At 64.0% G+C, this 49,140-nt stretch carries 48 protein-coding genes and 3 pseudogenes (1 of these 51 cut by a window edge); 23 read left to right on the top strand and 28 right to left on the bottom strand.

Annotated features, from left to right (window positions below; all coding sequences use genetic code 11):
* Positions 1-217: 217 nt before the first annotated feature.
* The 5 genes from X743_RS148090 to X743_RS148110 all read right to left on the bottom strand — a co-directional run bounded on the left by X743_RS148090 (position 218) and on the right by X743_RS148110 (position 3,406).
* Complete coding sequence (locus X743_RS148090; RefSeq protein WP_023767250.1) at positions 218-475, bottom strand: hypothetical protein; 258 nt, start codon at positions 473-475, stop codon at positions 218-220.
* Positions 476-781: 306 nt separating this feature from the next.
* Positions 782-1,306 (bottom strand): DoxX family protein, encoded by a 525-nt coding sequence (locus X743_RS148095; RefSeq protein WP_023767249.1) that lies wholly within the window; start codon positions 1,304-1,306, stop codon positions 782-784.
* Between the two features lie 273 nt (positions 1,307-1,579).
* On the bottom strand, positions 1,580-2,059 hold the full coding sequence (locus X743_RS148100) for a tetratricopeptide repeat protein (protein ID WP_023767248.1): 480 nt from the start codon (positions 2,057-2,059) through the stop codon (positions 1,580-1,582).
* Positions 2,060-2,088: 29 nt separating this feature from the next.
* A complete protein-coding gene (locus X743_RS148105; protein ID WP_031257984.1) occupies positions 2,089-3,060 on the bottom strand; it encodes an MBL fold metallo-hydrolase in 972 nt (323 codons plus the stop codon).
* A gap of 130 nt (positions 3,061-3,190) precedes the next feature.
* Entirely contained in the window at positions 3,191-3,406 is a 216-nt protein-coding gene (locus X743_RS148110) for a DUF680 domain-containing protein (protein ID WP_023767246.1), read from the bottom strand.
* A gap of 461 nt (positions 3,407-3,867) precedes the next feature.
* On the opposite strand from X743_RS148110, the gene X743_RS148115 reads away from it, so the two are divergent.
* The 3 genes from X743_RS148115 to X743_RS148125 are packed head-to-tail and all read left to right on the top strand — an operon-like array spanning position 3,868 to position 9,153.
* Entirely contained in the window at positions 3,868-7,974 is a 4,107-nt protein-coding gene (locus X743_RS148115) for a Pls/PosA family non-ribosomal peptide synthetase (protein ID WP_023767245.1), read from the top strand.
* 4 nt (positions 7,975-7,978) lie between these two features.
* Positions 7,979-8,449: a GNAT family N-acetyltransferase gene (locus X743_RS148120; RefSeq protein WP_023767244.1), complete on the top strand. Its 471-nt coding sequence runs from the start codon at positions 7,979-7,981 to the stop codon at positions 8,447-8,449.
* On the top strand, positions 8,446-9,153 hold the full coding sequence (locus X743_RS148125) for a 4'-phosphopantetheinyl transferase superfamily protein (RefSeq protein WP_023767243.1): 708 nt from the start codon (positions 8,446-8,448) through the stop codon (positions 9,151-9,153). The genes X743_RS148120 and X743_RS148125 overlap by 4 nt, the downstream gene beginning before the upstream one ends.
* On the opposite strand, the gene X743_RS148130 is transcribed toward X743_RS148125, so the two are convergent.
* The 3 genes from X743_RS148130 to X743_RS148140 all read right to left on the bottom strand — a co-directional run bounded on the left by X743_RS148130 (position 9,140) and on the right by X743_RS148140 (position 11,487).
* Positions 9,140-10,240 (bottom strand): KamA family radical SAM protein, encoded by a 1,101-nt coding sequence (locus tag X743_RS148130; RefSeq protein ID WP_023767242.1) that lies wholly within the window; start codon positions 10,238-10,240, stop codon positions 9,140-9,142. The genes X743_RS148125 and X743_RS148130 overlap by 14 nt on opposite strands.
* 162 nt (positions 10,241-10,402) lie before the next feature.
* The gene (locus tag X743_RS148135; RefSeq protein WP_023767241.1) at positions 10,403-11,299 is read right to left on the bottom strand and encodes an NmrA family NAD(P)-binding protein; all 897 of its coding nucleotides are present in this window, start codon (positions 11,297-11,299) and stop codon (positions 10,403-10,405) included.
* Positions 11,296-11,487, bottom strand: a complete 192-nt coding sequence (locus tag X743_RS148140; RefSeq protein WP_023767240.1) for a DUF1127 domain-containing protein — start codon at positions 11,485-11,487, stop codon at positions 11,296-11,298. Before X743_RS148140 ends, X743_RS148135 begins: the two co-directional genes overlap by 4 nt.
* Before the next feature lie 215 nt (positions 11,488-11,702).
* Here X743_RS148140 and X743_RS148145 point away from each other — a divergent pair, with 215 nt between their 5' ends.
* Positions 11,703-12,614 (top strand): transcriptional regulator GcvA, encoded by a 912-nt coding sequence (locus X743_RS148145; protein ID WP_023767239.1) that lies wholly within the window; start codon positions 11,703-11,705, stop codon positions 12,612-12,614.
* A 193-nt stretch (positions 12,615-12,807) separates the two neighbouring features.
* Here the strand turns inward: X743_RS148145 and X743_RS148150 are convergent, their stop codons facing one another.
* Together X743_RS148150 and X743_RS148155 are read right to left on the bottom strand one after the other, a co-directional pair.
* A complete protein-coding gene (locus X743_RS148150; protein ID WP_023767238.1) occupies positions 12,808-13,020 on the bottom strand; it encodes a 4-oxalocrotonate tautomerase family protein in 213 nt (70 codons plus the stop codon).
* A gap of 87 nt (positions 13,021-13,107) precedes the next feature.
* The gene (locus X743_RS148155) at positions 13,108-13,848 is read right to left on the bottom strand and encodes an SDR family oxidoreductase (RefSeq protein ID WP_023767237.1); all 741 of its coding nucleotides are present in this window, start codon (positions 13,846-13,848) and stop codon (positions 13,108-13,110) included.
* Positions 13,849-13,952: 104 nt separating this feature from the next.
* Between X743_RS148155 and X743_RS148160 the strand changes: the two genes are divergently transcribed.
* Entirely contained in the window at positions 13,953-14,846 is an 894-nt protein-coding gene (locus X743_RS148160) for a LysR family transcriptional regulator (protein ID WP_023767236.1), read from the top strand.
* Between the two features lie 186 nt (positions 14,847-15,032).
* Here X743_RS148160 and X743_RS148165 read toward each other — a convergent pair whose 3' ends face one another.
* Positions 15,033-15,815 carry an inositol monophosphatase gene (locus X743_RS148165; RefSeq protein ID WP_031257980.1) on the bottom strand — a complete coding sequence of 261 codons (783 nt, stop codon included), beginning with the start codon at positions 15,813-15,815 and terminating at the stop codon, positions 15,033-15,035.
* Positions 15,816-16,073: 258 nt separating this feature from the next.
* On the opposite strand from X743_RS148165, the gene X743_RS148170 reads away from it, so the two are divergent.
* From X743_RS148170 to htpG, 5 genes are all read left to right on the top strand, one after another.
* Positions 16,074-17,099 carry a substrate-binding domain-containing protein gene (locus X743_RS148170; RefSeq protein ID WP_023767233.1) on the top strand — a complete coding sequence of 342 codons (1,026 nt, stop codon included), beginning with the start codon at positions 16,074-16,076 and terminating at the stop codon, positions 17,097-17,099.
* A 37-nt stretch (positions 17,100-17,136) separates the two neighbouring features.
* A complete protein-coding gene (locus X743_RS148175) occupies positions 17,137-17,322 on the top strand; it encodes a hypothetical protein (protein WP_023767232.1) in 186 nt (61 codons plus the stop codon).
* 127 nt (positions 17,323-17,449) lie between these two features.
* Positions 17,450-19,105, top strand: coding sequence for an acyl-CoA synthetase (locus tag X743_RS148180; RefSeq protein WP_023767231.1), 1,656 nt, complete (start codon positions 17,450-17,452; stop codon positions 19,103-19,105).
* Between the two features lie 69 nt (positions 19,106-19,174).
* The gene (locus X743_RS148185; protein WP_023767230.1) at positions 19,175-20,062 is read left to right on the top strand and encodes a hypothetical protein; all 888 of its coding nucleotides are present in this window, start codon (positions 19,175-19,177) and stop codon (positions 20,060-20,062) included.
* 423 nt (positions 20,063-20,485) lie between these two features.
* The gene (gene htpG, locus X743_RS148190; RefSeq protein ID WP_023767229.1) at positions 20,486-22,372 is read left to right on the top strand and encodes a molecular chaperone HtpG; all 1,887 of its coding nucleotides are present in this window, start codon (positions 20,486-20,488) and stop codon (positions 22,370-22,372) included.
* Positions 22,373-22,414: 42 nt separating this feature from the next.
* Here the strand turns inward: htpG and X743_RS148195 are convergent, their stop codons facing one another.
* Complete coding sequence (locus X743_RS148195) at positions 22,415-23,053, bottom strand: class I SAM-dependent methyltransferase (protein ID WP_031257979.1); 639 nt, start codon at positions 23,051-23,053, stop codon at positions 22,415-22,417.
* A gap of 215 nt (positions 23,054-23,268) precedes the next feature.
* On the opposite strand from X743_RS148195, the gene X743_RS148200 reads away from it, so the two are divergent.
* The 3 genes and pseudogenes from X743_RS148200 to X743_RS148205 all read left to right on the top strand — a co-directional run bounded on the left by X743_RS148200 (position 23,269) and on the right by X743_RS148205 (position 26,083).
* Positions 23,269-24,807, top strand: coding sequence for an alpha/beta hydrolase (locus X743_RS148200; protein WP_023767227.1), 1,539 nt, complete (start codon positions 23,269-23,271; stop codon positions 24,805-24,807).
* 80 nt (positions 24,808-24,887) lie between these two features.
* Positions 24,888-25,043 (top strand): annotated as a pseudogene (locus X743_RS1000000174135) (hypothetical protein); the annotation flags it as partial.
* Positions 25,044-25,435: 392 nt separating this feature from the next.
* Positions 25,436-26,083, top strand: a complete 648-nt coding sequence (locus tag X743_RS148205; RefSeq protein WP_023767226.1) for a glutathione S-transferase family protein — start codon at positions 25,436-25,438, stop codon at positions 26,081-26,083.
* A gap of 83 nt (positions 26,084-26,166) precedes the next feature.
* On the opposite strand, the pseudogene fusA reads toward X743_RS148205, so the two are convergent.
* Positions 26,167-27,033 (bottom strand): annotated as a pseudogene (gene fusA, locus X743_RS148210) (elongation factor G); the annotation flags it as partial.
* Positions 27,034-27,116: 83 nt separating this feature from the next.
* Complete coding sequence (locus X743_RS148215) at positions 27,117-27,479, bottom strand: hypothetical protein (protein ID WP_023780706.1); 363 nt, start codon at positions 27,477-27,479, stop codon at positions 27,117-27,119.
* Positions 27,480-27,755: 276 nt separating this feature from the next.
* On the opposite strand from X743_RS148215, the gene X743_RS148220 reads away from it, so the two are divergent.
* Entirely contained in the window at positions 27,756-28,196 is a 441-nt protein-coding gene (locus X743_RS148220; protein ID WP_023767223.1) for a hypothetical protein, read from the top strand.
* Positions 28,197-28,204: 8 nt separating this feature from the next.
* On the opposite strand, the gene X743_RS148225 is transcribed toward X743_RS148220, so the two are convergent.
* Together X743_RS148225 and X743_RS148235 are read right to left on the bottom strand one after the other, a co-directional pair.
* On the bottom strand, positions 28,205-29,827 hold the full coding sequence (locus X743_RS148225) for an ABC-F family ATP-binding cassette domain-containing protein (RefSeq protein ID WP_023767222.1): 1,623 nt from the start codon (positions 29,825-29,827) through the stop codon (positions 28,205-28,207).
* 850 nt (positions 29,828-30,677) lie between these two features.
* Positions 30,678-31,277 carry a YdeI/OmpD-associated family protein gene (locus X743_RS148235; protein ID WP_023767220.1) on the bottom strand — a complete coding sequence of 200 codons (600 nt, stop codon included), beginning with the start codon at positions 31,275-31,277 and terminating at the stop codon, positions 30,678-30,680.
* Positions 31,278-31,465: 188 nt separating this feature from the next.
* On the opposite strand from X743_RS148235, the gene X743_RS148240 reads away from it, so the two are divergent.
* From X743_RS148240 to X743_RS148250, 4 genes are all read left to right on the top strand, one after another.
* Positions 31,466-31,810: a VOC family protein gene (locus X743_RS148240; RefSeq protein WP_031257976.1), complete on the top strand. Its 345-nt coding sequence runs from the start codon at positions 31,466-31,468 to the stop codon at positions 31,808-31,810.
* An 87-nt stretch (positions 31,811-31,897) separates the two neighbouring features.
* A complete protein-coding gene (locus tag X743_RS148245; RefSeq protein ID WP_023767218.1) occupies positions 31,898-32,509 on the top strand; it encodes a hypothetical protein in 612 nt (203 codons plus the stop codon).
* Positions 32,510-32,718: 209 nt separating this feature from the next.
* On the top strand, positions 32,719-33,231 hold the full coding sequence (locus X743_RS01000000169260) for a hypothetical protein (RefSeq protein ID WP_245264269.1): 513 nt from the start codon (positions 32,719-32,721) through the stop codon (positions 33,229-33,231).
* A gap of 208 nt (positions 33,232-33,439) precedes the next feature.
* A complete protein-coding gene (locus tag X743_RS148250) occupies positions 33,440-34,168 on the top strand; it encodes an SDR family oxidoreductase (RefSeq protein WP_023767216.1) in 729 nt (242 codons plus the stop codon).
* A gap of 119 nt (positions 34,169-34,287) precedes the next feature.
* Here the strand turns inward: X743_RS148250 and X743_RS0136540 are convergent, their stop codons facing one another.
* The 4 genes from X743_RS0136540 to X743_RS148265 form a co-directional block, all read right to left on the bottom strand.
* The gene (locus tag X743_RS0136540) at positions 34,288-34,758 is read right to left on the bottom strand and encodes a cupin domain-containing protein (RefSeq protein ID WP_031257975.1); all 471 of its coding nucleotides are present in this window, start codon (positions 34,756-34,758) and stop codon (positions 34,288-34,290) included.
* A gap of 193 nt (positions 34,759-34,951) precedes the next feature.
* Complete coding sequence (locus X743_RS148255; protein WP_023767214.1) at positions 34,952-36,109, bottom strand: sulfite oxidase; 1,158 nt, start codon at positions 36,107-36,109, stop codon at positions 34,952-34,954.
* Positions 36,110-36,426: 317 nt separating this feature from the next.
* The gene (locus X743_RS148260) at positions 36,427-37,386 is read right to left on the bottom strand and encodes a LysR family transcriptional regulator (RefSeq protein WP_023767213.1); all 960 of its coding nucleotides are present in this window, start codon (positions 37,384-37,386) and stop codon (positions 36,427-36,429) included.
* Between the two features lie 16 nt (positions 37,387-37,402).
* Positions 37,403-38,308 carry a S1C family serine protease gene (locus tag X743_RS148265; protein WP_023767212.1) on the bottom strand — a complete coding sequence of 302 codons (906 nt, stop codon included), beginning with the start codon at positions 38,306-38,308 and terminating at the stop codon, positions 37,403-37,405.
* 224 nt (positions 38,309-38,532) lie between these two features.
* On the opposite strand from X743_RS148265, the gene yghU reads away from it, so the two are divergent.
* Positions 38,533-39,399 (top strand): glutathione-dependent disulfide-bond oxidoreductase, encoded by an 867-nt coding sequence (gene yghU / locus X743_RS148270; RefSeq protein WP_023767211.1) that lies wholly within the window; start codon positions 38,533-38,535, stop codon positions 39,397-39,399.
* 108 nt (positions 39,400-39,507) lie between these two features.
* Here yghU and X743_RS148275 read toward each other — a convergent pair whose 3' ends face one another.
* Together X743_RS148275 and X743_RS148280 are read right to left on the bottom strand one after the other, a co-directional pair.
* Positions 39,508-39,810, bottom strand: coding sequence for a DUF1236 domain-containing protein (locus tag X743_RS148275; RefSeq protein ID WP_023767210.1), 303 nt, complete (start codon positions 39,808-39,810; stop codon positions 39,508-39,510).
* 596 nt (positions 39,811-40,406) lie between these two features.
* Positions 40,407-40,625: an exopolysaccharide production repressor protein gene (locus X743_RS148280; protein ID WP_023767209.1), complete on the bottom strand. Its 219-nt coding sequence runs from the start codon at positions 40,623-40,625 to the stop codon at positions 40,407-40,409.
* Positions 40,626-40,869: 244 nt separating this feature from the next.
* On the opposite strand from X743_RS148280, the gene X743_RS148285 reads away from it, so the two are divergent.
* Entirely contained in the window at positions 40,870-41,604 is a 735-nt protein-coding gene (locus X743_RS148285) for a sulfotransferase family protein (protein ID WP_023767208.1), read from the top strand.
* A gap of 109 nt (positions 41,605-41,713) precedes the next feature.
* Complete coding sequence (locus X743_RS148290; protein WP_031257974.1) at positions 41,714-42,001, top strand: hypothetical protein; 288 nt, start codon at positions 41,714-41,716, stop codon at positions 41,999-42,001.
* A gap of 571 nt (positions 42,002-42,572) precedes the next feature.
* On the opposite strand, the gene X743_RS148300 is transcribed toward X743_RS148290, so the two are convergent.
* Both X743_RS148300 and X743_RS148305 read right to left on the bottom strand, forming a co-directional pair.
* The gene (locus X743_RS148300; protein ID WP_023767205.1) at positions 42,573-42,788 is read right to left on the bottom strand and encodes a hypothetical protein; all 216 of its coding nucleotides are present in this window, start codon (positions 42,786-42,788) and stop codon (positions 42,573-42,575) included.
* 475 nt (positions 42,789-43,263) lie between these two features.
* Positions 43,264-44,817: a WD40 repeat domain-containing protein gene (locus X743_RS148305; RefSeq protein ID WP_031257973.1), complete on the bottom strand. Its 1,554-nt coding sequence runs from the start codon at positions 44,815-44,817 to the stop codon at positions 43,264-43,266.
* Between the two features lie 159 nt (positions 44,818-44,976).
* On the opposite strand from X743_RS148305, the gene X743_RS1000000172895 reads away from it, so the two are divergent.
* Both X743_RS1000000172895 and X743_RS1000000172890 read left to right on the top strand, forming a co-directional pair.
* Entirely contained in the window at positions 44,977-45,075 is a 99-nt protein-coding gene (locus X743_RS1000000172895; RefSeq protein WP_023767201.1) for a hypothetical protein, read from the top strand.
* 50 nt (positions 45,076-45,125) lie between these two features.
* Complete coding sequence (locus X743_RS1000000172890) at positions 45,126-45,233, top strand: hypothetical protein (RefSeq protein ID WP_023767200.1); 108 nt, start codon at positions 45,126-45,128, stop codon at positions 45,231-45,233.
* Between the two features lies 1 nt (position 45,234).
* On the opposite strand, the gene X743_RS148310 is transcribed toward X743_RS1000000172890, so the two are convergent.
* The 4 genes and pseudogenes from X743_RS148310 to X743_RS148325 form a co-directional block, all read right to left on the bottom strand.
* Positions 45,235-46,428, bottom strand: coding sequence for a hypothetical protein (locus tag X743_RS148310; RefSeq protein ID WP_023767199.1), 1,194 nt, complete (start codon positions 46,426-46,428; stop codon positions 45,235-45,237).
* A 140-nt stretch (positions 46,429-46,568) separates the two neighbouring features.
* Positions 46,569-47,410 (bottom strand): annotated as a pseudogene (locus X743_RS148315) (exodeoxyribonuclease III).
* A gap of 152 nt (positions 47,411-47,562) precedes the next feature.
* Entirely contained in the window at positions 47,563-48,216 is a 654-nt protein-coding gene (locus X743_RS148320) for an alpha/beta fold hydrolase (protein ID WP_023767196.1), read from the bottom strand.
* 229 nt (positions 48,217-48,445) lie between these two features.
* Positions 48,446-49,140, bottom strand: partial view of a tetratricopeptide repeat protein gene (locus X743_RS148325; protein ID WP_023767195.1) — the 3' portion only. 430 nt of this gene lie beyond the right edge of the window; 695 of the gene's 1,125 nt are visible here — the last part of the coding sequence; its start codon lies off the right edge, out of view; it ends in the stop codon at positions 48,446-48,448.

Raw genomic sequence — 49,140 nt, 5'->3', positions numbered from 1 at the left:
AACCGCTTCGACGCAAAACTGAAGCGGACAAGTAATGTGCTACCAAAACCGGACATCTTGATTAGCTACCGACAGGCTTGTTCCAGAAAAGCACGCGCGGCAGGCACATCGCTGATCGGCTGCTGGAGAAGGAATGTTGCGAGCCATTCAGGCGGAGAAATGATCCAGGCGGCGAGTTATCCCGCCGCCTGGATGCCGGCCATGGCGGCCGGTTTCGTTAGCGGTTGCCCCAGATGCCCTGGCCATAGCCCGGCGCAGGCATGCCGGAGTTCGCATTTCCTTCAACCGCGCTGCCCGTGATGCTCTTGGTGCCGATCATGTCGGGCGCACCGCCGGACATCATCGAATGGGTCGTCGCGGTCGGATAGCTGCCGGCGGCCGGGACATAGTCCGTGCCAAAAAAATGGTCGCTGCCGGCAAAGGCCGTGCCGGAAGCAAACAGAACCGCGGCAATGGTAAGAACGATCTTTTTCATTTCAATTCTCCATCTCTCCAAAGGTGATGACAGGACCTCAACGCGCCGCCCGCACCGCGTTCCCGAGGCTGTCTCTACATTTTCATCAGGCGAAACCGGCCAGCCGCTATCCCCACGGGATCCGCTGCGGCAGGTTGCTCAGCGCATGATCGTCTTGGGTTCGTCGTGCGCTGTTGCCGCTTCATAGGGCCGGGGTGTGTGCGCAAGCGTTGTAGCCGGCGTGGTAAGAACCGCCGCAACAGTGGAATTTTGCGTGGAATGCAGCAGACAAGTGCTGCACGCCCGGGCCGTGAGGGTTCGCGCGCCTCAAATCGGCAGCTTCACCTCGCCCACCCACATGTGGTTCTCCACCGCCAGCAGCGCCGCCGCCATCTCCTTGTCGCGCTGTCGCTTGTGCAAATAGAGCGCCACCAGCCGGTCCAGCGAGAACCTGCCGGCACCGACGGCGGCCAGCACGAACATGCCGCCGGCGATGGCCAGGTCCTTTTCGAAATGCAGCAGTTCGTTCTGGCTGGCGAAGTTGGTGTGGAACAGCAGGGCCGTCGCCAGACAGAACAGGCCGAGCCCGATGGCGCCCAACCGCGTCAGCAGGCCGGTTGCGATCGAGAGCCCTGCCCCCAGTTGCAGCGCGACGGTGGCGACGAACAACGGCAGGCCGACGCCCAACACTGCCATCGCCTTGGCGGCGGCATCGAAATGGGCGGCCAGTGTTGTGCCTTCATGCAGGAAGATGAGGGACAAAAGCAGGCGGCCGGCCAGCAGGGTCACATCCCCAGCGTGGTATTTCGAGGCGAGGCCGCCGAGTTTCGCGGCGATGTCGTTCGGTATCATAGGTCAGCCTCCATTTTGAAAGGGCCGGAGCCGGCTCGAGGGAGAGGCGCCGGCTCCGGCAACGGGCGTCAGCCACGAGCGCCCAAACTGCGGGTTCCTTCGGGTTGAGGTTAGCGCCAAGGCCCCCTCATCCGGCCGCTTCGCGGCCACCTTCTCCCCAAGGGGAGGAGACGAAAGCGGCGCCGGCTACCTCCTCTCCCCCTTGGGGAGAGGTCGGATTGCCCCGAATTGCTCTTGGCAATTCGGTCTTGGGCAATCCGGGTGAGGGGGAACCTACTGCGTCACCTTGGTGTCGATGGCTTTCTGCAGGTCGGAAAGCTCCTCGCAGCCGGCGGGGCAGAGTTTCTGCAGCGATGCCAGTTGCTCCTCGGCCTTGGCCATGTCGCCGGTCTCGACATAGAGCTCACCCAGATATTCGCGGGCGGCCTTGTGGTCGGGCTTCAACTCCAGCGCCTTGTTGTAGTAGGTCAGCGCGGTGGTGGTGTCGCCGGTCTTGCGCAGCGTGAAGCCGAGCAGATTGTAGACGTCGGCCTGCTGGTTGTCCTGCGCCAGATCACGCAAATCGGCCAGCGCCCCCTTGTAGTCCTTGGCGGCGATCTTGGCCCGCACGGCAGTGAGGTCGGGCGCATCGGTGCCCTCGATATCGTCGACCGCATAGGCCGGTATGATTGTGGCAACAGGAACCACGGTCAGCACGGCAATGGCGCCGAGCAGGCCGTACAGGGCGTTTCTGCCCAAGAATGATTGTTTCATTGTCTTTCTCGCTTGTCGGTTTGCCATGATTAAATCTGCACGGGCGTGAAAGCGTAGGCACTGCCGTCCTTCACGAAGACGCCGGTGCCGGGGAATGGGAAATGCGACCCGGAAATGCGGATGTTGTCCGCGATCACCCGGTCGATGATCTTGTGGCGCGTGGCGATCGCCGTCGGCCCGTCCTGGTCGTAAGCGCCCTGCCACTCCGGATGCGGCGCCAGAAGGGCCGGCACATACATTGTGTCGGCCGAGATCATCAGCTGCTCCCCACCGGAATTGGCGAGATAGACCGAGTGACCGGGCGTGTGGCCGGGCGCGGCGATAATCTGGATGCCGGGCGCGACTTCGGCGCCGTCCTGAACCAGCTTCCAGTTCTTCCATTTCGGAAAATTCTCGGCGATGCGCTTGCCCGCCGGCTTGCGGCCCTCGGGCAGCTTGGCCAGCCGGCTGGGGTCGGTCCACCAATTGTATTCGGTGGCGTGGACGATCAGCTCGGCATTGGGGAACACCGGCGTATTGGTGCCCTTCTCCATCAGGCCCCAGACATGGTCGGGGTGGAAATGCGAGATCATGATGGTGTCGATAGTCTTGTAGTCGATGCCCGCGGCGGCCATGTTGGCCGGCAGATGCGTGGCGTTGGCCTGCCACTGGCCGACGCCCGAGCCGGCATCCATCATGATCAGCTTGCCGCCCATCTTGAGCACGACGACGGTGAGCGGGATGGGCATGAACTCGGTGGGCAGCCCGGCTTTGGCAAGAGCCGCCTTGGTGTCGTCGACCGATACATCCTTGATGAAGGCCGGGTCGTGCGGCTTGCGCCAGATGCCGTCATAGACGGCGGTGACCTCGATATCGCCGACCTTGTATTTGTAGAAGCCGACGGTCGGCTCAACCGGTGTTTGCGCGAAAGCCGGGCGTGTGAATTCCAGCTTTCCGGCAAGGCCGAAAGCAGCGGCGGCGGCGGCTGATTGCAGCACTGTGCGACGTGTCATGCTGAACATGGTGGTCTCTCCTTTGGGTTGCGTGGCGGCAGGCAAAAAATCGGAAGAAATGACGGAGGGCCAAGCCCCTGGCCCTCCGTCCTGATGCGGTTGAGGCGCGCCGTCGGGATCCGGCGCGACGCTCATGAACTCAGCGGGCCCAGATGCCCTGGCCGGGTTCTTCCGCATCGGATTTCATCGTTGCCTGCATGCCGTGCCGAACCATGTCCGCCTTGCGAGTGGAGGCAGTGTAGGTGTTGTCGATGGTGGCGGTGGCCTGGGTGCTCGTGCCGAAATGGTCGCTGCCGGCAAAGGCAGAACTCGAGGCAAGCAACATCGCAGCCACGCTGAGAGCGAGCTTGGTCATTCCGAAAGATCCTTGTTTCGTTTCTTCATGTCGCGGGCCGCTGGATTGGCCCCGCTGAAATGAAGACCCGGAAGGGCGGCGCTTTATTCCCGGGCCTCGCAAGATTCTTTGGGAGGAAGGAATCCGGGGCAAAAAAGAGCACCGAGACACAATCCAGAAACAATATTCAACAGTTCGGAAAAACTGGCGAAAAGATCGGATGGCATAAGCGTGTCCTAGCGGCCGGAAATCGGCCGCACAGCGCATGGGATTGGGCACGGGCAATGCAACGCGGTTCGAACGGATGGATGTCGCTCGCCGCCTGCGGTGCGTCTGCCTCCGCCCCGCGCCCTGCGCGCCGGTCATTCCACCGTCACCAACAACGTCAAATTGCAGCGGCCGCAGCCGACAATGCCTGCTTGAGCGGCGGCACGATCGACATGTGTCTGGCACGGTTCGGCTAGGATGAGAAAGTTTTGGAAATGGACCACGGTGTCGATATCGCCGAACTGGACAGGGAAGCGGCAAGATCGGGCAGAGAGCCCGATCAGGCGGGCCTGGACAGCATCGAAGCCCTTGTAAGGATCGCTCCGCGGACGGTGGCGCGCAGCCAGATCCTGGCGGGCGCCGATTTCGCCCTGGCAGGTCAGCCAGATGAGCGGCTCGATGCGGTCTTCGAGCAGCTCGCCGAAAGCTTTGCCACGCTGCCGGCGGTGATCAGCGAGGGACGTGTATGGACCTATCGCGAGCTCGACAGGCGGGCCAACCAGTTCGCCCGCCTGCTGGTCGAGCGTGGTGTGCGGCCGGGTCACCGGGTCGGTCTCATCCTCGACCGGTCGGCGGAGACCTATGTCGCGGTGCTCGCCGTGATGAAGGCCGGAGCTGCCTTCGTGCCGCTGGCCACCGCCTTCCCGCAGGAGCGCATGACCCTCATCATCGAAGACGCCGGCGTGAGCCTGATCGTCACCATCGCCGCCTGTGCGGAGCGAGCCGGTCTGCTGCCGGTTCCCCATGTGATGATCGACGGCGCCGCCGCCGACATCTCCGCACGCTCCGACGCTCCGCTGCGGCTCGACGCGGCGCCCGCCGACGACATCTGCTACATCCTTTACACGTCGGGCACGACAGGCAGGCCGAAGGGCGTCGCCATCCGGCACCAGAGCTTCGTCAATTTCATCCGCGTCGCCGCCGCATCCTACGGATACCAGCCAGGCGATCGCGTCTACCAGGGCATGACCATCGCCTTCGACTTTTCCTCCGAGGAGATCTGGGTGCCCTTCGTCGCCGGCGCGACGGTCGTGCCTGCGCCCGGCCCGCTGACGCTGGTGGGCGAAGAGCTGGCCGATTTCCTGCGCCTCCATGAGATCACCTGCATGGCCTGCAGCCCGACCCTGCTGTCGTCCATGGCGAGCGACGTGCCGAGCCTGCGCACGCTGCTGGTGGGCGGCGAGGCCTGCCCGCACAATCTGGTGGTGCGCTGGTCCAGGCCCGGCCGAAAGATCCTCAACACCTATGGCCCGACCGAGGCGACCGTCACCGCGACGATGGGTGAACTGACGCCCGACAGGCCCGTGACCATCGGCGCGCCGCTGCCCACCTATTCCATCGTCATACTCGACCCCGAAGTGCCGGCACTGGCCAAGCCGGGAGAGCTGGGCGAAATCGGCATTGCCGGCATCGGGCTTGCCGTGGGCTACCTCAACAGGCCCGATCTCACCGAACAGAAATTCATCGCCGATTTCCTCGATTTGCCCAACAACCCATCGCGGCGCATCTACCGGACGGGCGACCTTGGCCGGATCAACGACGACGGCGAGATCGAGTATGCAGGCCGCATCGACACCCAGGTGAAGATCCGCGGCTATCGGATCGAGCTGGGCGAGATCGAGGCGGTGCTGCTGGACCAGCCGGAGATCGCGCAGGCCGCCGTCACCACCTGGGAGATCGAGCCTGGCCGCGTCGAACTCGTTGCCTATTTCGCGCCAAAGGCCGGCCTGCCGCCGCTGTCGCGCGCCGACATTGCCAGCACGATGAAGCGGCGCCTGCCGGATTACATGGTGCCCTCCTATCTGGAGGAACTGCCGGCGATCCCGATGACGGTTTCCAACAAGGTCGACCTTCGCCAGCTTCCGAAGCCGACCAGCATCAGGCTTTCCACCGACCGCGAGATGGTGGCGCCCGGCAATGACGACGAGCGCTTTCTCGCCGATGCGCTGGCCGCGGTGCTGAAATTCGACGCAGTGTCCGTCGAGGACAATTTCTTCGACGACCTCGGCGCCAACTCCCTGCTGATGGCCCATTTCTGCGCGCGCGTGCGCACCAGGAAGGAATGGGCGACGGCCTCCATGCGCGACATCTATCTCTATCCGACCGTGGCGCGCCTGGCCAAGCACCTGCGCGTGGCGGAAGAGATGACGACCGCCACCAACGAACCTGTCCTCACCCGCCAGGCGTCGAGCCTTGTCTACTGGACCTGCGGTGCCGCCCAGCTCGCCTTCTACGGCCTCTACAGCTATGTCGCGCTGTGGGCGATCAATGACGGCCTCAACTGGGTCTATGACGCGCTCGACGAGCCGCTGCAGCTCTATATCCGATGCGTGGCGCTCTCGGCCGGCGTGTTCTTCGGCATGTCGGGCTTCGCAGTCGCCGCCAAATGGCTGCTTGTAGGCCGCTGGAAGGCCGAAACGTTCCCCATCTGGGGCCTGCGCTACTATCGCTTCTGGGTCGTCAAGACCTTGATCCGCACCGCGCCCGTGGTCCTGTTCCGCGGCAGCCCACTCTACAGCATCTACCTGCAGCTGCTTGGGACCAGGATCGGCAAGAACGCGGTCATCGAATCCAAGTCCGTGCCCGTCTGCACCGATCTCATTTCGATCGGCGCCCAGACGATCCTGCGCAAGGAATCGATGATCCTCGGCTATCGGGCCCAGGCCGGCTATATCCACACCGGCCCGCTGACCATCGGCCGCGACGCTTTCGTCGGTGTTGGCTGCACCATCGACATCGACACCAAGATCGGCGACGGCGGCCAGCTCGGCCACTCGTCCTCGCTGCAGCGCGGGCAAGGCATCCCGGACGGCGAACACTGGCATGGATCGCCGGCGGTGCCGACCACGGCGGACTATTGCAAGGTGCGCGCCGTCGATCCGTCCAATGTCCGGCGCGTCCTCTACGAAGCGGTTCAGTTGATCGGGCTGTTTGCCATCGTCACCCCGCTGCCGCTGCTGTTCCACAGCTATTGGGAAAATGTCGGCGACGACTATCAGGAGACGATCGGCCTGGTCGCGATCGGCACCACGGTCACGCTTCTCGGATACATCGCCGCGGCCTTCCTCGCCGCGACGGTCGTGCCGCGCCTGACAAGCCTGGTGCTGAAGCCCGGCCGTACCTACTCGCTTTACGGTTTCCGCTACTGGCTGCAGACCGTCGCCGAATTCTCGAGCAACTCGCGCGTGCTCGGCCTGCTGTTCGGCGACAGTTCGGCCATCGTCCACTACATGCGTGCCATCGGCTGGAACCTCAACAAGGTGGTGCAGACGGGTTCCAACTTCGGCTCCAACCAGCAGCACGAGAACCCTCTCCTGTGCGAGATCGGCACCGAGACCATGGTCTCGGACGGGCTTTTCATGATCAACATGCACAAGTCCGCCACCGCCTTCAGTCTCGAGCCGACGCGCATCGGCGAACGCAACTATCTCGGCAACAACATCTACTATCCGCCGGATGGACGCACGGGCGACAACGTGCTGCTCGGCACCAAGGTGATGGTCCCTGTCGATGGACCGCTGCGCGAGAATGTCGGGCTTCTGGGCTCTCCAGCTTTCGAGATCCCGCGCATGGTGAACCGCGACAAGGAACTCATCGCCGGCGTCGACGAGGCCGACCGCCGCCAGCGCATCCCGCACAAGAACCGCCACAATCTGGTGACCATCCTGCTATTCATGGCAACGCAATGGGTGATGCTGTTCGCCACGCTGGCGATCTGGGACCGGGCGCTGAACTACTACAGCGAATGGGCGGAGATCGCGCTTTTCGTCGCCGTGCTCCTGACTTCGGCCATCACCATCCCGTTCTACATCCTGGTCGAGCGGGCAAGCCTTGGCTTTGGCAGGCTCAAGCCCCAGATCACGACGATCTACGACGTCGCCTTCTGGCGCCACGAACGCCACTGGAAGCTCGCCGATTCACCGATCGTGCGCCTGTTCAGCGGCACGCCGTTCCGGCCGGTGATCCTGCGCCTTTTGGGCGTCAAGGTCGGCAAGCGCGTCTATGACGGCGGCAGCAACCTGACCGAACGGTCCCTGGTGGAGATCGGCGACGACGTCACTCTCAACGAAGGCTGCGTCATCCAGGCCCATTCGCTCGAAGAAGGTGCCTTCAAGTCCGACTACATCCGCATCGGCAATGGCTGCACGCTCGGGCCTTCGGCCTTTGTCCACTATGGCGTGGTGATGGGCGAAGGCTCGGTGGCCGACACCGATTCCTTCGTGATGAAGGGCGAGGAGCTGGAGCCCAACTCGCTATGGCGCGGCAACCCGGCCAAGCTGCATCGGTTCGTGACCCCGGTCCCCGACGATGGCGCAAAGTGACGGAATGTCCCGCGAGATGGTGGAAATCCGTCTGGTCCCGGTGACCAGGGCCAACCGGACCCTGGTCGCGTCCCTGCAACTGGCGCCGGAGCAGATCGAGTTCGTCGCCGGCAATGCGGACTCCCTGGATGAGGCCCGGTCCGACAGGGACGCACGGCCACGCGCGGTGATGGCCGGGGACCGTGTCGTCGGATTTCTGATGTACGAGGCGCCGCGCGATGACGACGAGGCGCGCATCTATCGCTTCATGATCGACCGCTCCAGCCAGGGCAAAGGCTACGGCAAGGCCGCGCTGCGTGAAGTGCTGGACGAAATCCGGGGGCTCGGCCACGTCAGGCACGTTTCAATCTGCTACGAGCCGGAGAATGAGGCGGCCCGGCAACTCTATCGCACCGCCGGTTTCGTCGAGGAAGGCCTCGACGAGGACGGGGAAATGATCGCCGAGCTCGTGCTGCCCGCACCGAGCGGCCGATGACACTTCCCGCAATTCCGTCCGCCCTGGAGCAGCTTGAGGAAATCTCGCTCGCGCGGGCGCTGGCCGCTATCGCCCCCAACGGCGTCCGCACCGGATGCCGAATGATCCATGGAGGGGACGAGGCACACCTCTTGCCTGCCGAGGCGCAATCCATCCCGGCGCGCCAGCCGGCCATGCGGCGCGCGAGCGGCGCCGCCCGGTGGATCGCGCACGGGCTGCTGGCGGAAATCGGCGTCGGCGACGTCGCCATTCCGCGCACGCCCTCCGGTTCGCCCGCTTGGCCAGATGGGATAGCGGGTTCGCTCGCCCATGACGACGAGATGGCCGTGGCCACGGTCGCGCCGCTTGGCGACCTAGCCTCGCTCGGCATCGACGTCGAGCCGGCGGTGCCCTTGCCCGACGAGCTCCTGGCGCTTATTCAAACCGCAGCGGATGAAACCGGTGCGGCGCCTCCGCATCTTGGCGGCCGTATCCTCTTTTCAGCCAAGGAAGCGGTTTACAAGGCGGTGTATCCGCTCGACCGCGAAATCCTGGGCTATGAGGACATCGCCGTGGATCTGGCCGCAGGCAGCGCAGTGACGAAGACGAGCCGTCGCGTCCGCCTCGTATACTGCATCGTTCCGCGCGTGGTCGTGCTGGCGTTCGTCGTGGCGTGCGGACTAGCTGATCCGGCGCCGACGCGCCTGCTTCTTACGCTTCGGTGATCTCCGTATATCCCCTCACCGCGCCATCCTGCCCGCGTATCCGCCAGCTCTCCCCGTCGCGTCCCTCGATAGGACAAGGCCCGAGCGGCACCTTGCCGCCGCCCTCCGGCAGGTCGAGCACATAGACGGGATTGCAGATGCCCGACAGCCGCGCCCGCAGCGCCTCCACCAGCGCCTGGCCCTGCGCAATCGTGGTGCGCCTGTGCGCCATGCCGCGCGCGAGGTCGCCATGGTGCAGGTAATAGGGCTTTACCCCCAGCCGGTACATCAACTCGCGGCAGAGTTCTTCCAACACCTCGACGTTGTCATTGACGCCCTTGAGCAGAACGCTCTGGTTGAGCAACACGAAGCCCGCCTGGCGCATTGTCCGGCAAGCCGCCTCGGCAGCATCGGTGATCTCGCGTGCATGGTTGAAATGGGTGACGACGGTGACCATCAGCCGGCCTTGCAGCGCTTCGACCAGCCCCGGCGTGATGCGTGACGGCAGCGCCACCGGCACGCGAGTGTGGATACGCAGCAGCCGCACATGGGGGATAGCCTCGATGCGCGTGAAGATTTCGGCCAGTGCCTTGTCCGGCAGCGACAGCGGATCGCCGCCGGTCAGGATCACCTCGCGTATCTCGGAGTGGTCGGCGATATAGGCCAGCGCCGGCACCAGCGCCTCGCGCGTGTAGCCGCGGCCGATCGAGGTCAGTGATTCCTTGCGGAAGCAGAACCGGCAATAGACAGCGCATTGATAGGTCGGGAACAACAGCACCCGGTCGCCATGGCGATGCGTCAGCCTGGGCACCGGGCTGAATTCGTGATCGGCGATCGGATCGCCAAGCTCGCCCTCCGCTTCCACCAGTTCGTCCGGCGACGGGATCACCTGTGCCCGGATCGGGTCGGCCGGGTCGTTCCAGTCGATCAGGTCGAGATAGGTTTTTGGAACGCGCACCTTGTGGTTGGCTGCCGCCGCTAGCGCTGCTGCCCGCTCGGCCGGCGACAGCGGCAGGTGGTCGAGGTCACGCACATGGCGAACACCCTGGCGGACATCGTCCTGCCAGGTAGCGTCGGTGGCATGGGCTGCATCTTTGAGTTCGGTCATTGCGGGTCTCGGGCTGTTCGCGCGGACCTATCGGCCGGATGGGCGGTTGGGTCAACCACCATGGACGCCAACGATGTTCGCCCCGCCCTACGGCGCCCCCCCTCTGTCCGGCAGGACAGAGGGGGGCGTCGTAGGGCACCAACCTCGCAAGGCGTCCAACCTTCACACCGTCCGCCCGCCTCCTGCAGCCATCTCCACAAAGGCGCTCTCGATCGTCTCGAACCTCAACTCCGGATAGAGCGCACCGGCCTCGGGAGTGGCCGTCTCCAGCGCGGTCTCGCCGCGGATCCAGAATGCGCGCAGCAATGCGAGGCCCGGGACCGCCGCGATCAGCGCCTCCAGCTCGTCAGCGTTCATGTGCTTGATGCCAGGCGAGCGGCCGCTCACCTTGCGCCACAGCTCGATCATCTCGTTCTGCGTGATCCTGTTCTGCGCGATGCGGATTTCGCGGCGGACGGCACCCGGATCCTCCAGCGCACGCATGGTGACGGCGGCGATGTCCTTTTCGCTGACGAAGGTCGCCGGCACATTGCCATCGCCGTAGAGCGTGACCTCATCCGGCGGCAGGGACGTCGAGCCGAACCGCGTCAGGTCGCCAAGCGTGGCCACCCAGGTCGAGAAGAAACCATTGGTGTAGATCACCGTATAGGGCAGATCGGCTTGCCTGACCGCATCGAACACGGCTCGCTTGATGTCGAGCGGTTCGATCGAGCCGGGTGCGGCGGCGGCGAAGTCGAGGCCGAAGCCGGCGGAGGGCACATAGCGCGAGACGCCGGCATCCTTGATGGCACGCACCAGCGTCATCTCGCTCGCCGAACTCACATGCACCGAGCTGATGACGCGATCGACCTTGCCGACGGCGCGCACAAGGCTGTCATAATCGTCGAGATCGCCGACATGGACAGTGGCGCCGAGGTCTCGCAGCGGGCGCATCCGCTTCTCATTGCCTGCGGTTGCCGGCCGGACAAGGACATGCAGGCTGTCGCCGTTGCGTGCACTCGCTTTCGCCATTTCGCTGCCCAGAAGTCCCGTCGCGCCGATGATCAAGGTGCTGCTCATATTCCCCTCCCATTGCCCAGAATGCCGTTGCCAAGAATGGAACCGTCCCAGTCGCGCTCCAGGCCGATGTCGCGCAGGCGGCGATCCGACAGGCCTGAAACCTGGCGTAAGGTGCGGCGGTGCTCGAATGCTGCTGCGCTTCGCATGGCAAGGCCACCTATCGCGGCGCCGATATATCCAAAGGTCATTGTTCGTCTCCTGCGTTCGTTTGGGCGCAAGGATGCCGGTGCCGCCCAGCGGGCGAGCATGACAATCGCTCACACTCATGTCTGGTCTTCAGCGCATCGGCGAACCGGAAGCTCGATGTGGATGCGCGGTACGCCCTGGATATTGGCCATCTTTGGGCTGGACGACAAACGACTCTTTGTGCAGGATTTGTGAGCAATGCTCACAGGTCGACATCATGCCGCGCAGACTGCCGCCCCTCACTGCCCTCCCCGCCTTCGACGCAGCCGCCCGGCATTTGAGTTTCACCAAGGCGGCGGAAGAGCTCAACGTCACCCATGGGGCGGTCAGCCGCGCCATCCGCAACATCGAGGACAGGCTGGGCATCCAGCTGTTCGATCGCGGGACAAGGTCAGTGCGGCTGACACCGGTGGGCACGGCCTATGCGGAGGAGGTCGGCAAGGCGCTGGACCAGATCGCCGCCGCCACCATCGCCGCAACGCCCGACCGCTCGACGCGCGTCCTGAACGTCAGCACCTCGGACGGCTTCGCCGGTCGCTGGCTGGTGCCGAGGCTGCATCGCTTCCACCGCGCCAACGCCGATATCGACGTGCGGTTGTCGACCTCGGGCGTGTTTGCCGATTTCGTCAGCGACGGCATCGACATCGCCATCCGCTATGGCCGGGGCGACTACACCGGGGTGACCGTCGAGTTTCTCGCCGATGAGGAGGTCTTCCCGGTCTGCAGCCCGGAACTCCTGGCAGGCGAACATCCGCTACGCCGGCCCGAGGATCTCAGGCATCACAAGCTGATCCACGACGCTTTCCGCATCGACTGGGCGACATGGCTGGACCAAGCGGGCGTCACGGACGTCGACGCGAAGCGCGGCGTGCGCTTCGATTCCGCCACCTTCGCCGTCGAGGCGGCGGTTCATGGCGAAGGCGTGCTGCTCGGCCGCAGCGCGTTGGTCTCGGCCGACCTTGCGGCGGGGCGTCTGGTCCGGCCGTTCGACCTCGCGCTGAAATCGGCGGCTCGCTACTATGTCGTCTATCCCGAAGGCGCGCTGCGCCAGAAAAAGATCAGGGCGTTCCGCGACTGGCTGTTCGTCGAAATCGCGGCCGACTGGGTCGGGATGCCCACGAGTGATTGAGCGGCGCCGCGCAGCCCCCACCCCGCTGCTTCGCGGCGACCCTCCCCACAAGGGGGAGGGTTAGGGAGCGCCTTGTTCACCTATGCGACCGTGCTTTTATGGAAATGCAGAAAAGCTCGGCTCCCACCTCCCCCTTGTGGGGAGGTCGGACCGAAGGTCCGGGTGGGGGTACTGGCGCAAACCTTTTCGTGAGCTACTCCTTGGCGCGATAGGCTTCCGGCACGACGAACACTTCGTCGGCGCGACCATAGCCGCCGTCGGCGACCTCCTCGACCAGCACCATCGTGTAGGGCCGCACGCCCTCGCCGAAAAAGTCGACGAACATGGCGGTGATCCGATGGATGAGGTCTTCCTTCTGGGCCTTGGAGAGGGCCGCCTGCGGCATCTTGATGTTGGCGAATGGCATGATCGTTTCCTTTTGTGTTGAAGTTGGATTTCAGGTTTTGGGATGGAGCAGCCGTCGGGCGGCTGGAGACGCCGTCGACAGCCTCCTTCAGATCACGCCGCCATTGGCGCGGATGATTTGCCCGTTGACCCAGAAGCTGTCCGGCCCGGCCAGGAACGAGACCACGCCGGCGATGTCGTCGGGCTGGCCGAGCCGGCCGAGCGGAATCATCTTGCCGATCGCCTCGATCTGCGCCGCGCTCTTGCCGTCCGTGAACAGCGCCGTCTCGACCGGTCCGGGCGCCACCGCGTTGACGGTGATACGGCGCGCGCCAAGCTCCTTGGCGAGAATGTGGGTCATCGCCTCAGCCGCCGCCTTGGTGGCAGCGTAGACTCCATAACCCGGCTGATAGAGGCCGACGACGCTGCTGGAGAATGAGATGATGCGTCCACCATCACGAAGCCGGCGCGCGCCTTCGCGCATTCCACGGAACACGCCGCCGAGATTGGTGGCGACCTGGTTGTCGAAGGAGGCGTCATCGGTCTCGGCGATCGGCGAAAGCTTCATGATGCCGGCATTGTTGACGAGAATGTCGACGCCGCCGAACGCCTGTTCACCGGCATCGAAAAGCATGGCGATACCAGCCGGATCGGCGATGTTGGCCTGGACAGCGATTGCCTTGCCGCCACCGGCTTCAATGGCGCTGACGACCGCTTCGGCCTCGGTGCGGCTTCGCGAGTAGTTGACGACGACGGCCATGCCGTCGCGGGCTAGCCGCTGCGTGATCGCCGCGCCGATGCCCTTGGAAGCGCCGGTTACGATCGCAGCTCTGGTCGGAATGGGTGTCATGGAAGTCTCTCCGTGTTGTCGGTGACACGGGATATAGACCATGCCATCTTCCGGATAATCAGCTTCCTATTGACATCACTATTCGGAATCTGCGAACAAAGACCATGGATCGCCTGGACACGATGCGGCTCTTCGTTCGCGTTCTGGAGCGGCGCAGCTTCACCGCTGCTGCCGCCGATCTCGGCCTGCCCCGTTCAACCGCGACGGAAGCGATCCGGCGGCTGGAAGAACATCTCGGCGCGCGGCTCCTGGAGCGGACGACGCGGCAGGTGAATGCCACGCAGGATGGCGAGGCCTATTACCGGCGCTGCCTGTCGATCCTGGCCGAAATCGAGGATGCGGAAGCGGCCTTCCGCAATGCCGAACCCTTCGGCCTGCTGCGCATCGACGTCAGCACGCTGCTTACCCGGACATTTCTTCTGCCGCGCCTGCCGGAATTCCTCACCCGCCATCCCCGCATCGACCTGCAGATCGGCCAGAGCGACCGGCTGGTCGATCTGGTGCGCGAGGGCGTCGATTGCGTCATCCGCGTCGGCGAGCCGCCCGACAGCGGCATGATCATGCGGCGGCTGGCCATGATCCGCGAAATGACCTGCGCCAGTCCCGCCTATCTCGAACGCCACGGCACACCCGCCTCACCCGACGCGCTCGACGGCCACCAGGCGGTCGGCTTCGTCTCGTCGCGCACCGGCGAGGTGCTGCCCTTCGAATTCACCGTCGGCGGCAAGACCCGCGAAGTCAGGCTGCCGGGCCGCGTCGCCGCCAACAATTCCGACACCGCCGCCGACCTGGCCAGGCTTGGCCTGGGCCTCATCCAGGCCCCACGCTATCGCTTCGAAAAAGATCTTGCCGACGGCACGCTCGTCGAGGTGCTGGCAGACTACCCGCCGTCATCGACGCCACTGTCGGCGCTCTACCCGCAGAACCGGCAGCTTTCGCCCCGGCTGCGCGTCTTCCTCGACTGGGCCGCGCGCATCTTCGCCGAGGCGAACCTGTAGAGGTGAGATCCAGCCCTAGTCGCCGGCGATCAGCACGATCTTTGCCGGGTCGAAATCGATGCCGACGACGGTTCCTTCCGCCACGGCGGGCGAATGGCGAATGTCGCGAGACCAAGCCACGCCCTGCCCCGCCTGCGATCAAAAGGACCTTTCATCGATATTCCTCCCTTAACCTGCTCTTGAAATTCAACCGTCGTCGAGCGGCACTCCGATCACCTGGGACAGCGTCGCCGCCACGCCCGGCGCTGCGGCAAGCACGGGATTGCCCTTCGTCATGCCCTCACCGTCGAGGAACCGGTTCACCCGGCCCCCGGCCTCCTCCACCAGAAGCAATCCGGCCAGGCAGTCCCATGAATTGATGTGAAGCTCGGCGTAGGCGTCCGAGCGGCCGTCGGCGACATAGGCCAGCCCAAGCGCCCCCGAACCGGAGCGCCGCACATTGGCGCCGAGCGACCAGACCAGCGCGACCTTGTCCAGATAGACGCGGTTCGGGATCCTGGGCGACCAGCCGAACTCGACAAAGGCGCGGTCGAAAGCTTGCGTCGGTGAAACATGGATCGCCGCGCCGTTGCGCGTGGCGCCGCTCCCACGACGGGCAAAATACGTCTCGCCGACGGCCGGATTGGCGATGCCGCCAATTTCGCTACGGCCGTCCTGGACAAAGGCTATGGAGATGCAGAAATGCGGAATGCCGCGCATGAAATTAGCGGTGCCGTCGATCGGGTCGACGACCCACATGCGGGCCGAGCCGGTGCCGCCGGTCTCCTCGCCCAGGAACCCGTCCTGCGGAAAGGCCTCGGCCAGCGTCGCGCGGATGTGCTCCTCGACCTTGCCGTCGGTTTCGGTGAGAAAATCCTGCGGCCCTTTCATCGCCACCGGCTGGGTGGCGTCGAGCCTGGAGTATCCCTCCATCGCCAACTCTCCCGCCGAGGTGAGCAGTTTGCGGCAGACATCGGCACGCCTGTCCATCTCGGCATCGGACAGCCGGTCCGCCCCGGGATGCGCCACTGCCGTGCTCACGCAGCCGGTCCGGACAATCGTACCCTCGATGCCCTCGTCGCTGAAATGGACAGGATATCCTCCAATGCCGTCACATTTGTTGCACGGCTGTGCAAAGCTGTTTCATTCAGACGCAGGTGTCAAGTACGGCAGTGGCAATAGCTCGGAACTTGCGCTACGTTGCACGGCCGTGCAAGGAATCATGAGAAACAGCAGCGAGACGTTCGCTTGACCGTCCAGAGAGCCCGCAACGGTTTTTCCAGCGCCCAGCAGGTCGCCGACCTCGCCGGCGTTTCGCGTTCCGCCGTGTCGCGAACCTTCACCCCCGGCGCCAGCGTCTCTGAAGAAACCCGCGAGCGTGTGCTGCAGGCGGCCGAGCAGCTCGGCTATCACGTCAACCATCTGGCACGCGGCCTGATGCGGGCCTCCACGGGCATTGTCTGCCTTATCGTTGCCGACGGCGACACGCCCTATCACGCCCGGCTGCAGCGGATGCTGACGCAGCACCTGCGGGATGCCGGCAAGGTGGCCATGGTGTTCAACACCTCCGGCCCCAGCCACCATGTCGATCAGGCATTGCGCAACACGCTGAATTATCGCGCCGATGCGAGCATCGTGCTGTCCGGTTCGCCGCCGCAAGTCCTGATCCGCACCTGCCTCGAAAATGGCCAACGGCTGATCCTGATCAATCGCGACGACCGCTTCGACGGGCCGCACAACATCGGCGTCGACAACGCCGCAGCCGCCGAGGCGGCATTGCACGCCTTCATCCGCGCCGGTTGCACGAGGCCTGCCCTGGTCACGTCGGCCGCCGGCACACCCAGCCTTCTGGCCCGCGAGACGGCTTTCATCGCCGCCGCGCGGAAGGAAGGGCTGGAGGTGATCCTGTGGCGCGAGGGACGCACCGGCTATGCAACCGGCGTCGAGGGCGCCAGGCGCCTGTTTTCCGGCCGGCAGCGGCCGGATGCGGCGTTCTGCGTCACCGATCTCATCGCCTGCGGCTTCCTGGATGCGGCGCGCCATGAGTTCGGCATCAGCGTGCCGCGCGATCTCTGCGTCATCGGCTTCGACGATATCAAGCAGGCCGACTGGGCTTCGTATCGGCTGACGACGTTCGCACCGCCCATCGATGACATCGCCACGCACGCCGTGCGGCTGGCCACCGGTGCGCGGGAAGAAGGCGGCACCGGCAGCCGTATGATCTATCATGCCCCGATGATCTGGCGTGGCACCGTAAGGCCGGGGCAGAGCTGATGCGAAGCATGCCCCGACCAGATTGGGATGCGCACTGATGCCAAAGAAGAAGGCCATGAAGACGCGTCATATTGAGAGACCGGTCGAGGTTACGGTGAATCCCGAAATCCGTCGGATGATGCGCAAGTTCGGCCTGACCGAGGAAGAGGCGCTGCGCATGATGCGCGAGGGCAACGCCGCCCTCTATGGCTCCAGCGCCGGACACGGCCGGCAAGGATCCTAGCTCCGCCCGCCGGTTCTTCTGCCTGCGCAACCGGCGGCTTCCTTCATTGCCCATCCACGCCATCTGATGTCATTGTCGCCGCGACGGCGCTCCGTGGGGAGATGTGGCGCCGCCAGGGAGGACTGCCATGACCAGGACCGGCTTGCCGCGCTACGAGGACGCTGTTTCACGCTTTCGCATCGAAGATGAGATCGCCCGGCTCGACGGCGACCCGGCGACCGGCACCAATGCCTATGTCGAATGCTGCGGCCGCCATATCGGCAGCAACCGTCTGGCGCTGCGCGCGATCTCGGCCGGCGGCGAGCTCAGGCAATTCAGCTTCGACGATCTGGCCGATATGTCGGGCCGCGTCGGCAACCTGCTCAAGGATTTGGGCGTCGGCCCCGGCGATGTCGTCGCCGGCATGCTGCCGCGCATTCCCGAACTGGTGGCGTTGATCCTCGGCACCTGGCGCATCGGTGCCGTCTACCAGCCGCTGTTCACCGCATTCGGCCCAAAAGCGATCGAACATCGGCTCGGCTACAGCGGGGCGAAACTGGTGGTGACCAATCCAGCCAATCGCGGCAAGCTCGACGAGATCGAGACCTGCCCGCGCGTGGCAACCATTCTCGACCGCGACGACACCTTGCCCCAAGGCGACACCGATTTTCGTGCCGCCATTGCCGCCGTCTCGCCCGACTGTGAGCCGGTGATGCGCAAGGGTTGCGATCTATTCATGATGATGTCGACCTCGGGCACGACAGGCCTGCCCAAGGGCGTGCCGGTGCCGCTCGGTGCGCTGCTGGCCTTCGGCGCCTATATGCGTGACGCGATCGGACTTCGTCCCGACGACATCTTCTGGAACATCGCCGATCCCGGCTGGGCCTATGGCCTCTATTATGCCGTCACAGGCCCCCTGCAGCTTGGCATTGCCACGACCTTCAACGAAGGTCCCTTCAATGCCAGGAGCACCTATGAGGTCATCGAGCGGCTCGGCGTCACCAGCCTGGCCGGTTCGCCCACCGCCTTCCGCCTGCTGCTCGCCGAAGGTCCCGACGCCGCCGCCCGCATCAAGGGCCGGCTGCGCGTGGTGAGCAGCGCCGGCGAGCCGCTCAACCCGGAAGTGATCCGCTGGTTCGACGCGCACCTCGGTGCGCCCATCCACGATCATTACGGCCAGACCGAGAACGGCATGATGGTCAACAACCACCACGGCCTCGCGCATCCTGTCCGCGCGGGCTCCGCCGGCTTTGCCATGCCCGGCTACCGCATGGTGGTGCTGGACGAGGCCGGCAACGAGCTCGGCCCCAACCAGCCCGGCATCCTTGCCGTCGACATCGCCAACTCGCCGCTGCGCTGGTTCGACGGCTATCACCAGGAACAGACACCGGCGATATCAGGCGGCTATTACCGCACCGGCGACACGGTGGAATACGAGCCGGACGGCTCGGTCTCCTTCATCGGCCGCGCCGACGACGTCATAACCTCATCGGGCTACCGCATCGGCCCCTTCGATGTCGAAAGCGCGCTCATCGAACATCCCGCGGTCAACGAGGCCGCAGTGGTTGGCGTGCCCGATCCGCAGCGCACCGAGATCGTCAAGGCCTTCGTCATCCTGGCACCCCCTTTCAAGGGCAGCGAGGCGCTCGCCGAGGAACTGGCGCAGCATGTCCGCAAGCGGCTTTCTGCGCATGCCTATCCGCGCGAAATCGATTTCGTGACGGAATTGCCGAAGACGCCGAGCGGCAAGATCCAGCGCTTCCTGCTGAGGAAGGCGGATGTGGAGAAGCGAAAGCAAACCTGACCATGTTTTCACCATGCTCGTTGCACAATGTCTCCAGCACAACACCCTGGAACTGGAGAGATTCCCATCATGCGGCTGGTCTGGACGGTCATGTTCGCGCTGGCGAGCAGCGCGGCTTTCGCGGCATCGCCGGAGGACGACTATGTTGCCGCGCGCGACAAGGCGATTGCAGCGATCGCAGCGCTCAACAGCGCGAACGCTCCCGTGGAAGACCTCGATGCCGCCGATGCCAAGGCGCGGACCGATCTCGAAGGGCGCCTGTCCGCGCTTCTCGGCCCCCTGGCGGTCAAGGATTTCCCGGCAACCGGCACCATCAATCTGGAAAGCCTGAGCGACGCCGATGTCGGATATGGCATGCTCGACGGGCTGCGATACACCAAGAGCGATGACGGCCCGAGCCTCTTGGCAACGACGCGGGGTCTTCTCGACCGCTGGCTCCAGGCTCGGTCCGCCGAGACCGACCCGGCACTCAAACTGCCCACCGATATCAACGAAGCGCTGAAGCTCGACGCCTTCTACACCCAGGCGATCAACAGCGACGCCGCCTTCATGGGAACGCTCGATTTTCCACTGAAGAAGCCTGATGGCGCCGACATCGCCATCGCGCGGCTCGGCGGGTGGACGCAGGATGTCGGCCCGATCTACGAGCAGCAGGTCGTCGTCACGCTGGTCAAGGGCAACAGCGTCATGATCGCCTCGGCGCCCGCCACACCACCTGTTCCCAAGATCGCGGCCTGCGAGGCCTTGTGGACCGCGGCCGACGAAGCCGCCCAGAAACTCGCCGCGCAGGCGTCCGGGCAGCAGGACGAAACGGCCTATGATGCCGCCAATGCCGCTTGGGAAAAAGGCGACGGCGACTATCGCAAATGCATGGGCGAACAATTGCCGAAAGACGCGGCCTTCCCGGCTCTGGTCGGCGAGGCGCAGGCGCTTGCCGACCAGATGGCGGGGAAGTAGGCGCGGACGCCGAAGCTGCCAATCTCCCCACTCGTGGGGGGTGAGGAGCGGCCAGCGCAGCGGACGGAAAGCCAATTGCTTGGCTTTCCGAGCGACGAACGCCGGCAGGCCAGAGGGGGGCGCCGTAGGGCGCCAACCTTGCTCTTCTGCCGATACGAGAGAACACATCGCGATTGGCGAACGGACGGGGAGAGTCGGCGGGACAGCGCCCCCCTCTGCCCTGCCGGGCATCTCCCCCACGTGGGGGGAGATTGGCAGTTTTGCTGCGGGCGCCCAGTTCTCACCCCTTGTTGCCTTCGTATCCCATCGATATTGTCGCCGCGTTGGCAACTGCCGAGTTGCCACATCAGTTGAAAATGGTTGAAAGGAAATCCCGAATGCGCCTCGGCGCAGCGGGCGAACGAACATTGTGGGAAAATCTGAATGACGACGGATACGAAAGCGACGGAAACCAGGGCGTTCGAGGCGGATGTTTCGCGGCTGCTGCACATGATGGTGCATTCGGTCTATTCCGATAAGGACGTCTTCCTGCGCGAGTTGATTTCCAATGCCGCCGACGCCTGCGAGAAGCTGCGTTTCGAGGCCGTCAGCCGGCCCGAACTCTTGGGCGACGACCCCAAGCCACGCATCTCGATTTCGGCCGACCCCGACAACAAGCAGATCACCGTCGAAGACAACGGCATCGGCATGAGCCGCGACGACATGGCGGAGGCCCTTGGCACGATCGCGCGGTCGGGCACGCGCGCCTTCATCGAGCGGGTCGGTTCCGGCACGGAAGACACCCAGCTTATCGGCCAGTTCGGCGTCGGCTTCTACTCCGCTTTCATGGTGGCCGACCGGGTCGATGTCGTCAGCCGGCTGGCGGGAAGCGAGGAAGCCTGGCGCTGGTCGTCCGACGGCAAAGGTTCCTACGAGATCGCGCCCGCCCCGCTCGAAGCTGCACCCAGGCGCGGCACCCGCGTCGTGCTGCATCTGATGGACGATGCCGTCTCCTACACCGGCTCCTACCGGCTCGAGCAGCTGGCCAAATCGCAATCGGGCCATGTGCCGGTGCCGATCACGTTCGTTGAAAAACCTGGCGCCGAGGCGCGCGACATCGCCGATGGTACGGCACTCTGGGTCAGGCCGAAGAACGAGATCAAGCCGGAGGAATACACCGACTTCTATCGCGGCGTCGCCGGCCAGTATGACGAGCCGGCTGCCACCATCCATTTCCGCGCCGAGGGTCGGCAGGAATACTCAGTGCTTGCCTTCGTGCCCGGCTCGCGCCCGTTCGATCTCTTCGACCAGGACCGAAAGGGCCGCATGAAGCTCTATGTGCGCCGCGTCTTCATCACCGACGATGCCGACCTCCTGCCGCGCTATTTGCGCTTCGTGCGCGGGCTGGTCGATTCCGCCGATCTGCCGCTCAACGTTTCGCGCGAGATGATCCAGGAAAGCCCGCTGCTGGCCGCGATCCGCAAGGGCCTGACCAATCGCGTGCTTGGCGATCTCGTCAAGCTGGCCGAGAATGAAGCCGAGGCCTACGCGAGTATCTGGGAGAACTTCGGCGTCGTTCTCAAGGAAGGGCTCTACGAGGACCATGAGCGCCGCGAACAATTGCTGAAGCTTGCCCGCTTCCGCTCAACCGGCTCTGGCGAAGGCTGGCGCGGGCTTGCAGACTATGTCGCGGCGATGAAGGAAGGCCAAAAGGCGATCTTCTTCATGGCTGGCGACGACCGCGCGCGGCTCGAAGCCTCGCCGCAGCTCGAAGGTTTCAAGGCACGCGGCATCGAGGTGCTGTTGCTTACCGACCCGGTCGACAGCTTCTGGGTGACGATGGGGCCGGACTTCGACGGCAAGCCGTTCAAGTCGGTGACGCAGGGCGTGGCGGAGCTGTCGGACATTCCGCTGCCCGATGACGCCGCCAAGCCGGACACTGCAACGACACCGGAAGTCGACGGCTTCCTGGCTTTCGTCAAGGCGGCACTCGGCGATGCCGTGTCGGACGTCAAGGCATCAGATCGCCTGACCGAAAGCGCCGTCTGCCTGGTCGCGCCCGAACATGGCCCCGACCGTCAGTTCGAGCGGTTGCTCAATGCCGCCGGCCGCCTCGACAAGGCGGCGAAGCCGATCCTGGAAATCAATCCGCGGCATCAGCGCGTGCTGGCGCTCGCCGGCCTTGGCGAGGAGGAACAGGCCTTCAAGGACGACGCGGCCCATCTCCTCTATGACGAGGCGCGCGTGCTCGACGGCGACAAGCCGGCCGACGCCAGGGCGTTTTCCGATCGCCTTGCCCGGCTGATCGCACGCGGCATTTCGAAGGGCTGAGCCCACGCTCAGCCCGAGTTGATTGCTAAGCTTCGGCGGCGATCAACCTGTCGGCGCCGCCACGCCGGCATGGTGGCTCCCCAATTGCCAGAAGGGCAGCGGAAACCGCCTGCGCTCTTCTTCGATAAGGTGGAAGCCCGCCGCCCGGATCAGGCCCAACGGATCGCGGTTGAGGTGACAGCCGCCGGCGAGCCGTCCCCACAGGCGGTTCAGGCGCTCCTGCCACCTGCGGCAGCGCGGCCCCTCGGCCTGGCCGTGCTCGATGAAGATCAGCCGGCCCGTGGGCTTCAGGATGCGCCGGATTTCGCTCAGCGCCGCCTCGGGGTCCGGAATGGTGCAAAAGGCATAGGTGACGACGACCGTGTCGGCACAGGCATCGGCCAATGGCAGGCTTTCGCCGCCGGCCCGCAGGCATTCGACATCGAATGGCGAGGAGCGGCACTTCGGTCCGGCCAGGCCGAGCATCGTGCCGTCGGGATCGACGCCGACCAGCCGCTTCACCCGGGCAGCGTCGTAATAGGGAAGGTTCAGGCCCGACCCGAAGCCGACTTCGACGACGATGCCCTCTGCCCTCGGGATCATGCGCCTTCGCATATGCGCGAACGCATTCGCCGAACAGCCGGCGTGGACGAAGTAGGGAGCAACGCAGCGTGCGTACCAGGAGAGACAGGATTGGCACATGTGTCAGCCTCCCTGCCGTGTGGTTGCGGCACCGACAGGGGTGCCGGCATCGATCTCGAACGTAGAGTGATGGGCGGACGTATTGACCAGTGGCATTTCTCGCTCCAAGGGAGTCTCCTGATCGGGCTCAATCGGCCCGGCGTCGTGGGGTAGATAGAAGGCCGGCGTCCCCTCAACGTCCTCTCAAACCCCTTCGGCGGCCGCACACGGTTTCGATGGAACGATTGGCGTTCCGACTGCTGGGGTTTCCGGAGTTCCGCCTGAACGGGCGGCGGGTGGAGCTTGCCTTGCGCAAGGCGGCTGCGCTCCTGGTCTATCTCGCAGAGGCCGGCGGACCCGTGGCGCGCGACGTCGCCGCCACGCTTCTGTGGCCTGAAACCGACGAAGAATCCGCACGGGCACGCCTTCGCCGCACACTGTATAAAATCCGCATCGCTTTCGGCAGCGAGGTCATCGCCGCCACCGGAGCATCGCTCGTCCTGCACCCGGCGCTGTCGGTCGAGGTCGACTCCAGCTTTTTCGAACATGCCTGCAATGTCGGTCCCCTCGACGCGGCGGCCGATACATACCAGAGCGACTATCTCGCCGGCTTCTCAATTCCGGATTGTCCGGAATTCGAGGAGTGGGTCTTCTTCAGGCGCGAGGCCTTGCGCAGCCGCCTGGTGCAGGTGCTGGAACGGCTGGTCGAAGCCAAGATCGCCGACGGCGAGCCGCGTGCTGCCGTCGTGAACGCGACACGCCTGGCCGGACTGGATCCTCTGAGCGAAAGCGCGCACCGTCACCTGATCCGTGCCCATCTGGCGGCTGGGGACAGGGCGGCGGCCGAGCGCCAGGTCGAATCCTGCGTGCGGCTGCTGAGGGATGAACTCGGCGTCGCGCCGGACCCCGCCACCCTTGCCCTGCTGCAGCAGCCAACGCACGATGCCGCCGTCCCCGCAACGCGCTACGTCGAAGTCGACGGCATCCACATCGCCTACCAGATCGTCGGCACCGGCCCGATGGACATCGTGCTTGTTCCCGGCTTCATTTCACATGTCGAGCGCGTTTGGGAGGACGGACGCTGTCGCGCCTGGCTCAACTCGGTTTCGCGGCTAGGCCGCCTGATCCTGTTCGACCGGCGCGGCATGGGGCTTTCCGACCGCGTCGGCGCCCGCCCCACCGTCGAAGCGACGGCGCAGGATATTCTGGCGGTCATGAATGCGGCCGGCAGCCGTCGCGCCCTGCTCATCGGCGCCTCGGAGGGTGGGCCGGGTTGTATCCGTTTCGCCGTGGATCACCCCGATCGCCTCAGCGGCCTTGTCCTCTGGGGCTCGCTCGCGAAAGGCAGCCACGCCCCCGACTATCCCCTCGCCCTGACCGCCGCGCAATATGATCTGTGGAAGCGACGCCTGCTCGCCGGCTGGGGTGGTCCGGCGGAGATCGAAACCTTCGCGCCGAGTCTCGCCGGTGACCGCCAGGTTCGGACCTGGTGGGCCGGACTGCTCAGGGCGGCCTCCAGTCCCGGCGCGGTCGCGGGTCTGTTGGAGGCACTGCGTGATACCGATGTCCGTCATCTCCTGGCAAAGGTCTCGGCCCGGACGATGGTGCTGCACCGCACCGGCGACCGCGCCGTGCGCATCGAGGCCGGGCGGTTCCTCGCCGCCCGGATTCCGGGCGCACGGTTCATCGAGGTCGCCGGTGACGACCACTGGTTCTGGGTCGGCGACCAACAGCCGCTGCTCGACAGCATTGGCGCGTTCGCACGAAGCGGCTGATCGCCAGTCGCCGATCCAGCCNGATCCAGCCACGCTCGCCATCCAGAAAATCGTCGAGTTCGCCCTGTTGCGGATCAGCCACCGATGTCGCCGGCGACGCCAAGGAGCGGTTGGGCCTAAGCGCCCTGCTCGTGCGCCCCGATGGCATCGTCGCCTGGGCCGCTGACGCTGTGCCCGACCTTGAGGAGCTGAGCCGAACCGCGTCACGTTGGTTTGGCGACGCGGCGACGCTGTAATCTCCCCCCCTCGTGGGGGAGATGGCCGGCAGGCCAGAGGGGGGCGCGAAGGAACGCCAACCTCTCTTTGCCGGGCACTGCGTCCGCATGTGGCAGACCCGACGAAACAAGCGTGAGAGCATTGCAGATTGGGGACAGGATCGCGGGGCAGCGCCCCCCTCTGTCCTGCCGGACATCTCCCCCACNCCCGACCTTGAGGAGCTGAGCCGAACCGCGTCACGTTGGTTTGGCGACGCGGCGACGCTGTAATCTCCCCCACAAGAGGGGAGATCGGCAGCTTCGGTGCCGCCCTCACCCCATGGCTGAAAAACGAGGATGGCCTGTCGGGAGTGACGTCGCTCATTCGTCCTTTGGACGCAACCAAAAACCATACCCGACACCGGAGCCTGCCAATGACCCCCACCATCACAGCCTTTGAACGATCGCCCGATGGCGGCAAGGGACTGGCGCGCGATACGCGCGTTCGCTGGGCGCTCGAAGAAGTGGGGCAGCCCTATGAGGTTCGTCTCGTTTCCTTCGCACAGATGAAGGCGCCCGAGCATCTGGCCATCCACCCCTTCGGCCAGATCCCCACTTATGAGGAAGGATCCCTGTGCCTGTTCGAGACCGGCTCGATCGTCTTTCATCTCGCCGAACGGTACGCCGGCCTGCTGCCTGCGGATAGCGATGCCCGCGCGCGTGCCATCACCTGGATGTTTGCCGCGCTCAACACCGTCGAGCCACCGATCCTCGAATTGATGACGGCAAGAATATTCGAACGTGACAAGCCTTGGAGCGAAGAGCGCCTGCCGCTGGTAAAGGACCGTGTTCGCGCGACGCTGGACAAGCTCTCTGTTCACCTGGGCGCCGCCGACTGGCTCGATGGTGCGTTCAGCGCCGGCGATCTGTTGATGGTATCAGTGCTGCTGCGACTGAGAATGTCAGGCATTTTGGACGAATATGAAAACCTGGCCGCCTATGTGGCGCGCGGCGAAGCTCGGCCCGCTTATGTCAGGGCTTTCGCCGCGCAATTTGCGGTCAACGCCCCGTCAATCAGCTGAAACACCAATGCCCGACGCCTCCAGCTTGACCGCTTTTGGCGTCAACCTCGCACATTATCGCGACCACAGCGCGCGAGCGGACGTCAGGCGAACATGGCTGCTGCGGGCGGTGGGTCGCGGCCAGGCGACGGAACGGGAGCGTATCGGTCATAGAAAGCGCTCAGGCGTGCCCGCCCGTTCGAGCGCAACAAGAGTGTCTCTTCCAATTTGAACATGGTTGCGAGCGGCACAATCGCGTTGATGACAACGGCGAGGCCCTGGGTTTCCTGACCCCGGATCTGGCCACGGCGGCTGTTCAGTTCGCCGATGATGCTGGTGACATAGTCCGGAGGCGTCACCACCTCGACCTTCATGATCGGCTCGAGCAGTTGCACGCCGAGGCGCGGCGCGGCTTCGCGAAAGCAGGCGCGCCCCGCGATCTCGAAAGCCAGAGCCGAGGAATCAGTATCGTGCCAGGCCGCGTCCACCAGCGTCGCCTTGACGCCGATCATCGGAAAGCCCGCGAACGGCCCTGCCGACAGAGCGCTGCGCAGCCCCTTTTCGATGCCGGTGATGTATTGGTTCGGAACCGCACCACCGACGATACTGGACGCCAACAGCAAGTCTGGATCGTACGAGCTCGGCTCGAACACAATCTTGACGCGGGCGAACTGGCCCGTGCCGCCGAACTGCTTCTTGTGTGTGAAGTCCTGCCCATGCGTGCGGGTGATCGTCTCGCGATAAGCTACTTGCGGGGCTCCGACATTCACGTTGATCATGAACTCGCGCCGCAGGCGATCAATTATAATGTCCAGATCATGTTCGCCTATGTGGGCGATGATGGTCTGGCCGCTCTCCTCGTCGGTCTTGACGTGGAAGGACGTATCTTCAGCCGTCAACTGCGACAAGGCGATATGCAGCTTTTCCTGATCGGCCCTCGACTTGGGCTCGATCGCCATTTGCAGCAAAGGCCCGGGCGCGGCTGGTTTTTCCATGGCGATATGCTCGCAAGTTGACCAGATGTCTGCAACGGTGCTCCGCGATGAAGGCGCGTCTACGGATATTTCGTCTGTGCGTTCGCAGGGCTGAAATCGCCTTCCAATTCCTTCGGCAGCGGAAGGCTTGAGCATTGTAGGTGCACCTCGCGGGCAAACAGCTTCCGTTGCTTCTGTTCGTGCTCCTTGGTGGCCGCGATGATCCCCAAACCGTACGGGCCAAGCGCGACGAATTCCCACCCCGGATGGTGTTTTTCGCGCGCCTCGTAGTCCGAAGCCACAGCCCGCGCCTGCTGGCATTGCGGCGACGCCCATTTCTGGTCCTGCTGCGAAAGCGACGCCCCGTAGTCAACCGGCGAGGTCGCGCATCCAGCCAGCGTCGCGGCCAATGCCGACGTCGCAATTCCCATCGCAATTCTCATCCTGAAGCTCTTCCCCTGAATCGCACCTTGAATCGCATCATCCCAAATTCCGCACGATCGTGCCTGGCCGGCGCCTCCGCCTTGCCAATCACGTATACGCGAAGTCCCGCCCTGGCGCTTGCCATAGACCTCGCTTCGTGTCGATCTTCTCGCAGCCAGATTCAAGCCATGTGCTTGGAACCAAATGACGGGCGAGACTGTTCAGTTGTAACTTTGACATGACGCTGATAGCCCCGCCGATTGGGCAAAGCGGCGGCCTTTTGAGGAGCTTTCATCATGAACATTTCGTCCGGATTGCGTTCCATCGCGGTTGCCGCCATCGCCACCGCGGGCATCAGCTTTGCCAGCGCCGCGCATGCCGACAGCGGCACGATCCGCTTCGCCGTCTACAAAGCCGCCTTCTTCATCGGCGGCTCTGGCGGCGAAGGCACGCTGACCTTCCATGGCAAAACCTATCCCATCTCGGTCGGCGCTGTCTCGGGCGGCCTCGCCTTCGGCGTTTCCAAAACCTATTTCCGAGGCACCGTGCGCCATATCCGGCGCGCCCGAGATGTGACCGGAGTCTACGGCGCGGCGGGCGGTGGCGGCGCGATCGGCAAAGGCGCCCAGGTGATCGTCATGACCAATGACAAGGGCGCCCAGCTCGAACTCACAGGCAGACAGGTGGGCATGCAGGTCAATGCCGATCTCAGCGGCATGAGCATCTCGCTGAAGTAGCGCCTAGTCTAGCTCCTCAGCCCCGGCGCCTCCTGCCCCGTGCGCTCGACATATTCGGTGTAGCCGCCACCATAGGTGTGGATGCCCTCCGGCGTCAGCTCCAGCACGCGGTTGGACAGGGCGGCTAGAAAATGCCGGTCGTGCGAAACGAACAGCATGGTGCCTTCATACTGCGACAGCGCCTCGATCAGCATCTGCTTGGTGGTGATGTCGAGGTGGTTGGTCGGTTCGTCCAGCACCAGGAGGTTGGGCGGATCGAACAGCATCAGCGCCATCACCAGCCGCGCCTTCTCGCCGCCTGACAGCACCCGGCACTTCTTCTCGATCTCGTCGCCGGAAAAGCCGAAGCAGCCGGCGAGCGCGCGGAGCGGCGCCTGGCCGGCCTGCGGGAAATTGTCTTCCAGCGTCTGGAACACGGTGCGCTCGCCTTCCAGCAGCTCCATGGCGTGCTGCGCGAAATAACCCATTTTCACGCTAGGCCCCCGCGCCACCGTGCCAGTGTCGGGATCAGAAGCGCCCGCCACCAGCTTCAGCAGCGTCGACTTGCCGGCGCCATTGACGCCCATGATGCACCAGCGCTCGCGGCGGCGGACCTGGAAGTCCAGCCCGTCATAGATGGTACGACTGCCATACGCCTTGTGCACGTTCTTCAAGGTGACGACGTCCTCGCCGCAGCGCGGCGCCGGCTGGAACTCGAAATTCACGATCTGGCGGCGCTTGGGCGGCTCGACGCGGTCGATCTTGTCGAGTTTCTTCACCCGGCTCTGCACCTGTGCGGCATGGGAAGCGCGCGCCTTGAAGCGTTCGATGAAGGCGATCTCCTTGGCCAGCATCGCCTGCTGGCGCTCGAACTGCGCCTGCTGCTGCTTATCGGCGATGGCGCGCTGCTGCTGGTAGAACTCATAGTTTCCCGAATAAGCGGTCAGCGAACCGGCATCGATCTCGACGATCTTGTTGACGATGCGGTTCATGAACTCGCGGTCGTGCGAGGTCATCAGCAGCGCGCCGTCGTAGCCCTTCAGGAACTGCTCCAGCCAGATCAGGCTTTCCAGGTCGAGATGGTTCGACGGTTCGTCGAGCAGCATGACGTCGGGCCGCATCAACAGGATGCGCGCCAGCGCGACGCGCATCTTCCAGCCGCCGGACAGCTTGCCGACATCGCCGTCCATCATCTCCTGCGAAAAGCCGAGACCGTCCAGCACCTCACGCGCCCGGCCGTCGAGCGCATAGCCGTCGAGCTCCTCGAAGCGATGCTGCGCCTCGCCGTACTTCTCGATGATCTCGTCCATCCGGTCGGCCTGGTCGGGGTCGGCCATAGCAGCCTCGAGTTCCGCCATTTCGGCCGCCACGTCGCTCACCGGCCCGGCGCCGTTCATCACCTCTGCGACGGCGCTGTGGCCCGCCATGTCGCCGACATCCTGGCTGAAATAGCCGATGGTGACGCCGCGATCGACCTGCACCTGGCCCTCATCCGGCTGCTCCTGGCTGGTGATCATGCGAAACAGTGTCGTCTTGCCGGCGCCATTGGGCCCGACAAGACCAATCTTCTCGCCCTTCTGCAGGGAGGCCGACGCCTCGATGAAGACAAGCTGACGGCCATTCTGCTTGCTGATGCTTTCAAGTCTGATCATGCGGTTTCCAGGGAATGGGAACTTGGGAGGATTTTCTCCGGGCCATACGCCATGGCGGGCGCCAGAGGAAGAGGCGCAAGCGCCGCAGTGCTTCACCCTCCCCCTTGTGGGGAGGGTCGGCGCACCGGCGTTGCGAAGCAAGGCCGGTGCGACGGGGTGGGGGTGCGGCGCCAAAGCTAAAAAGTCCCCCACCCCGCTCCNGCGGATCGACCCTCCCCACAAGGGGGAGGGTGAGAGCCAGATACACTCCAGAAACAAGATTCAACACATCGGAAAAACTGGCGAAAAGATCGTCTGCGATAACCATCCAGTGGCAGCCGGACAGCGGCCGCCACACGGCGCAATGAGATGATACCGAAGATGCAACGACGTTCAACCCGATGGATGGTTGCCCTCGCGGGCGTTTCGCTCGCCATGCTTGCGGTCGCACAGTCGGGTGCGGAAGCGGCGGTGACCCGAAGCGAATATTGCAGCCGGCTCGGTCTTCAACTCGACAGCGCCATCCAGACCCAAGCCGAACCCGGCGCCAATGCCAATGGATTGCCGAGGCAACGGCGCTCCAGGACAAGGCGAACCGGTTCTGCGCCGAGCGCAAGCAGGCGCAAGGCATCCGGGCCTACGCCAACGCCCTGAAACTTCTGGGCGTGACACCGGTCGATCTCAACCAGTGACAGCGACTTCTCTCTGACTTCCTCCCAGGGAAAGGCCGCCACTCGCGCAATGCGAGGGCGACTTTGTGTGCAAGGTGCATGGTCGATCCCGGCGATGTCTCGGCTGGACTATCCTGCCCGGGCATCGTCGTCAGCGCCCTTGCCGCCCCAAACGCCAACCCGCGTTCTCGCCTGAACGCCTACTTCTTCCCCTGCGGATGGATCGTCTCGCCGCGCTTCAGCATTTCGACGAAGGCCTCGATCTTCTTTTTGCGGCCAGCCTCGGTCTTCATGTTGTGGGTGCGAAAGGCGAGCGCGAAGCGGTTCTGCGCGCTGAGTTTTTCCAGCATCGCCTTCGCGGCCGGCTCGGCGTCGATCGCCGCCTGCAGATCGTCGGGGATCTTCATCTCCCGGCTACCGCCATAGGCCCGCCCCCAGCGCCCATCGGCCTTGGCTGCCTCGACCTGTTTCAGCCCGTGCTCGGTCATGTGGCCCTCCTCGATGAGCCGTGCGACATTGTCGATGTTGATCTTGCTCCAGATGCTCTTCCTGCCACGCGGCGTATAGCGCTGCAGGAAGCTTTTCTCGTCCAGCCCCTTGCGCACCGCGTCGATCCATCCGAAGCACAGCACGACATCGATGGCTTCCTTCGGCGTGATCGACTTCAGCCCCGACCCCACCTTGTGCACCTTGATCCACACCTCGGTTTCCGTGGCATGGTGCTGGCCGAGCCAGGCGTAGAAGCTGGCCGCGTCGGGGAATTCCCGGACCTTGTCGGGATCGACCTTGACCGACGCCATCAGCGAACCTGTCCGTTCAATGCGGTTGCCACCATGTCGCCTGCCACCATCGTCCCCTCATCGGCCAGCATCATGGCATAACCCACGGCCAGTTTTCGTCAGCAGCCGAAGCATCGGCGCCAGTCAGCGGAACGGCACCACCCATCGCCGCGTTCCGGCATCAGTGCAACCGCCGGATGGAGGTTCCGATGGCGATCCAGACAATTTTCGCCCATGTCAGCTGCTCCGATCTCGAAGCCAGCATCGGCTGGTACGAAAAACTCTTCGGCAAGGCGCCACAGCGCCGGCCGATGCCTGGACTGGCCGAATGGCAGTTCAGCGACAGCGCCGAGGTGCAGCTCTTCGAGGACAAGGACAAGGCCGGCACCTCGACGCTGACGCTCGGTGTGCTACCGCTGGCGCCCGAACGGCTGAGGCTGGTGGATGCGGGCCTCGAACCTGGTCCTATCGAGAAAGCCGACCATTTCTGGATCATACGCATGCGCGACCCGGATGGGAACCTGATCGTGTTTGCCAGCGCGGAACGCGACTAGCACACCTTGCCACTCCTTCAAGGGAAGCGCTGGCGCCTCCCCGCGCCGTGCTGTACGACAGCCGGTGCCACACTCGGGGAACGCGCCATGAAATGTCTGCTCCTCGCTTTTGCCCTGGTGCTCCCGACAGCCGCTCTCGCCGAACCGATCGAAACCCAAAAAATCATCACCGCGGCCGCCGGCGACTGGAACGGCGACGGCGCCATCGACCTGGCGATGATCGTCGAGACCGAACCTGGCGCTGCCATGGACATGCATTTTTTCCTCAGGGACAAGGAACACAATTTTCTCAAGCCTGCCGGCATCGTGCAGGAGCAGATGTATGGCGAATGGAACGGCTACGACCGGCCAGGCTATGAGGCGTCCTACATCGAGCCGGAGCTGACCGCGCTGCCAAACGGCTCGATCAAGCTCTACATACCGGGGATACCGTCCAACGGCGCGCGGACCGACCAGACGCTGACACTCGCCTGGCGCAACGATGCCTTCGTCGTCGCCGGCTTTGCCTATGACTATCATGATTACATGAAGGACAACGTCGCCAGCGACTGCGACTACAATCTGCTGACCGGCAAGGGCAAAAGCAGCAAGATGCAGCCGGATGGCACCCGTCTGCACAGGACCGTGACAGTGGAAGGCAAGGTCGTGCCGTTCGCCGAGTGGGATAGCGGGGCCAGCTTTACCGACTGCGGAGAATGAGCAGCCTCGCGTTTCGTTGCGCAAGGCAACGCACGACTGCCGCCCTGCTGTAAAATCCCGCAAGACCAGCCATGGTCCTCTCGGACGCGTCTCCCTCCCACCCCCGGAACACGCCATGCGATCCCTGCTCTTCGCCCTTGCTTTCCTGCTCCCCACCATGGCGATGGCCGAACCGATCGAAACCCGGAAGATCATCACCGCGCTGACCGGTGACTTCAACGGCGACGGTGCGCCGGACCTTGGTGATCGAGACCGAGCCATCCGATCCGATGGACATTCATTTCTTCCTCAGGGACAAGGAGCACAATTACCTCAAGCCGGTCGAAACCGTGCACGAGCAGATCGGTGGCGAGTGGAACGGCTACGACCGACCGGGCTACGAGAACTCCGACACCGAGCCGGAGCTGACGATGCTGCCCAACGGCTCGATCAAACTCTATCTGCCGGCGCCGCCGATCGGCAGCGAACGCACCAACCAGACGCTGACCATCGCCTACCGCAACGGCACCTTCATCGTTGCCGGCTTCGCCTACGATTCGCAGGATTACCTCAAGGAGAATGTCGCCAGCGCCTGTGACTACAATGTGCTGACCGGCAAGGGCACCAGCTCGAAGCAGCAGCCGGACGGCAGCACGAAGCACAAGACCGTGTCGGCTGAAGGCCGGATCGTTGCCTTCAAGGACTGGAATTCGGGCGGCGCCTTCACCGCTTGCCAGGAATAAGGGGCGCCCTGCCTCCGGCCGGCGTCAGACCGGCGGCGGTGCTGCCGGTGTTCGTCGTCTGGGACAGCCCTCTGGTGCGCTGAACGAGACCGCTGCGCGGCTGGCACTATCGGCATCTCCGATAACACCATCGGTTTCTCCCGTTTCCCCTTGGCGCCCTGACCTGCCAATCCCCTGCCCTTGTCCCTCCAAGCAAAGGCAGAGCGAAATGAGCATTTCAAAACAGAAAATCCTGATCGTCGGCGGCGGCTCCGGCATGGGCTTGGCACTGGCCAGGCGTTGTGTTGAGGCCGGTGCGGAAGTCGTCATCGCCGGACGAGGTGAGCAGAGATTGCAAGAGGCGCGCCAGGCGTTGGGCGACCCCGCCAATCTGGAGGTGGCCGCTGTCGACCTCACGCAGGAAGACCAGGTCGCAGCCCTTTTCCAGCGCGTCGGCGGGCTCGACCACATCGTCAGCACCGCCGCCGACATCGAAGGCGCCTACCGTCTGCTGCCGGAGCTTGACCTAGAGGCGGCGCAACGCGTGATCGAGAGCAAGCTCTACGGCCCGCTGCTGCTGGCCAAGCATGGTGCGCCACAACTTACACCTGCCGGCTCGATGACCTTCGTTTCCGGCATCGCCGCCTACCGCCCGGCCGCGCGGGGCTCGGTCGTTGCCGCTGTCAATGCCGCGCTCGAAGGGCTGGTGCGGGCGCTGGCGGTGGAACTCGCGCCCATCCGCGTCAACGCCGTGTCGCCCGGCTGGGTCGACACCACGATCTGGACGCAGGTCGCCGGCGACAGAAAGGCCCAGATGCTTGGTGCGATGGCCGAGCGGCTGCCTGTCGGAAGGATCGGCCAGCCCGAAGACATCGCCGACGCCATCTTCTTCGTGATCGGCAACGGCTTCACGACGGGAACGACGCTGCATGTCGAGGGCGGGCATCGGTTGGTTTAGTTTGAAAATCCGCTCGGACCCACAGCCTGAGTCCCACCTTGGGTATCCACTTCAACCTGCCTCGGCTATGGCACCCCGCCGCCGAGCGCGGCGGGGTAGTTCGATCTAACCCCTCGCAGCTATTTCGTCTTTCGAGGATCGTCGGCTGGATTAATGTACTTTATGCCCCACGGGCCATTAGTGGTGAGCTGGAGTACCGTCTCTTCGTCGAAATAAGCAAAATGCGCCATGCCCGGCGGCAAAGCGAAATAGCTGCCCGCAGGAATTGCTTTGGCGGCGCTCCGGTCGGCGGTCTCGCCCATGCCAAGATTAACGGTTCCCGATATTACTGTGTCAACTTCAAGCCCTGGATGCGTGTGGGGCGCGATCGCATACCCAGCCGGCAATTTAAGCCGAAGGGCAAACGGACCTTCTTTGGTCGGATCGCCGTACAGGATTGCCAACTGTGCTCCAGCAGGGAGCGTTTTGGGTCCAGGACCCCACTTAACCTCGCTGGGAGTGATCACAGTGTGCGCGTCCTCTGCCGAAGCAAAGGGGGCGATTGCGCAGGATACGATCCAGCCGACTGCAAGTAGCGATGCAACTTTCATGGTAGCCTCCCGTCTAAGCGGGCTACCCATTCCGGCGGCGTGCCGGGTTGGGCTCGCCAAAACTGTTTAGAGTAGGTCCGCGCGCCACGTCTACGCAAGCGATTTGTCGGCTCAGTATCGCCGCTGCCCTTGGCGAAAGCGCACGCGAGTCTCGCGCATGCGCTTCGCCCAAGGGAATCTCGAGCACGGCTTCTCAAACGATATTGACGTGCCGCGTTACCTGGCCATTGCTTTCCCAGTACGTATGCTTCTTGGCGATGATGGGATCGTCCATTGCGGGTTGGACCTGCCCTCCAGTGCTAACCGCACGCGAGGTGACGGTGTGCTCCCCGGCCGAGGGCTTGGGCCAGTCGACGGACCACATCTTCCAGGCGAAGTCCGCCTTGTCGGTGTCGTCGATTGTCGCTCGCATCCACGGCCCGTCGTCGACTTTCACCTCGACCCGGTCGATGGGCCCGCCCCAGGCGGCGCCGACAATACGATAGTCATTGCTGATATGAGTGACCCGGGCCGGTGCCGATTTCAACCGCGCCCGCCCGACAGAAGTTTCCACCCATACTGTCTCTCCGTTGTGATCTTCCTCGCGGAGCGTGACGTAGTCGCGTCCCATGAAACGGTTCTCGAAGCGCTGGTCGCGCACGTCGATACGCTGAAGCCATTTCGCGTTCGCGATCCCATACCAGCCGGGCGCTATCAGCCGCAATGGGAAGCCATTGTCAGGGGGCAAGGGAGTACCGTTCATCTCATAACAAAGGATGTTTTTGGGATCCATGGCGTCGGCGAGCGACATGCTGCGGGCGAAATTCTGCGTGAACTTGACATCGTCGGCTCGCTTGATTTCCCCTTTATCAGCACCCCAAAAAACAACCTCGATACCACTGTCAAGGACCCCCGCCTCCTTAAGGATCGGGGCCAGCGGCGTGCCGGCCCAGCGCGCATTGCCGATGCCGCCGTTGAAAAACGGCAGGCCGGTATTGCCCGAACACTCGACCGTGAATGTAACTTCCTGACGTGGGCGAGCCTTAATGTCGGCGAGTGTTAGCGCTGTCGGCTTGTTGACCAGACCACTGATTTCGAGTTTCCACTTGCTTTCGTCGATGACCGGACGGTTGAAATGCGCGATTGAAAAGAACCTGTCGTTGGGCGTCACCCAGGAATCGAGATCCTCCCAGACAAGCTGATTTTTGATGACCTCTGGAACCGGGTTTGGCGGGAGCTGATCGAGCCATTTGATGACTTTCTCGCCGGCCCGAGTTGGAAAAGCGTGGGCAACCCGTGATTGAAAGAACGCCAATGCCGCGAGAGCCGCGCCGCCTTGACCGATGAATTCACGTCTCGGAAGATGATGCATGATGACTTCTCCTCCAGTGAAAAGTTGAGATCTCCTTCAGTGGTGAATGCAATAGCGGCCGGAGTCGCGCTAGGAGAGGCCGGCCGAGGTGGCAATTGTGTGAGAGCGCACGGAATAAACCTGGAAGCGCGCTTTGGTTAAAGCGGAGTCTTCTTCTCATTCGCCAGCTAAGGTCCGGCAAGCGATCGGGAACCATATTCCCTATCTGTCCTTGTGGCGAGGGTTGCGGCTTGGAATCTTCCGAATCACCGCACCTTCAATCCAACTCCGCAGCACGCGAAATGCTTTGGCAGATTTCGAACTAACATGGCCCGACATCAGGAACTGTTTGCAAACAAGGCATTGGAGTGTTTCGTCGATTCAGCTCCTGAACGCTCAGTTGGCACAAGCGTATCGCGAGCGGCGGCAAGCAATTGCCGGAGCGCCGCCGGCTGGATGCGCCGGCGTCGCCAGATCATCGTCAGCGGCGCCGCTCGCGCCGAACCGGGCCATGGCAGTTCGACGATGTCGCCACGTGCGATCGCATCGCTGACAGCAATGCGTGGAACGAGGCCGAAACCCGCGCCGGCGGCCACCAACCGCGCAATGACGCCGATGCTGCCGACTTCGGCGGCAATTTCTGGCGCATCGACACCCGTCTCGACAAAGGCAGTGTCGACCATGTGCCGGTAGATGCATCCGGGCTCGGTCGCCACGAACCGCAGTTTGGCGAGCGCGGCAATGTCGCCTGGAGCGGTGCCCTGCCCCGGAGCCGCGACCAGTACCAGCGGTTCGGCCATTATCGTGCGCCTGGCGAAACGCTGATCGGAAGTGTCCTTCGCGAAATGGCGAGGCTCGAAGCAGAAGACGACATCGATATCGCCGTCCTCCAGCTGGCGCAGCAGCGCGCCGCTGCCTGCCACCTTCATCCGCACGATGATGCCGGGGTGGCGGGCCTGGAACCCGGGCAGCCACGGCGCCAGCCGAGCCGAGGCGATCGTCTCCAGCGCACCGACGGTCACCTGCCCGCTCGTCTGCCCGGCCGCCGCCTGCACAGCCGCACGCGCCTCTGCGTCGAGCCGCAACAGCTCTTCAGCGACGGGCTTCAACGCCAGTCCCGCCGGGGTCAGCTCCAGGCCGCCCTTCGAACGCGTGAACAAGGCAGCGCCAAGCTCGGCCTCGAGCGACTGGACCTGGTCGCTGACGCTCGACTGTGCGAGATGAACGGCCTCGGCGGCGCGCGTGATGTTGCGGGTTCGCGCCACGGCGAGGAAGGTCTTCAGCAGTCTTGGATGCATCGCCTGGCCGCAAGGCCTACTGCAGCTGCGGCTTTTTCAGGAAACTGCCGCGGTCGGCGGATTTGACGCGCAGCCAGGTCTCGCGGCCGTCGCGCACCACCCGCATCGGAATCTCGGCGCCAGCCGAGCCGCTGTCCCACAGCTTGCGATAGAAATCGGCGAGCCCATCGACCGCGCCGTCGCGAACCTCGGAGATGACGTCGCCCTCGCGCAGGCCGGCCTTGGCGGCCGGGCCGCCTTCGGTCACGCTCATCACCACCACCTGGCCGTCGCTTTCGGCCGACAGGGCGCCAAGCCAGGGCCGCGGCGGCTTGGCCACCTGGCCGCGCGTCAAGAGATCGTCGAGGATCGGCGGCAAAAGATCGATCGGCACGATCATGTTTATATCGGCGACCTCGCCGGCGCGGCTCATCTGCAGGCGCAACGAACCTATGCCGAGCAGCGCGCCATCGGCGCCGAATAGCGGCGCACCGCCCCAGGACGGATGCGCGGGCGCGATGAAGATCGCCTCATCGAGCAGATACTCCCAATAGCCGGCGAATTCCTGCTTGGTGACGATCCTGGCCTCGACGGCTCGGCCGATGCCGTCGGCAAGCACGACCGCGTCGCCGATCCTGGCCTTGCCGGCGTCGCCCAGCGCCACCGCCGGCAGGCCGGTCGGCGCCAGCGCCTGGACCAGGCCGAAGCCCGATTCCTGATCGTATGCCAGCGCATGCGCGGGGACGACACGGCCGTCATGTGTGGTCAGCCAGACCTCATCGGCCTCGGTGATGAGATAGCCGATGGTCAGCACCAGCCCATCGTCGCGGATGACGACGCCGCTGCCTTCCCTGAGCGTGCCCAGCGCGCCCGCCGTGAAGGCGTCTTCCGGAACGGTGGCGCGCACGGCAACGACGGAGCGCGGATTGGGATTGGCGGTCATGATTTTGTCCTGCGATGCGAATGCCCTGGCGACTTGTTCTATAGGTATGCCTTGGAGGGGATGGTGCAAGGGGTGGAGCGGTGGCGCTTCCCCTCTCCGTAGGAACCGGAAGCGCATCACCGACATCGACATTAGTTCAACGCAAGTTGAACTTCGTCGTTGGCAGCCCTAGTTGTAAACGGACCTGCCCATCCTTTCACAACCTCCCACGCCCGAGGCCCGACATGACCGACTATACCCCGCCGAAAGTATGGACCTGGAACAAGCCGAGTGGCGGCGCCTTCGCCAGCATCAACCGGCCGATCGCCGGGCCGACGCATGACAAGGAATTGCCCGTCGGCAAGCACCCGCTGCAGCTTTATTCGCTGGCGACGCCGAACGGCGTCAAGGTGACTGTCATGCTGGAGGAGCTTCTGGCGCGCGGCCATGAAGGCGCCGAATATGATGCATGGCTGATCCGCATCAACGATGGCGACCAGTTCGGCAGCGGTTTCGTCGAGGTCAACCCCAACTCCAAAATTCCGGCCTTGATGGATCGCAGCGGCGCCACGCCAGTGCGCGTCTTCGAATCCGGTTCGATCCTCGTCTATCTCGCCGAAAAGTTCGGCGAATTCCTGCCCACCGAACAGCCAGCGCGGGCGGAGGTGCTGTCCTGGCTGTTCTGGCAGATGGGCTCGGCGCCCTATCTGGGCGGCGGCTTCGGCCATTTCTACGCCTATGCGCCCGAAAAATTCGAATACGCCATCGACCGTTTCTCGATGGAGGTGAAGCGCCAGATGGACGTGCTCGACCGCCGGCTGGCCGAAACGGAATATCTCGGCGGCAAGCATTACTCGATCGCCGACATGGCGGTTTGGCCCTGGTATGGCGGGCTGGCGCTTGGCCGCATGTACAATGATTCCGCCGAATTCCTCTCGGTGCACGAATACAAGCACGTGCAGCGCTGGGCGAAGGCGATCGACGAGCGCCCGGCGGTCAGGCGCGGCCGCATGGTCAACCGCGCCTTCGGCGAACCGGCTCTGCAGTTGCACGAGCGCCATGACGCCGGCGATTTCGACACGAAGACGCAGGACAAGCTCGCCGCCGAATAGGCTCGCTTCAAGAGAAAGCCCGCCACGAAGCCGCGGCGGGCTTTTCCCAAGAGTTGGGCTGGTGTCAATTGGTCGGTGTCGCACCCTCTTTCATGGCCAGGCCACGGATCAGTGCAGCACTTCGACGATTTCGCGCGTGTCGGGGTCGACCAGAACGGTCTGGTCGTTGATTACGGCGACGCGGTACCTGACGTTGGGTACCTCGCGCAATTCAACCCTGTCCGGCACAGGCGAGCCGAGCTTGAGTTCGACGCCCAAAAGGTTCACCGACGCTAGCGGCTCCTTCTGCACGTATTCGCGGACGACTGTCTCATCCTGTGGCTGCACGACGACGGTTTCCGCCAAAGCCGTGCCAATACCACCCATCAGGACGATCGCGGCAGCCGCACTCGTAGAAAGATAATGTTTCATAACAACCTCCATTGTTGGCTATCTCAAACCCGCCCTGCAGGAAAACTCTGCCACCGTCGCGAGGTTCCATCTCTATTTTTGGAATAAACGCGCCACTCAGGCAAACTGATGAGAATTCCTACCGTTAACAACATCGTGATCATGTATGAGTCATACAGACAAAAACTCAGAGTTATTTTCATAGATTCCATTTTTCGTGAAAAATATATGCAAAAACACTTTCCCAGTGAAGCACGGGGCCGTACTTTTTCACGGAGTGAATTCAATCTGGTCTGCTATTGCCTTAGCAACAGCTAACGTGGAGCGCGCCGCGTCGTTCCCGGATACCCCTCCGCCGCGCACGAAAAAGGCCCGCCCTGCCGGGAGCAGGGCGAGCCCTTAACGGCGCCGGCGGAGGTGGCAGCCTCACCGGTCACATCAGGAAAACGCCGGCTCTGGCACCTTGGTTCCAGCAATCGAGCGGCGTGGCTGACATTTGTCATTATCGCGCTGATAGCGCCCTTTGCCGGCTTGCCCTGCGCACCCGCGAATGGAAGGGCCGGTAGCGAAAAGCACTCCTGATCCACCCTGGCATCATCGATCCCGGATGTCAGCCTTCAGAACCAGACACCATCCCGATGCAGCGGCGGAACAACGTTCACCGTATCCTCGCTTGTCGCGGCATGATGCGCGCGCCTGTAGATCAGCCGCACGACGAGCATGAAGTATCCAACCTGCAGGACAAGCAATGTCACGACCGTCCAGGCGAGCGCCTCCCAGAAAGAACCGGTGGCCAGATAGGTCCAGACCGCGATAACGACGGTCGTAACTGACATCCCTACGAGAAAATGTCCAAAATACATCGATCCCAAAATCGCCCGAACCGCCCCGGTTCAAACGACTCCCCTGCCTGAATTCCCATTGCCCGCGCACAACGTTTCATTATTTTAGCGACTTCGCAACTATGTGATCGCCCGATCCGGAACAGCTTGCGAAATTTGTTGCGCGACCGCTTGGTCGGGAGCAATTTAATGCTCACGAACCAGGGTAATGGAGAAAACAAGTCCGGGGGATGGGGAAATGACGCTCAAACTGATCGGGGCCGGCTTCGGCCGCACTGGCACGTGGTCGACCTTTGCCGCGCTCAATAGGCTCGGCCTGCCTTCCTACCATATGCAGGAAGTAATCCTGAACAAGGCCAACAAAGGTCATCTCGATTTCTGGCGCAAGGTGGCCAACAGTGCGCCCGGCAGCCAGCACGACTGGAACCGTGTGTTCGCCAACTATACAGCCACCGTGGACAATCCCGGCTGCTGCGTGTGGAAGGAACTGATGGTTGCCTACCCCGATGCCAAGGTACTGCTGACGCTCCACCCTCGCGGCGCCGAAGCCTGGTACGAGAGCACGATCGACACAATCTACTTCACCGAGAATGTCTGGCAGTTCAAGATCCTGGAGTGGCTGACGCCGTTCGGCCGGAAATTCGGCGATATGTCGAGGAAACTGGTGTGGGGTCGCACGCTGAACGGTGTAATGGAGGACCGCACCAAGGCTGTGGCGCGCTACAACGCCTATGTCGAGGAGGTCATGGCAGCGGTGCCGCCGCAGAAGCTGCTGGTCTACAAGGTGACCGAAGGCTGGGCTCCGCTTTGCGAATTCCTCGGCGTGGCGCTGCCCAACGAGCCGTTCCCCAACCTCAATGACCGCGAGACGATCAAGAAGATCATCCGCGATATCGTCAAGGGCTCCTACATCATGCTGACGATCGCGGCGATCGTGGCGGTGGTCGCAGCGCTATGGTGGTGGCTGGGCTGACGCGCAAGCCTTCGGCGGTCATTAGGCGCAACCCCTACCGCTATCAGGCGGGAACAAATGGCGGCACGCCGAGTTTCGCTTGCAGTCCTTTCAAGGGTTGGAGGCCGGCATGGCACCGCGCGAAAAACCACGCACCGACATGGAAGAAGACGGTCCCGAGGCCGATGGCCCGACCATCGAGCAGCAGGACTGGGACGCGGTCAAGGGCGGCCAGATCCTGCCCGACTCAGTGCCGGAAAATGGCGACATGCGCTACGGAACGGAGAAAGAAGGCGAACTGCCCGAGGAAGACGACGACAACGCCTACCAGGACAGTGACGACGCCCTCCCCGACGACGACGAAGAAGCCGCGATCAGGCGTGATTTGAACCGCGAGGGAGGGTTCGAAGAGACGTGAGCCGTGACTTGATCCGATCAGCCGTTGGTGAATTGCCGCTTCTCGACGACCTTGTTTTTCGCCTCGCAAGTGCCGGTAAAAAGCTTCGTCGGCTTTTTTTGACGCTTTCCTACCTCCGGCAGCGCCGCACCATTATATGTCGTTTGACTAAAATAACGGAACGTCCAATGGACATTGCCGGAACCGAACAGGGCCCCTCGGACCTTTGCGTTCGGCCGCTAAGACCTTGGTCCTACAGGGAAACGCAAACGGCCGAATAAGGCCCTGCTCCGGGAACATCTGGCCCTTGCCGCCGTTTTGCCGCGAGGTCTCCTGACCTGCCTCATCTCGGAGGAACGAGCGGTGCCCCATCGGTCCATCATCATCAACACAGGCCACGGTCCAGGTACGGCGATTGCCGTATTGACGGTCGGATTGGCGGCGGTCGCGATTGTCTTCCTCATTCTGGGCGGGGCGCTCTATCTTGGCGAGCAGCCGTCCAATCAACATGGTCTCTCTTCCGTGCCAGCCCGATCGATCCAAGCGGCCGACCGAGGGGCGAACCGATGAGGGGCATGGCCGGCTTGTCGTCTCAGAACTTGCAGTTGATCTTGCCGACGACGATTTTTTCCGTGTCGTGGTTGTCGACGAAGAAGCCAGGGCTTGCGTCGCTTTCCGCCGCCGAACGATCGCTGGCGTCGCCATGGATCAGGAACCGGCCAACAGACGTCCACGCGCCGAAGCCCAGACAGTCTTGCTTGGTCTCATGGCTCGAACGCAGCGGATAAGAAAAACTGTTTCGCGCCATTGCCCCGCGAAGCAGAACGCCGAATCCGCGCCGCAGCTCCTGCCTATTCCGCTTTCGCGGAAGTTTCGAGCGCCCCGCAATGTGTCATGTTGCGGTTGCGGCGGTACGAGCCGCCCTGGTTGACGCGGACGCCCGAGCCATCCCAACAATGCGCCCCCCCGTCCGCGTCGGCCATGGCAAACGAGTGGAACATGGGACGCGATCACGACTTTCCTGCCAGCCCGGCAAAAGCCAGCAATAGGTAGATATCGTGCTGGGCGGCTGCCTCAAATGCCTAGATACAGGCCGCCCGCCTTTCGCTCATTTAGATCCGCCGCAGAGGCCCAATCGATGGGATCGACGCGGTACAGTTTCTCAAGCATGGCATCGGCCAGGATGAAGGGCACGCCCATTTCCGTTCGCAAATGGATGGATGAACACGCCCCTGTGGTGAGGCCGCACGGCTACGATTATGGCCCCATAGCCCGTCCCACTCTCACCCCGGCGCTCCCGCAAACAGTACCACACCATCGCCACCAGCGGCCGGCCAATCCCTGATGGTGCGGTCGTAGCCGCCGGTCAGCACCGTGCCGTCGGGAGCAAATGCCACCGCGTAGATCGGGCCGGTCTGGCTGTCGAACATGGCGATCTGGTTGCCGGTTTCCATATCCCACAGCCTAGCCGTGCCGTCGAGCGAGCCCGACAGCAGGCGCTTGCCGTCGGCCGACAGCGCCAGCGTGTAGACGGTGCCCTCGTGACCCTCGAACCGCCTCACCTCGCGGCCGCTGTCGAGATCCCAGACCTTGATCGTTAGATCGCCGCTGCCGGTGATCAGATGATGTCCGTCGGCGGTGAACACGGCGCCGTAGGTGCCCTGCTCGTGGCCGTGCCAGCTGCGCAATTGCTTGCCGCTGTCGATGTCCCAGAGCTTGAGCGTGCCGTCGATGCTGCCGCTGAGCGCCTGCTTGCCGTCGGGCGAGACGGCGACCGCGCTGATCGACCAGTCGTGCCCGGGCAGCACATGCAGCACGGAATTGTTGACGAGATCCCAGACGATGACGTTGCCGGTGTCGTGGCCGCTGACGGCGTGCTTGCCGTCCGGGCTGATCGCCAGCTTGTTGACGCCGCCATTCTGGCCGGACTGGAAGACATGCAGCACGGCACCATCGGCGAGTTTTCTCAGCACGATCTCGCCGTCGTCGCCGGCCGTTAGCGCGCTGGTGCCGTCGGGCATGTAGAGCGCTGTCCGAGCCATGTCCTTGTGGACGCCGAGATTGCGGATCAAGTGCTTGCCGCCAACATCCCACAGCTTGATGACGTGGTCGGTGCTGGCGCTCATGATCGATTGGCCGTCGGGCGCGACCGCCAGCCAGACGACCGCGTCGCGATGGCCGTCGGGCTGGGTTGGGGCCGGAGGCGGCGGTGGCGGCAACGGCGCCACCGTGGGCGGCGGAGTGTCCGCGACCTCCGGCGGCGTCGGCACGGCGGGCGTCTGCGGCGGAGCGGGCGGCACCGGTGTCGACGGTGGGTTGGCGGCTACCGGTGGTGGAGCCGGAGGGGCTGGTTCTATGGCTGGCGGCGTGCTGGTGCCATCCTGGCTCTTCGGTTGATCAGGCTTGGGCTCGGCAAGCTTGGGTTCATCAGGCTTGGGTTCGTCCGCCTTGGGCTCGCTGGCCACCTCGCCGCCATCATGCCACGGGCCGAACTGGTCAACGCCCAGCGCCGCCAGCACAACCAATGGCAAGGCAAAAAAGACCTTGCGCAGGCCAGGCCTGCCGGTCTCCCGCGCCTCCGCCGTTCGGCCGAACAGGGGCGCGCCGGCAAGGTGCGCCGGCCGGCCTGGCAAAAGACCGGCCCAGAACAGCAACGCGCCGACAACGCAGGCAAGTCCCGCCACGGAGAAAACCAGAAGCCGCAGGGAGGCCGCATCTTGCGAAACGGAGGCCCGACCCCAGGCGAGGGTAGCGACGAGCGGATAAATCCGCGCCAGGCAGCCGATGGCAACCGCGGCCAGCAGAAACGCCAGCACCCTGTCAGCAAGTCTGTTCATCGCACCCTCCGCCCGTCCCTTCGAGCCAGGTTATCAGCGACATCAATACATCGCAAAAATAGTGGGAAGCCCCGCGGCGGCGGCCTTCAGGCGAGCGTGATTGACACCAGCCGACGATGTGGCACACTTCCAAAGGGGATATTCTGGAGAGCACAAGCCTTGAAGAAGATTTATGAGCGGCCTGCTCTGGTCAAGAAAGGCAATTTGAAGTCGATCACCGCCTCGGTCAACGGCGGCGTGGTGGTTTCCGGGCGGTGACTTCGGAACGCATCTGATTTTTTGTGGCGAAATATTGGGGAGACGGAACCATGAAGAAGACCTACGCGCGGCCTGCTCTGGTCAAAAAGGGCAATTTGAAACTGATCACGGCCGGGACCAACGGCACGGCCGTGACCTCGAACCCGCTCCCGCAATAGTTCAGCGCGTCAGCACCAAATCGTCCAGCACCATTTGCCAATGATGTTTCGTCGAAAGACGGACACGGGTTATTTCTTTGAGCATCGGGGCGTAGTGCAGCGGTGAAAGCGCCGATAGCGCCAGCGCATCGCTGGCTACCAGTTGCTCACCCAGCCAACACTCGAACAGCGCCATCTCCCCTTCCGACTTTAGCCATGCAGCGCTCACAAGCACTGAGTGGAAACCGAACGGCGTCTCGCTCCAAAACTCGGCCGGGTAGCCACTGCTGGTATAAGCCACGTGGTCGCCCGAGACATTGCCGTTGACATAGCCTTCGCTGCCCTTGGTGTGGTCCTGCGCCATGGCGTTCAGGTTGCGCCATTGCAGCCCGGCATGGCCGCATGGGATTTTGCGGAAGCCTCGCCCGGTGACGTCGTCGAAGCCGATCGTGCGCAACGCCGGCTTGCCAGCCAGCGTTTGCGGCGACATCAGCCCGAGATCGGTCGGATAGGGCGAAAGCGCGAGCTGCCGGTCGAGGCCGCCGCCGGCGATCACCACCGCGTCGGCCTCATCGGCAAGCTCAAGCCGGAAGGTCGTGTCCGGCGCCAGCGCCCGCCTCTCCAGCTCTTGCCCGCTCGCCATCACCGACAGTGTCGCGGCGCCGTCCGCCGCCATCCTGCCGGCCAGGCTGCGCGGCGGCGCCAGGCCGACCGGCCTCGGCAGGTCCTGCGACACCAGACCGGTGGGCGAGCCCGGCTCCAGCCAGAAACGCTGCGATTGCGTCACGTTGGCACTGGGCGACCGCCATCCCGGTGGCACCGAAACCGAGAACCCGTAGGCGCCGGGTAAGCGGATCGCGGCATTGACCGAAGATGTCGACATGGCAAAATTGGCAAAGCCAACGTTGTTTGTCCTGGCGGAAGCCACAAAGCCACCCTGCTCGTCGAACAGCCGCACCATGATACCGGCCATCGGCCGGTCGCCCACACCATATTTACCGTCGCGGTCGACATCGAAATAGACAAAGGACGAGTAGTTGACGGTGCCGGTACTGGGCCCCCAATCGCCGCGCACGGCATAATCGTTGGCCGGATCGGCCCGGCGAGCCGTGCGGCGACGGGACCGCGCTTGCCGCAACACCCAGACGACGCATGCCGCGACCGCGATGATGGCAGCGGCCGTGAGCATGATTTCGACGAGGCCGAAATCATGCATGGCAGATACGCTTCGGTCGGCGATTGCTGTCGATGTTCATGGACAACCCGGCTGCAAGAGTAAGCAACGTAGCTTGCGATATCGCCGCTGCACAGATGGTGCCGGCAGTGACGGCGTGGTGATGCCGCAAGGCGCGTGCTTCACCTCAACTCCACCCAGACCGGCGCGTGGTCGCTGGCGCCATCCTCGCCGCGCACGTCGCGGTCGATGCCGGCCCCTTTCAACCGGCGCGCCAGTGTCTTCGACAAAAGGATGTGATCCAGCCGCAGGCCCGCATCGCGCGGCCAGCGGTTCCGCCGGTAATCCCAGAACGTATAGAGCGTCTCATGCCGGTGCTTCTTGCGCAACGCATCGGTCCAGCCTTGCTCGAGAAGTGCGGCAAAGGCAGCCCGGCTTTCCGGCTGCACCAGCGCGTTGTCGTCATAGGAGCGGGTGGCATAGATGTCGCGCGGCTCGGGCACGATGTTGTAGTCGCCGGCCAGCACCACAGGCAGGCCGGTGTCGATGAGTTGTTCGGCATGTGCGTTGAGCCGCTCGTGCCACGCGAGCTTGTACTGAAATTTCGGCCCCGGCCGCGGATTGCCGTTAGGCGCGTAGAGGCAGGCAATGACGATGCCATTCACCGCCGCCTCGATGTAGCGGCTCTGCTTGTCCCCATCGTCGCCCGGCAAGGCATCGCGGGTCAGGACGGGCTCAGCGCCCCGCGCCAGGATGGCCACACCGTTCCAGGTCGGCTCGCCCTTCCATACCGCGCCATAGCCGGCATCTGCAAGCGCGGTGCGCGGAAACTGCATGTCGCGCACCTTGAGCTCCTGCAGGCAGACGACATCGGGTCTGGCGGCNGCGCGGTGCGCGGAAACTGCATGTCGCGCACCTTGAGCTCCTGCAGGCAGACGACATCGGGTCTGGCGGCAGCCAGCCACGCCAGCAGGTTCTCGAGCCGGCTGTTGATGTTGTTGATGTTGAAGGTGGCGATCTTCATTTCGGTTCGTCATCCTCGGGCTTGACCCGAGGACCCATGCCGTGACGTCTGCCAAGGAATGCAGCGGTGCAGAACTTTGCTCCGTTGCGGCTCTCGAAAGCCATGGCATGGATCCCAGGGTCTGCGCGCGTCGCTTTGCTCCTTGCTCCGCCCTAGGATGACGAAGTCGATGGTTGCGCCATCCAATCCCTCACCGTCTCCGCCAGCGTCTTCAAATGATCGGCCGTCGAAAACCCCGAAATGCTCTTGCGCGGCTTCAGATCGTGGTCGCCATCCTCCAGCCAGACGACCTCGATGCTGTCGGAAAGCTCATAGCCCGCCACCTCCTCCGGCGTACCGAACTCGTCGCGCGTGCCTTGGAAGATCAGCGTCGGCGTCTTCAGCCCGGCCAGGTGCTTTGTCCGCAACTGCTCGGGCTTGCCAGGCGGATGGAAGGGATAGCCGAGGCAGACCAGCCCAGCGATCTCACCCTTGGCGAACATCTCGTCGGCGACCATCGAGGCGACGCGCCCGCCCATCGACTTGCCGCCGATGATCAGCGGCCCAGTCACACCCCTGGCGCGAAGATCGGCGATCGCCTTGATGTATTCCGGGTTGACCGTCTCGGCCCGCGGCGGCGGCTTGCGGTGGCCGTAGCGGCGGGCCGCCATATAGTGAAACTCGAAGCGCGCGACCTGGAAGCCGGCGGTGGCGAGCGCCTTGGCGGTGGCGGTCATCGAGGGAGAATCCATCGACGCGCCGGCGCCATGAGCGAGCAGGATGGTGATGGGGGCGGTATCGTCGCCGTCGAAGAGGAAGCTGGTCATGGGGTGAGGTCCAGCGCGACGGCGACGCTGCCAATCTCCCCCCTTGTGGGGGAGATGCCCGGCAGGGCAGAGGGGGGCGCCAAGGAATGCCGGCCTTTCAAATTTCCCCAAGGCGAGACGGTCTGAAATGAGCCGATCCGTCGGCGGGACAGCGTCCCTCTCTGTCCTACCGGACATCTCCCCCACAAGGGGGGAGATCGGCTGTTATCGCGGCCTTCGCCAATCATGATCACCCCGCCGTCCGCGCCAGCTGCATATCCACGAACTGCACGCCCTTGGCCGCCACCCCAGCCCATTCCGACACCCCGTCAAGCTCCAGATAGCGCACCCACAGCCGGCGTGCCTCCGGCAGATTGCCGGCGTCGAATTCGAGCCGGGCGAGGTTGAACACCGGATCGGCATAATTCTTGTCGAGCGCGATGGCCTTCTGCAAATGCCTTCGCGCCGAGGCCTCGCGGCCCTGCTCGCTCATCAGCCCGGCGAAGTTGAACCAGGCTTCGACGAAGGCCGGGTCGAGTTTTATGGCGCGGGCGTAATCATGCGCGGCCTCCGCCGCGTGGCCGCCGGCGCGCAGGCAGTTGGCGCGGTTGAAGGCGGCGATCGCATCGGTCGGGTCGATGGCGAGGCAGCGCTGGTAGAGTGCCGCCGCCCCGGCATGGTCGCCGCCCTCCTCCGCCATTTCGGCCTCGGTGAACAGTTCCTCCAGCGTGTCGTCGCCACTGGCGGCGGCGCCGAGATCGAACAGCAACTGCCCGTCGAGTTCGCTCTGGCCGCCTTCGAGATAGATCGCGTCGGGCCGGCCGTGCTGCGAGCCGACATTGAGCGACTTGGCGGTCAGCGAGGCGACCGGGCCGGAGCGGTGCACGGAGCGCGCGATCGCGCCCCAGGCCGCGCCGCCGGCCACCAGCCCGGCATATTTGCGCG

The organism is Mesorhizobium sp. LNHC232B00, from assembly GCF_000502435.1.
Taxonomy (GTDB): Bacteria; Pseudomonadota; Alphaproteobacteria; order Rhizobiales; family Rhizobiaceae; genus Mesorhizobium; species Mesorhizobium opportunistum.
Note: the sequence above shows the minus strand (reverse complement) of the source record. Positions and strands in the feature narration are given on the sequence as shown.

What these genes read in the sequence shown, in the direction of transcription:
- X743_RS148090 (WP_023767250.1), bottom strand. Translation starts at nt 475, where the DNA reads ATGAAAAAGATCGTTCTTACCATTGCCGCGGTTCTGTTTGCTTCCGGC.
- X743_RS148095 (WP_023767249.1), bottom strand. Translation starts at nt 1,306, where the DNA reads ATGATACCGAACGACATCGCCGCGAAACTCGGCGGCCTCGCCTCGAAA.
- X743_RS148100 (WP_023767248.1), bottom strand. Translation starts at nt 2,059, where the DNA reads ATGAAACAATCATTCTTGGGCAGAAACGCCCTGTACGGCCTGCTCGGC.
- X743_RS148105 (WP_031257984.1), bottom strand. Translation starts at nt 3,060, where the DNA reads ATGTTCAGCATGACACGTCGCACAGTGCTGCAATCAGCCGCCGCCGCC.
- X743_RS148110 (WP_023767246.1), bottom strand. Translation starts at nt 3,406, where the DNA reads ATGACCAAGCTCGCTCTCAGCGTGGCTGCGATGTTGCTTGCCTCGAGT.
- X743_RS148115 (WP_023767245.1), top strand. Translation starts at nt 3,868, where the DNA reads ATGGACCACGGTGTCGATATCGCCGAACTGGACAGGGAAGCGGCAAGA.
- X743_RS148120 (WP_023767244.1), top strand. Translation starts at nt 7,979, where the DNA reads ATGTCCCGCGAGATGGTGGAAATCCGTCTGGTCCCGGTGACCAGGGCC.
- X743_RS148125 (WP_023767243.1), top strand. Translation starts at nt 8,446, where the DNA reads ATGACACTTCCCGCAATTCCGTCCGCCCTGGAGCAGCTTGAGGAAATC.
- X743_RS148130 (WP_023767242.1), bottom strand. Translation starts at nt 10,240, where the DNA reads ATGACCGAACTCAAAGATGCAGCCCATGCCACCGACGCTACCTGGCAG.
- X743_RS148135 (WP_023767241.1), bottom strand. Translation starts at nt 11,299, where the DNA reads ATGAGCAGCACCTTGATCATCGGCGCGACGGGACTTCTGGGCAGCGAA.
- X743_RS148140 (WP_023767240.1), bottom strand. Translation starts at nt 11,487, where the DNA reads ATGACCTTTGGATATATCGGCGCCGCGATAGGTGGCCTTGCCATGCGA.
- X743_RS148145 (WP_023767239.1), top strand. Translation starts at nt 11,703, where the DNA reads ATGCCGCGCAGACTGCCGCCCCTCACTGCCCTCCCCGCCTTCGACGCA.
- X743_RS148150 (WP_023767238.1), bottom strand. Translation starts at nt 13,020, where the DNA reads ATGCCATTCGCCAACATCAAGATGCCGCAGGCGGCCCTCTCCAAGGCC.
- X743_RS148155 (WP_023767237.1), bottom strand. Translation starts at nt 13,848, where the DNA reads ATGACACCCATTCCGACCAGAGCTGCGATCGTAACCGGCGCTTCCAAG.
- X743_RS148160 (WP_023767236.1), top strand. Translation starts at nt 13,953, where the DNA reads ATGGATCGCCTGGACACGATGCGGCTCTTCGTTCGCGTTCTGGAGCGG.
- X743_RS148165 (WP_031257980.1), bottom strand. Translation starts at nt 15,815, where the DNA reads ATGGACAGGCGTGCCGATGTCTGCCGCAAACTGCTCACCTCGGCGGGA.
- X743_RS148175 (WP_023767232.1), top strand. Translation starts at nt 17,137, where the DNA reads ATGCCAAAGAAGAAGGCCATGAAGACGCGTCATATTGAGAGACCGGTC.
- X743_RS148180 (WP_023767231.1), top strand. Translation starts at nt 17,450, where the DNA reads ATGACCAGGACCGGCTTGCCGCGCTACGAGGACGCTGTTTCACGCTTT.
- X743_RS148185 (WP_023767230.1), top strand. Translation starts at nt 19,175, where the DNA reads ATGCGGCTGGTCTGGACGGTCATGTTCGCGCTGGCGAGCAGCGCGGCT.
- htpG (WP_023767229.1), top strand. Translation starts at nt 20,486, where the DNA reads ATGACGACGGATACGAAAGCGACGGAAACCAGGGCGTTCGAGGCGGAT.
- X743_RS148195 (WP_031257979.1), bottom strand. Translation starts at nt 23,053, where the DNA reads ATGTGCCAATCCTGTCTCTCCTGGTACGCACGCTGCGTTGCTCCCTAC.
- X743_RS148200 (WP_023767227.1), top strand. Translation starts at nt 23,269, where the DNA reads ATGGAACGATTGGCGTTCCGACTGCTGGGGTTTCCGGAGTTCCGCCTG.
- X743_RS148205 (WP_023767226.1), top strand. Translation starts at nt 25,436, where the DNA reads ATGACCCCCACCATCACAGCCTTTGAACGATCGCCCGATGGCGGCAAG.
- X743_RS148215 (WP_023780706.1), bottom strand. Translation starts at nt 27,479, where the DNA reads ATGAGAATTGCGATGGGAATTGCGACGTCGGCATTGGCCGCGACGCTG.
- X743_RS148220 (WP_023767223.1), top strand. Translation starts at nt 27,756, where the DNA reads ATGAACATTTCGTCCGGATTGCGTTCCATCGCGGTTGCCGCCATCGCC.
- X743_RS148225 (WP_023767222.1), bottom strand. Translation starts at nt 29,827, where the DNA reads ATGATCAGACTTGAAAGCATCAGCAAGCAGAATGGCCGTCAGCTTGTC.
- X743_RS148235 (WP_023767220.1), bottom strand. Translation starts at nt 31,277, where the DNA reads ATGGCGTCGGTCAAGGTCGATCCCGACAAGGTCCGGGAATTCCCCGAC.
- X743_RS148240 (WP_031257976.1), top strand. Translation starts at nt 31,466, where the DNA reads ATGGCGATCCAGACAATTTTCGCCCATGTCAGCTGCTCCGATCTCGAA.
- X743_RS148245 (WP_023767218.1), top strand. Translation starts at nt 31,898, where the DNA reads ATGAAATGTCTGCTCCTCGCTTTTGCCCTGGTGCTCCCGACAGCCGCT.
- X743_RS148250 (WP_023767216.1), top strand. Translation starts at nt 33,440, where the DNA reads ATGAGCATTTCAAAACAGAAAATCCTGATCGTCGGCGGCGGCTCCGGC.
- X743_RS0136540 (WP_031257975.1), bottom strand. Translation starts at nt 34,758, where the DNA reads ATGAAAGTTGCATCGCTACTTGCAGTCGGCTGGATCGTATCCTGCGCA.
- X743_RS148255 (WP_023767214.1), bottom strand. Translation starts at nt 36,109, where the DNA reads ATGCATCATCTTCCGAGACGTGAATTCATCGGTCAAGGCGGCGCGGCT.
- X743_RS148260 (WP_023767213.1), bottom strand. Translation starts at nt 37,386, where the DNA reads ATGCATCCAAGACTGCTGAAGACCTTCCTCGCCGTGGCGCGAACCCGC.
- X743_RS148265 (WP_023767212.1), bottom strand. Translation starts at nt 38,308, where the DNA reads ATGACCGCCAATCCCAATCCGCGCTCCGTCGTTGCCGTGCGCGCCACC.
- yghU (WP_023767211.1), top strand. Translation starts at nt 38,533, where the DNA reads ATGACCGACTATACCCCGCCGAAAGTATGGACCTGGAACAAGCCGAGT.
- X743_RS148275 (WP_023767210.1), bottom strand. Translation starts at nt 39,810, where the DNA reads ATGAAACATTATCTTTCTACGAGTGCGGCTGCCGCGATCGTCCTGATG.
- X743_RS148280 (WP_023767209.1), bottom strand. Translation starts at nt 40,625, where the DNA reads ATGTCAGTTACGACCGTCGTTATCGCGGTCTGGACCTATCTGGCCACC.
- X743_RS148285 (WP_023767208.1), top strand. Translation starts at nt 40,870, where the DNA reads ATGACGCTCAAACTGATCGGGGCCGGCTTCGGCCGCACTGGCACGTGG.
- X743_RS148290 (WP_031257974.1), top strand. Translation starts at nt 41,714, where the DNA reads ATGGCACCGCGCGAAAAACCACGCACCGACATGGAAGAAGACGGTCCC.
- X743_RS148300 (WP_023767205.1), bottom strand. Translation starts at nt 42,788, where the DNA reads ATGGCGCGAAACAGTTTTTCTTATCCGCTGCGTTCGAGCCATGAGACC.
- X743_RS148305 (WP_031257973.1), bottom strand. Translation starts at nt 44,817, where the DNA reads ATGAACAGACTTGCTGACAGGGTGCTGGCGTTTCTGCTGGCCGCGGTT.
- X743_RS1000000172890 (WP_023767200.1), top strand. Translation starts at nt 45,126, where the DNA reads ATGAAGAAGACCTACGCGCGGCCTGCTCTGGTCAAAAAGGGCAATTTG.
- X743_RS148310 (WP_023767199.1), bottom strand. Translation starts at nt 46,428, where the DNA reads ATGCATGATTTCGGCCTCGTCGAAATCATGCTCACGGCCGCTGCCATC.
- X743_RS148320 (WP_023767196.1), bottom strand. Translation starts at nt 48,216, where the DNA reads ATGACCAGCTTCCTCTTCGACGGCGACGATACCGCCCCCATCACCATC.